Annotated in this window: 51 protein-coding genes and 3 pseudogenes (2 of these 54 running past the window's edge); 30 read left to right on the top strand and 24 right to left on the bottom strand. The window is 40.7% G+C overall.

Annotated elements, in window-relative coordinates; translation table 11 throughout:
- Positions 1 to 1391, top strand: partial view of a PAS domain-containing protein gene (locus tag QUD05_RS18255; protein ID WP_289797314.1) — the final stretch only. 1852 nt of this gene lie to the left of the window's left edge; the window shows 1391 of its 3243 coding nt (coding positions 1853-3243); the start codon falls outside the window, past its left edge; its stop codon occupies positions 1389 to 1391.
- 26 nt (positions 1392 to 1417) lie between these two features.
- On the opposite strand, the gene recR is transcribed toward QUD05_RS18255, so the two are convergent.
- Positions 1418 to 2038: a recombination mediator RecR gene (gene recR / locus QUD05_RS18250; protein WP_289797313.1), complete on the bottom strand. Its 621-nt coding sequence runs from the start codon at positions 2036 to 2038 to the stop codon at positions 1418 to 1420.
- A gap of 7 nt (positions 2039 to 2045) precedes the next feature.
- Here recR and QUD05_RS18245 point away from each other — a divergent pair, with 7 nt between their 5' ends.
- The 5 genes from QUD05_RS18245 (at position 2046) to QUD05_RS18225 (ending at position 7712) form a co-directional block, all read left to right on the top strand.
- Entirely contained in the window at positions 2046 to 2270 is a 225-nt protein-coding gene (locus QUD05_RS18245; RefSeq protein WP_289797312.1) for a hypothetical protein, read from the top strand.
- Positions 2271 to 2286: 16 nt separating this feature from the next.
- Positions 2287 to 2978, top strand: a protein-coding gene (locus tag QUD05_RS18240; protein ID WP_289794349.1) for an IS1 family transposase whose coding sequence is annotated in 2 segments (ribosomal slippage) — positions 2287 to 2611 and positions 2611 to 2978 — 693 coding nt in all. Because the reading frame shifts where the segments join, the coding sequence is not laid out codon by codon here.
- A gap of 679 nt (positions 2979 to 3657) precedes the next feature.
- The gene (locus tag QUD05_RS18235) at positions 3658 to 5550 is read left to right on the top strand and encodes a lipoxygenase family protein (RefSeq protein ID WP_289797311.1); all 1893 of its coding nucleotides are present in this window, start codon (positions 3658 to 3660) and stop codon (positions 5548 to 5550) included.
- 44 nt (positions 5551 to 5594) lie between these two features.
- Entirely contained in the window at positions 5595 to 6947 is a 1353-nt protein-coding gene (locus QUD05_RS18230) for a cytochrome P450 (protein WP_289797310.1), read from the top strand.
- 189 nt (positions 6948 to 7136) lie between these two features.
- Positions 7137 to 7712: a hypothetical protein gene (locus QUD05_RS18225; RefSeq protein WP_289797309.1), complete on the top strand. Its 576-nt coding sequence runs from the start codon at positions 7137 to 7139 to the stop codon at positions 7710 to 7712.
- On the opposite strand, the gene QUD05_RS18220 is transcribed toward QUD05_RS18225, so the two are convergent.
- Positions 7671 to 7898, bottom strand: coding sequence for a hypothetical protein (locus QUD05_RS18220; RefSeq protein WP_289797308.1), 228 nt, complete (start codon positions 7896 to 7898; stop codon positions 7671 to 7673). The two genes, QUD05_RS18225 and QUD05_RS18220, sit on opposite strands and share 42 nt — an antisense overlap.
- 210 nt (positions 7899 to 8108) lie before the next feature.
- Here QUD05_RS18220 and QUD05_RS18215 point away from each other — a divergent pair, with 210 nt between their 5' ends.
- Both QUD05_RS18215 and QUD05_RS18210 read left to right on the top strand, forming a co-directional pair.
- Positions 8109 to 9461: a serine/threonine-protein kinase gene (locus tag QUD05_RS18215; RefSeq protein ID WP_289797307.1), complete on the top strand. Its 1353-nt coding sequence runs from the start codon at positions 8109 to 8111 to the stop codon at positions 9459 to 9461.
- Positions 9462 to 9664: 203 nt separating this feature from the next.
- Positions 9665 to 10681, top strand: coding sequence for a tRNA-dihydrouridine synthase family protein (locus QUD05_RS18210; protein ID WP_289797306.1), 1017 nt, complete (start codon positions 9665 to 9667; stop codon positions 10679 to 10681).
- Positions 10682 to 10780: 99 nt separating this feature from the next.
- Here QUD05_RS18210 and dpdE read toward each other — a convergent pair whose 3' ends face one another.
- A complete protein-coding gene (gene dpdE / locus QUD05_RS18205) occupies positions 10781 to 14092 on the bottom strand; it encodes a protein DpdE (protein WP_289797305.1) in 3312 nt (1103 codons plus the stop codon).
- 540 nt (positions 14093 to 14632) lie between these two features.
- Here dpdE and QUD05_RS18200 point away from each other — a divergent pair.
- From QUD05_RS18200 to QUD05_RS18170, 7 genes are all read left to right on the top strand, one after another.
- A complete protein-coding gene (locus QUD05_RS18200) occupies positions 14633 to 14887 on the top strand; it encodes an RNA-binding S4 domain-containing protein (RefSeq protein WP_289797304.1) in 255 nt (84 codons plus the stop codon).
- A 47-nt stretch (positions 14888 to 14934) separates the two neighbouring features.
- Positions 14935 to 15351, top strand: a complete 417-nt coding sequence (gene arfB, locus QUD05_RS18195; protein ID WP_289797303.1) for an alternative ribosome rescue aminoacyl-tRNA hydrolase ArfB — start codon at positions 14935 to 14937, stop codon at positions 15349 to 15351.
- 49 nt (positions 15352 to 15400) lie between these two features.
- The gene (locus QUD05_RS18190) at positions 15401 to 15577 is read left to right on the top strand and encodes a hypothetical protein (protein WP_289797302.1); all 177 of its coding nucleotides are present in this window, start codon (positions 15401 to 15403) and stop codon (positions 15575 to 15577) included.
- Positions 15578 to 16131: 554 nt separating this feature from the next.
- Positions 16132 to 17016, top strand: a complete 885-nt coding sequence (locus QUD05_RS18185; protein WP_289797301.1) for a lipid kinase — start codon at positions 16132 to 16134, stop codon at positions 17014 to 17016.
- A gap of 125 nt (positions 17017 to 17141) precedes the next feature.
- The gene (locus tag QUD05_RS18180; protein ID WP_289800001.1) at positions 17142 to 17747 is read left to right on the top strand and encodes an exopolysaccharide biosynthesis protein; all 606 of its coding nucleotides are present in this window, start codon (positions 17142 to 17144) and stop codon (positions 17745 to 17747) included.
- A 630-nt stretch (positions 17748 to 18377) separates the two neighbouring features.
- The gene (locus QUD05_RS18175) at positions 18378 to 18935 is read left to right on the top strand and encodes a hypothetical protein (protein WP_289797300.1); all 558 of its coding nucleotides are present in this window, start codon (positions 18378 to 18380) and stop codon (positions 18933 to 18935) included.
- A gap of 368 nt (positions 18936 to 19303) precedes the next feature.
- The gene (locus tag QUD05_RS18170; RefSeq protein WP_289797299.1) at positions 19304 to 20080 is read left to right on the top strand and encodes an SDR family NAD(P)-dependent oxidoreductase; all 777 of its coding nucleotides are present in this window, start codon (positions 19304 to 19306) and stop codon (positions 20078 to 20080) included.
- An 85-nt stretch (positions 20081 to 20165) separates the two neighbouring features.
- Here QUD05_RS18170 and QUD05_RS18165 read toward each other — a convergent pair whose 3' ends face one another.
- The 7 genes from QUD05_RS18165 to QUD05_RS18135 all read right to left on the bottom strand — a co-directional run bounded on the left by QUD05_RS18165 (position 20166) and on the right by QUD05_RS18135 (position 27473).
- Complete coding sequence (locus QUD05_RS18165) at positions 20166 to 20945, bottom strand: photosystem II electron transport protein, Sll1252 family (RefSeq protein ID WP_289797298.1); 780 nt, start codon at positions 20943 to 20945, stop codon at positions 20166 to 20168.
- Positions 20946 to 21151: 206 nt separating this feature from the next.
- Positions 21152 to 21661, bottom strand: coding sequence for a hypothetical protein (locus QUD05_RS18160; RefSeq protein ID WP_289797297.1), 510 nt, complete (start codon positions 21659 to 21661; stop codon positions 21152 to 21154).
- Between the two features lie 242 nt (positions 21662 to 21903).
- A complete protein-coding gene (locus QUD05_RS18155; RefSeq protein ID WP_099099288.1) occupies positions 21904 to 22281 on the bottom strand; it encodes a hypothetical protein in 378 nt (125 codons plus the stop codon).
- 280 nt (positions 22282 to 22561) lie between these two features.
- Positions 22562 to 24727 (bottom strand): TolC family protein, encoded by a 2166-nt coding sequence (locus QUD05_RS18150; RefSeq protein ID WP_289797296.1) that lies wholly within the window; start codon positions 24725 to 24727, stop codon positions 22562 to 22564.
- 103 nt (positions 24728 to 24830) lie between these two features.
- Entirely contained in the window at positions 24831 to 26393 is a 1563-nt protein-coding gene (gene kaiC, locus QUD05_RS18145; protein WP_289797295.1) for a circadian clock protein KaiC, read from the bottom strand.
- Between the two features lie 76 nt (positions 26394 to 26469).
- Positions 26470 to 26784 carry a circadian clock protein KaiB gene (gene kaiB, locus QUD05_RS18140; RefSeq protein WP_289797294.1) on the bottom strand — a complete coding sequence of 105 codons (315 nt, stop codon included), beginning with the start codon at positions 26782 to 26784 and terminating at the stop codon, positions 26470 to 26472.
- A 107-nt stretch (positions 26785 to 26891) separates the two neighbouring features.
- Positions 26892 to 27473, bottom strand: a complete 582-nt coding sequence (locus QUD05_RS18135; RefSeq protein ID WP_289797293.1) for a KaiA family protein — start codon at positions 27471 to 27473, stop codon at positions 26892 to 26894.
- 558 nt (positions 27474 to 28031) lie between these two features.
- Here QUD05_RS18135 and QUD05_RS18130 point away from each other — a divergent pair.
- A complete protein-coding gene (locus tag QUD05_RS18130) occupies positions 28032 to 31364 on the top strand; it encodes a hybrid sensor histidine kinase/response regulator (RefSeq protein WP_502911399.1) in 3333 nt (1110 codons plus the stop codon).
- Between the two features lie 58 nt (positions 31365 to 31422).
- On the opposite strand, the gene QUD05_RS18125 is transcribed toward QUD05_RS18130, so the two are convergent.
- Both QUD05_RS18125 and QUD05_RS18120 read right to left on the bottom strand, forming a co-directional pair.
- Positions 31423 to 33438 carry an ArnT family glycosyltransferase gene (locus QUD05_RS18125; protein ID WP_289797292.1) on the bottom strand — a complete coding sequence of 672 codons (2016 nt, stop codon included), beginning with the start codon at positions 33436 to 33438 and terminating at the stop codon, positions 31423 to 31425.
- 331 nt (positions 33439 to 33769) lie between these two features.
- On the bottom strand, positions 33770 to 34408 hold the full coding sequence (locus QUD05_RS18120; RefSeq protein WP_289797291.1) for a hypothetical protein: 639 nt from the start codon (positions 34406 to 34408) through the stop codon (positions 33770 to 33772).
- An 806-nt stretch (positions 34409 to 35214) separates the two neighbouring features.
- Here QUD05_RS18120 and QUD05_RS18115 point away from each other — a divergent pair.
- Entirely contained in the window at positions 35215 to 35547 is a 333-nt protein-coding gene (locus QUD05_RS18115; RefSeq protein WP_289797290.1) for a DUF565 domain-containing protein, read from the top strand.
- 15 nt (positions 35548 to 35562) lie between these two features.
- The gene (locus QUD05_RS18110) at positions 35563 to 36612 is read left to right on the top strand and encodes a glycerate kinase (RefSeq protein ID WP_289797289.1); all 1050 of its coding nucleotides are present in this window, start codon (positions 35563 to 35565) and stop codon (positions 36610 to 36612) included.
- 41 nt (positions 36613 to 36653) lie between these two features.
- Here the strand turns inward: QUD05_RS18110 and QUD05_RS18105 are convergent, their stop codons facing one another.
- The 3 genes from QUD05_RS18105 to QUD05_RS18095 form a co-directional block, all read right to left on the bottom strand.
- Positions 36654 to 37277, bottom strand: a complete 624-nt coding sequence (locus QUD05_RS18105; RefSeq protein ID WP_289797288.1) for a Uma2 family endonuclease — start codon at positions 37275 to 37277, stop codon at positions 36654 to 36656.
- A gap of 267 nt (positions 37278 to 37544) precedes the next feature.
- On the bottom strand, positions 37545 to 39005 hold the full coding sequence (locus QUD05_RS18100; RefSeq protein ID WP_289797287.1) for a SulP family inorganic anion transporter: 1461 nt from the start codon (positions 39003 to 39005) through the stop codon (positions 37545 to 37547).
- Between the two features lie 478 nt (positions 39006 to 39483).
- On the bottom strand, positions 39484 to 40974 hold the full coding sequence (locus QUD05_RS18095) for an ABC transporter permease subunit (RefSeq protein WP_289797286.1): 1491 nt from the start codon (positions 40972 to 40974) through the stop codon (positions 39484 to 39486).
- Between the two features lie 88 nt (positions 40975 to 41062).
- Between QUD05_RS18095 and QUD05_RS18090 the strand changes: the two are divergent.
- Positions 41063 to 41819, top strand: a pseudogene (locus QUD05_RS18090) (amino acid ABC transporter ATP-binding protein).
- A 106-nt stretch (positions 41820 to 41925) separates the two neighbouring features.
- Here the strand turns inward: QUD05_RS18090 and QUD05_RS18085 are convergent.
- Positions 41926 to 42126: a hypothetical protein gene (locus QUD05_RS18085; RefSeq protein WP_094348136.1), complete on the bottom strand. Its 201-nt coding sequence runs from the start codon at positions 42124 to 42126 to the stop codon at positions 41926 to 41928.
- 265 nt (positions 42127 to 42391) lie between these two features.
- Positions 42392 to 43135 carry a lipoyl(octanoyl) transferase LipB gene (gene lipB / locus QUD05_RS18080; protein ID WP_289797285.1) on the bottom strand — a complete coding sequence of 248 codons (744 nt, stop codon included), beginning with the start codon at positions 43133 to 43135 and terminating at the stop codon, positions 42392 to 42394.
- A gap of 623 nt (positions 43136 to 43758) precedes the next feature.
- Here lipB and hpf point away from each other — a divergent pair.
- Positions 43759 to 44406, top strand: coding sequence for a ribosome hibernation-promoting factor, HPF/YfiA family (hpf, locus tag QUD05_RS18075; RefSeq protein ID WP_289797283.1), 648 nt, complete (start codon positions 43759 to 43761; stop codon positions 44404 to 44406).
- A 239-nt stretch (positions 44407 to 44645) separates the two neighbouring features.
- Here hpf and QUD05_RS18070 read toward each other — a convergent pair.
- Positions 44646 to 45014, bottom strand: a pseudogene (locus tag QUD05_RS18070) (sensor histidine kinase); the annotation flags it as partial.
- Positions 45015 to 45448: 434 nt separating this feature from the next.
- Between QUD05_RS18070 and QUD05_RS18065 the strand changes: the two are divergent.
- From QUD05_RS18065 to QUD05_RS18045, 5 genes are all read left to right on the top strand, one after another.
- Complete coding sequence (locus QUD05_RS18065) at positions 45449 to 45613, top strand: hypothetical protein (protein WP_289797281.1); 165 nt, start codon at positions 45449 to 45451, stop codon at positions 45611 to 45613.
- 58 nt (positions 45614 to 45671) lie between these two features.
- Positions 45672 to 45875 carry a helix-turn-helix domain-containing protein gene (locus QUD05_RS18060; RefSeq protein WP_289797279.1) on the top strand — a complete coding sequence of 68 codons (204 nt, stop codon included), beginning with the start codon at positions 45672 to 45674 and terminating at the stop codon, positions 45873 to 45875.
- A 51-nt stretch (positions 45876 to 45926) separates the two neighbouring features.
- The gene (locus QUD05_RS18055) at positions 45927 to 46877 is read left to right on the top strand and encodes a reverse transcriptase family protein (RefSeq protein WP_289797277.1); all 951 of its coding nucleotides are present in this window, start codon (positions 45927 to 45929) and stop codon (positions 46875 to 46877) included.
- Between the two features lie 76 nt (positions 46878 to 46953).
- Positions 46954 to 47205 (top strand): hypothetical protein, encoded by a 252-nt coding sequence (locus QUD05_RS18050; protein WP_289797276.1) that lies wholly within the window; start codon positions 46954 to 46956, stop codon positions 47203 to 47205.
- Positions 47171 to 47539: a type II toxin-antitoxin system PemK/MazF family toxin gene (locus QUD05_RS18045; protein WP_289797275.1), complete on the top strand. Its 369-nt coding sequence runs from the start codon at positions 47171 to 47173 to the stop codon at positions 47537 to 47539. Before QUD05_RS18050 ends, QUD05_RS18045 begins: the two co-directional genes overlap by 35 nt.
- A 108-nt stretch (positions 47540 to 47647) precedes the next feature.
- Here the strand turns inward: QUD05_RS18045 and QUD05_RS18040 are convergent, their stop codons facing one another.
- Positions 47648 to 48346 (bottom strand): DUF305 domain-containing protein, encoded by a 699-nt coding sequence (locus tag QUD05_RS18040; RefSeq protein ID WP_289797274.1) that lies wholly within the window; start codon positions 48344 to 48346, stop codon positions 47648 to 47650.
- A gap of 295 nt (positions 48347 to 48641) precedes the next feature.
- Here QUD05_RS18040 and QUD05_RS18035 point away from each other — a divergent pair, with 295 nt between their 5' ends.
- The 3 genes from QUD05_RS18035 (at position 48642) to QUD05_RS18025 (ending at position 52143) form a co-directional block, all read left to right on the top strand.
- On the top strand, positions 48642 to 50216 hold the full coding sequence (locus tag QUD05_RS18035; RefSeq protein WP_289797273.1) for an adenosine deaminase: 1575 nt from the start codon (positions 48642 to 48644) through the stop codon (positions 50214 to 50216).
- A 352-nt stretch (positions 50217 to 50568) separates the two neighbouring features.
- Positions 50569 to 50790 (top strand): DUF4327 family protein, encoded by a 222-nt coding sequence (locus QUD05_RS18030; RefSeq protein WP_289797272.1) that lies wholly within the window; start codon positions 50569 to 50571, stop codon positions 50788 to 50790.
- 495 nt (positions 50791 to 51285) lie between these two features.
- The gene (locus QUD05_RS18025; protein ID WP_289797271.1) at positions 51286 to 52143 is read left to right on the top strand and encodes a sulfurtransferase; all 858 of its coding nucleotides are present in this window, start codon (positions 51286 to 51288) and stop codon (positions 52141 to 52143) included.
- A gap of 398 nt (positions 52144 to 52541) precedes the next feature.
- On the opposite strand, the gene QUD05_RS18020 is transcribed toward QUD05_RS18025, so the two are convergent.
- The gene (locus QUD05_RS18020) at positions 52542 to 52733 is read right to left on the bottom strand and encodes a hypothetical protein (protein WP_289797270.1); all 192 of its coding nucleotides are present in this window, start codon (positions 52731 to 52733) and stop codon (positions 52542 to 52544) included.
- Between the two features lie 549 nt (positions 52734 to 53282).
- Between QUD05_RS18020 and hypA the strand changes: the two genes are divergently transcribed.
- Positions 53283 to 53624 (top strand): hydrogenase maturation nickel metallochaperone HypA, encoded by a 342-nt coding sequence (gene hypA, locus QUD05_RS18015; protein ID WP_289797269.1) that lies wholly within the window; start codon positions 53283 to 53285, stop codon positions 53622 to 53624.
- 15 nt (positions 53625 to 53639) lie between these two features.
- On the opposite strand, the pseudogene QUD05_RS18010 reads toward hypA, so the two are convergent.
- Positions 53640 to 54211 (bottom strand): annotated as a pseudogene (locus QUD05_RS18010) (Uma2 family endonuclease).
- Positions 54212 to 54326: 115 nt separating this feature from the next.
- Entirely contained in the window at positions 54327 to 54965 is a 639-nt protein-coding gene (locus tag QUD05_RS18005) for a peroxiredoxin (protein WP_094348143.1), read from the bottom strand.
- 436 nt (positions 54966 to 55401) lie between these two features.
- Here QUD05_RS18005 and QUD05_RS18000 point away from each other — a divergent pair, with 436 nt between their 5' ends.
- Positions 55402 to 56115, top strand: coding sequence for a hypothetical protein (locus QUD05_RS18000; RefSeq protein WP_289797268.1), 714 nt, complete (start codon positions 55402 to 55404; stop codon positions 56113 to 56115).
- 2 nt (positions 56116 to 56117) lie between these two features.
- On the opposite strand, the gene hpsP is transcribed toward QUD05_RS18000, so the two are convergent.
- Positions 56118 to 57290, bottom strand: coding sequence for a hormogonium polysaccharide biosynthesis glycosyltransferase HpsP (gene hpsP, locus QUD05_RS17995; RefSeq protein WP_289797267.1), 1173 nt, complete (start codon positions 57288 to 57290; stop codon positions 56118 to 56120).
- A 3-nt stretch (positions 57291 to 57293) separates the two neighbouring features.
- Positions 57294 to 57671, bottom strand: partial view of a hormogonium polysaccharide biosynthesis glycosyltransferase HpsO gene (hpsO, locus tag QUD05_RS17990; protein ID WP_289799999.1) — the final stretch only. 798 nt of this gene lie beyond the right edge of the window; only the last 378 of its 1176 coding nucleotides appear in the window; the start codon falls outside the window, past its right edge; its stop codon occupies positions 57294 to 57296.

The following is a 57671-nucleotide window of genomic DNA, read 5'->3' as shown; positions in this document are numbered from 1 at the left end:
GAAAACACATCACCCCACCTGAATATCATGATCTTGATCGGCAGGGACTAGAACAACTTTTAACGGTTGGGATATGTACTCCCTTTGAAAAAGAATACATTCGTAAGGATGGTTCCCGCATTCCCATACTAATTGGTGGTGCTTTGGTGGAGAGAGATCCTGCATCTTGGATCTGTTTTATTCTAGACCTAACCCCCAGGAAGCAATTAGAAAAGGCACTTAGACAACAAGCAGAGGAACTCAAACAGGCAAACCGGAATAAAGATGAATTTCTCGCTATTCTCTCCCACGAATTGCGATCGCCCCTCAATCCGATTTTAGGGTGGTCATCGCTACTCAAAAGCCGCAAATTTGATGAAGTGACTACAAGTCGTGCCTTAGAAACCATCGAAAGAAATGCTCAATTGCAGATTCAATTAATTGATGAGTTGCTAGATGTCTCCCGAATTATTCGCGGTAAGTTGAACCTGACTTTTGCCACTGTTAACTTAGTAGCTGTAATTGATGCTGCATTAGAAACAGTCCGGTTACTTGCCGAAACTAAATCTATCCAGATTCAAGTACAGGTTGACCCCAAGGTTGGTAAAGTGTTAGGCGATTATAATCGCTTACAGCAAGTTGTAGGGAATTTACTCTCAAACGCAGTCAAGTTTACTCCCTCTCGTGGTTCAGTGGAAATCAGTTTATCATTGAGTCGTGAATTAACTTTCCACTCTGCACTAATTCAAGTTAAAGATACAGGTCAAGGTATTTCCCCTGAATTTCTACCCCACGTATTTGAATATTTTCGTCAAGCCGATAGCAGCACAACCAGGACATTCGGCGGACTGGGACTGGGATTAGCAATAGTTCGTCACTTAGTAGAGTTGCATGGTGGGACTGTAAAAGCAGCTAGCCCAGGAATTGGACAGGGAGCAGTTTTTACTGTCAGACTGCCCGTGATGAAGGAGAGTGACGGTGCAGAGAAAGCAGGAGGAGCAGGGGAGAAATTTAACTCTTCAGTTCTGCGTGGACTACGGGTATTAATTGTCGATGATGATGTTGACACACGGGAGTTTCTGCACTTCTTGCTACAACAGAATGGGGCGTTGATAACTGCCGCAGCATCGGTAAAAGAGGCGCTTAAATTTATTGCACAGGCTGTACCTAATTTATTAATCAGTGATTTAGGAATGCCAGAAATAGATGGCTATAGCTTGATTAAGATGCTTAGAGCTATGCCCAAAGAGGAGGGCGGGGAAATTCCGGCGATCGCTCTTACCGCCTATGCTGGAGAAAGCGATCGCGATCGGGTTTTAGCGGCTGGTTTTCAGAAACACATTGCCAAACCAGTACAACCAACTGAATTACTCACCTCAATTGCAGATTTACTAGGGCAAAATCATGGCTAAAACTTAACCAGCAAAATCAACAAAATTTAATCTAACTCTCGGCGTCCTTCCAACGCCCTCGCCAAAGTCACTTCATCTGCGTACTCCAAATCGCCACCTACAGGTAAACCAAAAGCAATCCGCGTCACCTTGGTAAATGGTTTCAATAGCTGACCGATATACAGGGTTGTTGTCTCCCCTTCTACACTCGGACTAATTGCGAGAATTACTTCTTGAGGTTTTTGCTGACTCACTCGGCGCTGTAAAGCTAGTATATTCAACTGATCTGGGCCAATTCCATCAATTGGCGAAATCACCCCGCCCAAAACGTGATACTTACCTTTGTATTCGCGGGTTTTTTCTAATGCAATCACATCACGAGGATCTGCAACAACACAGATAGTGTTATTGTCACGGTTGGCATTGCGGCAAATTTCACAAACAGGTTCAGCAGATAAGTGAAAGCAAACAGAACACAAGCCTATCTGTTTTTTTGCCTCAACTAAAGCTTGCGCCAAAGCTTCTACTTCTGCTTCTGGTCGCTTCAAAATATGCAAAGCCAGTCGTTGGGCACTTTTGGGATCAACTCCCGGTAGGCGTTGCAATTGTTCAATTAACCGTGCTAAAGGGCGTGCGTAAACCGTTGTCTTGTCTCCAGAATGTTTCACTTTAACTATGATGACATTTTTTGAGTACTTCCATCAGGCGCAACACTTCCAACTTGCGATCGCTCAATTCTGGACTTTGCAGCAACTCTACCAGTTTTGTGCCCTTTACTATGAACTGCCCAAATCGCTTTCATCCTTAGTTTTCAAACACGCCCTAGCTAAAACTTATCCTAACCACTCAGGATTTTTGGCTGTACTATCAAATTGGTGGCGTTGCATAATGGCGGTATGAATTGAGGTAAAACTGGATGGAATGTCCGCGTTGTGGGTCGTCTCATATCCGTAAGAACGGAAATAAAAGAGGTAAACAGAATCACATTTGCTGTAATTGCGATCGCCAATTTATTGATCGGTACGAACCACCTCAAGGATACAGTGATGAAGTGAAACGGGAATGCCTGAAAATGTACGTTAATGGTATGGGATTTCGTGGCATTGAACGGGTCAAAGGTGTGCATCACACGACATTGATTACTTGGGTAAAACTTGTAGGAGAACTGCTACCTGATGTTTATGATCCAGAGACAATTCCAGAAGTTGGCGAACTCGATGAACTAGAAACGTTCGTCGGCTCAAAAAAAACAAAGTTTGGCTTTGGACAGCAGTGAACCACTTCACACAAGGTATTTTAGCGTGGGTTTTGGGCGACCATAGCGCCGAAACTTTTCGACCGTTATGGGATATTGTAGGTACTTGGCAGTGCTATTTCTATGTCACGGATGGATGGTTGGTCTATCCAGGCTTTATTCCAGAGGGCGACCAGATTGTGAGCAAGACTTACATGACACGAGTTGAGGGGGAAAACACCCGGTTGCGCCACTATCTCGCTCGATTGCATCGAAAAACGCTATGTTATTCCAAATCAGCACAAATGCTGAAATACTCGATTCGATTGCTACTTCACTATCTCAAGTTTTGGGATGTTCCAGTTTCAGTATGATTCATACCGCCATTATGCAACGCCAAATTGGTGGAGTTGCATATTTGCGGGATGATTTTACTATTTTTGTGGGATGGGCAACATGAGCGTCCTTTGTATTTCCGGGCGGGCAGGATGCCCACCCCACAAGAATCATCCCTTAATTCAGCAACGCCAGATTTTTGATAGAGGAAGGTAATAGAAAAATATTCCATCGCTGCGTAAGCAGAGGAAGCATTGGAGACATCGGCCGCAGAGGAAGAATCCCGGATTTCTCACCACACCTCTTAAAGCCTGCGCAAGTGCCGGGGAGAAGTAATGAGTAAGAAGTTTTTACTCATTACTCATTACTTGTCCTTTGCTCCATCAAACGCCTTGAACTTGTGAGAAATGCGGGGAATCTGATAGTCGCATTCCTAATATTGTTTCAGTGCTTCAAATGTCAACTCAAATACAATACCTGAGTCCGAAAGTTTTCTTTGAGAATTGTTTCTAAATCGTGGCAAATACTATTTGTATTGCTAAATATTAGTTGCAAGATTTATAAATATTTTGTGCGTGGTTCAAGAGTTGATAAAATCCAGAAAATTCCTTTAGAAAAATCGTAATTTTAAACTTGATTGCGATAATACGTTTAGGTAAATCAAACCTGTTTATCCTAAACTATTAAAGTTCCCCGTACTAAACATGAGTAGAGTCAATGACTGCTTCATCACCAGAAAATTCAATTAGCTCATCAAGTACTCATACTTTAGATATAGCTAGGCAAGAGTATCAATATAACTACATCCATATTCCATCTATTGCGATGCTAGATCGGCTTTCTATTGCCGAAGAGTTCGCTACTAACTGGTATTTTTTATTAGCCCAGCAGTTACGAGTTGTGTTTATCAATACCTTGATTGTCAACAGAGGTAATCAAGGTTCTAAATCGATTCGTGACGATGTTGAAAGGTTTATTTTAGAAGCCTTGCTCAAGGGAGCAGTACCAGTAAAAATCACTATTCTGGCAAGAATCCTGCAAATTATCCCTCAGTTTTTGCTCAATGGCATCTCTAAGGATGTTAGAGAACTCGACGATCTTTTTTATTCTATTTTGAAAGAAAACGGACTTGTGATTCTCAGAGATGCTCTAAATAGGATAATTAACCTTCTATATGAAGGACAGCCGACAGGACATGCAACCAGTCTCAAGGACTACGAAAATTTGTTTCAAGTGATTGGTGTGCCACCAATCGCAACAACTTACCAAGAAGATGAAGTATTTGCCTACATGCGAGTGGCTGGCTACAATCCCGTCACGATCGCGCGAGTAACGACTCCAGGCGATCGCTTCCCAGTCACAGACGAACATTACCAAGGAGTAATGGGAACTGACGATTCATTAGCAGCAGCCGGACTTGAAGGCAGACTCTACTTAGCTGACTATAAAATTTTAGATGGTGCGGTCAACGGTACATTCCCACACGAGCAAAAATATCTCTATGCTCCCCTAGCACTGTTTGCCTTACCCAAAGGCTCAGACCCCACCCGTTTATTGCGTCCGATAGCCATTCAATGCGGTCAAACCCCAGGCCCAGATTATCCAATTGTTACCCCTAACTCCGGTAAATACTCTTGGCTTTTTGCCAAAACAATAGTCCAAATAGCAGATGCCAACTACCACGAAGCTGTTACTCATCTAGCAAGAACTCACTTGTTAATTGGTGTTTTTGCGATCGCCACCGCTCGACAACTACCACTCACCCATCCTCTAAGAATTCTCCTACACCCGCATTTTGACAGCACTTTAGCAATTAACGATGCCGCCCAACGTATTCTCATTGCTCCAGGCGGTGGTGTCGATAGATTACTCTCATCATCAATCGATAACTCTCGCGTTTTAGCAGTGCTAGGCTTGCAAAGCTATGGTTTTAACAGCGCTATCTTACCTAAGCAATTTCAACAGCGCGGTGTAGACGATCCCAACCTCTTGCCCGTTTATCCTTACCGAGATGATGCACTATTAGTCTGGGATGCCATTCATCAATGGGTTTCAGACTACCTGAGCCTTTACTACACCACCGATGAAGACATTCAAAAAGACAGAGCATTGCAAGCGTGGGCAGCCGAAATCCCAGCTTACGATGGTGGTCGCATCCCCGATTTTGGCGAAGATGGGGGCATCAAAACGCGCAATTACTTAATTGATGCCACTACGCTGATTATTTTCACTGCCAGCGCCCAACACGCTGCGGTTAACTTTCCGCAAAAAGATTTTATGGGCTACGCCGCAGCCATACCATTGGCAGGTTATTTACCAGCCTCAACTCTCAAAAGAGAAGTTACTGAGCAAGACTACCTTAATTTGCTCCCTCCCTTAGATCAGGCGCAACGGCAATACAACCTACTCAGCTTATTGGGATCTGTGTACTACAACAAGCTGGGTGATTATCAGCAAGGATACTTTACAGACCAAAAAGTAAAACCATTGTTACAAGCATTCCAAAGTAATCTTCAGCAGGTAGAAGATACCATCAAGCAACGTAATTTGCACCGTCCACCCTATGAATATCTACTTCCTTCTAAAATTCCTCAGAGCATCAATATCTGAATTAGAAACCAATGACAAATGACCAATGACTCAAAATAAATACTATGACACTTAAAGATAAAGTCCTCAAAGGTCACGATCGCCAGGTTTGGCTTGCACCTATACTAGCTAAAGTAGGTTACGACACTGCGCTCGGCAAGTTTCTCCGCTTGATTTTTTATTACATGGATGCGTCAATCATGCTCAACGCATGGCGAGACTTTCTCTACATCCGTAAAGATAATATTGGAGATAAGTATTTTGCAGTAGACCAAGCAATTATGCATTCCTCTCACTCGCAGGTGAGAGAATTAATGCAAACCCAACCACAACTCCGAGGAAATGATTTAGGCATTATCAGAATATTAGCTCCTAGCTACCTGTTAGATAATCCTCTGAGCTTAGGAACAAACGGTAACGAACATACAGGACTACGTACTGTAATCTTACAAGCCTTACCAGAACCGTCTGAAAAAATAGATTTTTTGGGGAATCTAGTTGAGCAAAGCTTGTTAGAAGCTGCTAAACAAGGCAAATTACACATTGGCAACGATTTGCCAAAGATCATGCTGTCGAGTTTGCATCAACTGGTTTTTCAAATATCTTTATCTGAGGAAGAAATCACAGCATCCGATAGTTACATTAAAGGTTTGGCTCTTGCATCCTTGCCTAATTTTATCAGCAAGTATCTGCTGGCAATATTAACAGCGCCAAAAATTCGGCATCGTCAATATTTAATTAAGCGATATAAACAATCAGCTAAATGGGCATCTTACTTTGAAACAGGCGCTCAGTATCAGTTGAACGAACACCAAATCGCTAATACCCTTTTCGATATGATTCATATCGCTGAGTACTGCTTAGGCACAAGTGCGCTTTTAGGATCAGTTATTGGGGTTCTTTGCTTAGATAATACTCTCAGAAATAATGTAGTGTCAGAGGTTAATGCAGTCTGGAATGGCAAGAAAACTTTAGACTCAGACGCTCTAGAAAAGTTAACACTTCTCAATCAAGTGATTTTAGAAACGGCTCGTCTCTATCCACCTGTGCGATTTGTTAGCCAACTCACTACTGAAGCGGGTGAAGTTGAGATTGGAGAACAAAAATGTCCATTTCAAAAAGGTACTCGCTTGCTTGGCTCTATTCTTACAGCTAATCGGGATGCCAATAGATACCAAAATCCAGATGATTTTGACCTCACACGAAATTTTTCAGATATCTTATCTTGGAACGGCGAAGGGCATGAGCGAGCCTGTCCTGGTACATCCTTATCAATTGGCTTTATCAAAATTTTCTGTTTACATCTGTTCCACAACTATCAATGGGACTCAATTACAGAAGTCAAGTGGGATTTTGAAAAAGTGACTGCCGTTACTCCTAATAATTTAGTACTACAAGGTTTTGCTCAAAGACTGTGAGTCAGGAAATTCCAGTAGGGGCGCACAGATGCGCCCCTACTTATCGTGCTCAATTAGGAGTTGGTAATTATTCTGGTTTTTTGAGTTGATCTACTCTTTTTCTAGTGCAATATTACTCATCTTTTCTCTGATTCGATTCGTTACAAATTTAGGTATTCTTTTAGCTGAAAGGAAGTAATTACAAATTATATGGCTGAATTAATTGAAAAAAAGCAACTTAATAATATTGCAACCTGGATGATTCCAATCAAAGAAACAAACTTGCCATCTGTCCTTAAAGGTGTATTTTTTATGGATGGCAATCCACTGCCAGATACTTGTATTACTATGTACAATTTAGAATGGGATATAGAGAATAGAACTTTGCTTTTACCGATCTTTGCCCCATTACAGTGGACTTTTCATGACTCGATTGCTGGCTGGATATTACTACGTTCAATTCAATGGTTAAAAGTAAGTTACAAAATTCAGTTTGAAGATGAAACTTTGCAACAAGCTCAAATCACACCTATTCTGCTAGGAATACCAATTTCAAAATCGATTGTTAGTTTCACAATGTCCCAAGACAAAAATTCTCTCAATGGAGATATTTGGCACAGAAAGAACGTTTGGTTGGGCGGACTTTCTCGTGCTGGTGAATATACTCTCCGTAGAGTTGTTGATAAAGATGGTTGTTATACTCCTGCTTTTAACGATATGCTTACCAGGGTACAAAATGAATGTTTAGTAATTGCAGATTACAGATGTTCTTCTCAACATTGTTAATACTAATTGACCATCTTTACGGGCTACAACGCTTGGCATTTGAGAGATAGTCATCATCACAGCCTCTGGCTCAAGATGACCTAACAACATACCACCATGTTCTGCGTCATTGGCTTGGGCCAACTTAACGATTCCAGTAACATCATTGAGGCTGGCACGGTCAATCACTACATCATTGAGACACATACCTAGTTAATATAAATAGGAGAAAGACTTGGAGCAAAAGAATTTTCGGCGTTGCTGAATTAAGGGATGATTCTTGTGGGGTGGGCATCCTGCCCGCCCGGAAATATAAGGGACGCTCATGTTGCCCATCCCACAAAAATCGTTGTCTTTTCTACTAGTAAGAATGCCCTTCTCATGGGAATACTTTATATATAGTAATTGCAATATAGTATGAGCTACTGTACCAATATTGATTGCCTACGTCCACAAAATTCTGACAGTTCTCGTTTTTGCAATAGTTGTGGTCAGGAATTATTACTCAAACAGCGATATCGTCCACTCGCCATCATTGGACGCGGTGGCTTTGGGAGAACGTTTTTAGCTATTGATGAACATCTTCCAGATCAACCCAAATGTGCAATCAAACAACTATGTTTTCAACAGGAAAATACTGAGATTTGGCATAAGGCAGTCAATTTATTTCATCAAGAAGCCCTTCGTCTCAATGAACTAGAACACTCTCAAATACCCAAATTACTAGCGCACTTTGAACAAAATCAAAAGTTTTATATTGTTGAGGAATTAGTAGATGGACAAACACTCGCCCAGGAATTACAAAAACAAGGCGTTTTTCAAGAACCGCAAATTTGGGAGATATTAAAAAGTTTATTGCTCACATTGCAATTTATCCATTCCCGACAAGTAATCCACCGAGATATTAAACCGGAAAATATTATGCGCCGTTCAAGTCGAGGAGACCTGGTTTTAATCGATTTCGGAGTTGCCAAATTCGCCAATAACATGAAGCAGCTTCGTACAGGCACTATAGTAGGTAGCCCAGAATATATCGCTCCCGAACAAATGCGAGGAAAGGCATTACCAGCCAGCGATCTTTACAGCTTAGGTGTAACATGTATTTACTTACTCACCAATGTTTCTCCCTTTGATTTGTTCGATATTGCTAGCGATCGCTGGATATGGCAAGAACATTTACCAGCATTCAATACTGTTAGCGTTCACCTTTGTGAAATCTTAGATAAACTTTTACAAAATGCCGTTTCACAACGCTTCCAATCTGCAACAGAAGTTTTACAGATACTGGAGCAACAACCAAAAAAATTGCTAAATATTTCTAATTATCGTACAGTAAATACTATTGATTGTACGCATTTGCGTGATTTATTAGCAAAGGGAAAATGGGAATTAGCAGATAAAGAAACTTGGGAACTAATATGTCAAGCACTAGCAAAGCCTAGAGGTAGCTATATATTTAGTAGCGATTTTGAGAAACTTCCCTGTCAAGATTTGCAAACCATTGACCTTTTATGGGTGAATTACAGTCATAAACGCTTTGGTTTTAGCATACAGACACTTATTTACAAAAACGTGAATGGCGACTATGTAATTTTTTGTAATCAAGTTGGTTGGCATATATACAATTCTAGTTATGCAAATTCAAAATTCAATTTTAGTCTCAAAGCACCAATCGGTCATTTACCCTCACGTATTTGGATTGGTGGTTCTCAACCGTGGCGCTACCCCGATGCTTTAGCTGTCAAATTAGCAGCTTGTGGTATTAATTAGTTTTGATAATAAGATTACTAATAAACTCCTAGTTTGTAGTGAGTGATTCATCGCTCAAAGCAACGATAATTAGGACTAAAGTCCTCTCTATGAGACGCTATACGTAGCTTGCTTCCCCGAAGGGGTACACTACAAACTTTAATTGATTTACGTCTAGCTATTTATAACTTAACAGTGAGCTTTGTCGATCGCTCTTCGTCTTTATGCCCCAGGTATCGCTCCCCCAATCGTTCTATCCACACCTACCTCTCACCGCTCTTGCGCCCATGCAGGATGTGACAAACCTCTGGTTTATGAAGGTGATTGCTCACTATGGCAGCCCTGACTACTTTTTCACCGAATATTTCCGCGTCAATGATACCTCACGGCTCAATCGTGGCATTCTAGCAGCCATCACCGAAAACGACACAGGTCGTCCCGTTTTTGCGCAAATGATTGGCGAAAGTATTCCAGATTTAGTCAGAACAGCAAAGGAACTTTGCAACTATAATATCGCTGGAGTTGACTTGAACATGGGCTGTCCAGCACCTAGAATCTATCGCAAAAATGTTGGGGGTGGATTGCTGCTCTTACCAGAAAAAGTGGATCGGATTTTGGGAGAATTACGGCAAGCAGTTAGCGATCGCCCTTTAACCGTCAAGATGCGCGTAGGCTTTGAAAATACAGATAATTTTGACAAAATTCTAGATATAATCAATCGCCACAGGATTGATTTGCTCTCTTTGCATGGTCGCACCGTCAAAGATATGTACCACGGGGCAGTGAAATATGATTTAATCGCTGAAGCAGTTAGACGAGTCGATTGTCCAGTGCTGGCCAATGGCAATATCAACTCGGCGACAACTGCTGTTGAAGTGCTTTCTCAAACGGGCGCGGCGGGTGTGATGGTGGGACGTTGGGCGATCGGGAATCCTTGGATTTTTAATCAAATTCGGCAAGCTTTGCGAAAAGAACTGATCGCGCCCGTTCCTTTAGCGGAGGTACGCAACTATATCGATCGTTTATGGCAAACCCCCACAGCAACAACTATGCCAGAGCGATCGCGCATAGGCTACCTAAAAATGTTCCTCAACTACATTGCCCTGAGTGTTGACACTGAAGGTGATTTTTTACGGTTGATGCGACATACTTCTACTGAGGCAGAATTGTTTAACCTCTGCGATCGCGTTCTCCTTACCGATCTGACAAAAACTTTAGCCCTAGTACCTTCCTTAAAATAATTCGTAATTTCAGAACAAAAATATCCCCAACTTCTTGAAAAAGTCGGGGATATCAAGCTCTCAATTAGGATTACCAAAGCTATTTAATCACACACAATATCACTCAAATTGCACAAGCGATCGCCCCGATACCACAATAAAACCCACAGAGTCAAGCCTTAGAAGCGGCTGGCGAATTCCCTCTAGAATGGCTGCATTTAAAGCAGTTTCTATCTTCAATTCTTCAGCTAATGCATTATCCCAACTTTGCTGGTTTAAACGTAGTCGTAATTGTTCTACTCTATTGGCTAATTTCTTTTCGGCGACCTTAGCACAACTTTGACATAAGTCAATAAAATCGGGACGATTTGAAAGTAATTCCGCAGAAGCGTTACGCACTTCATAGCAAAAATTTTGCCATTTACTAGGGTCAACAAAATCGTCAATAATTCCTAAGCGCTCTTTTGCTAGATTGTAATCTCGTCCTTGATTATTGTTTTTATCTTTATATGGACGTTGTAAAATACTTAAGAGCGCTTTATCCTCAACAGCACAGATTGGCTGCTTGCGACCATCAACATAGATAGTTTCTATAATTGGTGGAAATAGAGCATCAACACGTCGCTGCAAGTTTTTGAATTGAGAATTATCTAGTTTGTTATCTAGTAAAACTTGTTTGGCAGTTCTTAAATTTGCCTCGACTACATAATTGCATTGAAAACCGAACCACTCCTTCCCTTCTTTCGCGTCCCAAGATGCATCAGTGCGCCAGAGAGCAAAGGCTTCACCTCGGTCATCCCAGTTGATATAGTTCGAGAGTGCTTCGACAAATCCTTCCCCAACTCGAAAGAGTTTAACACCAGGATTTTGGTTTGCTACTCTGCGATTATAAGTACCAAATTGGTCTAGGGAACTCTCAGCAAAACGGTTTTGTAAATCATTTATCGGCACCAATGTCCGCGTTGTTGGTTGATAACGTCGCATCTCTGATGAATCGGGGTTATTCAGTCCTCTGAATCCCAGCGCGTCGCAAATCCAGCCTTCAATTGCTCGTTTCATTTCTAGATGACGAGCATCGTAATTATCTAGCTCTTGAAAATACTCGGTAGCAATTTCATCGTTGGCATCAATTTCATCTAGAGCATTTTGTTCGCTAATTTTCGCTATTTCCGCTTCAATTTGCTCTTGAATTGGTGCAACCATCTCTAACAATCCAGCTGCACCTGATTGAAACAAAACTGTTTCTAATTCTGCAAGTTTCTCATCAACATAAAACTGGAGACTGGCAATTGATTGTTGGAAAATACCAAACCCATCTTTTAATACTTTATACCAAGCATTGTGAGGGCTATCTTCCAAATAGGGGCCAATCAAGGCACTAGATTGGATGCCAATTTTGCTGCCAATGCGGTCAAGTCTACCAATTCTCTGCTCTAATTGATTAGGCGACCAAGGAAGGTCAAAATGAATTAACCAATCGGCAAACTGGAGGTTACGTCCTTCTTCTCCAGAGCGATCGCATACTAAAATAAAGCAGTTTGGGTTATTCTTGAATCGATTTAAGCCTTCCTCAACTTTGTCTGGTGATTCTCCGAATTGATGGCTAGCCACTGTCTCTGCACCAAAGGTATCAGATAAATACCGGACAATTTCACCACAAGTTTGCACAAAACTGGTAAATACAACAAATTTGGGCAGAATATCGCCAGCAATTGGTCTTTTAATTCTCTGCTGTATCCTGGTGATGAATTCCTTTTGATTTTTCCGAACGTTTGCGGGAATTTTGAAATAAGTACCTAGCTGATTTAGCAGCACTGTTTTCAAATTTTCCGTCCGTTGTCCGTCCTCTTGAGGTTGACGAATAATTTTTAGTAAGGATTGGAGAATCTCTTCTTCCCCTGAGAATTTGGGGGTTGTAGTTAATAGGCGAACATCATTTTCTTTAAATTCTTGGATGAGTTTAGCATGAGGTTTCGCAGTTAAACGCGCCGTAATTACCTGCTCTAAAATGCCTAACCAAGTACCAGCAGCGAGAAATAACAGCAGAAAAACTCGCTGATATTGCTTTTCAGCAGGAGCAACACTCCGCCATTGATTGAGGAGTTCGTGAATATCAAGCGATCGCTCGTCTAAATCATACTCTTCTTTCGGCGTAAAGTTGCGGTCAAATATCACATCTTCTACCGCAGCGCGACGGTTGCGAAGCATTCGCCGATGTAGTCGATAAATATCGCTGATGTGGACGCGAATCGCTTGGACGATTTGCTCTTGCTCGGTAGAATTTGCTTGTAAACAATTTTCTAAATCATCCGCCAACTTCAGTAAATACTTATCTTCAGCCAAAAGGTTTCGCAATTGCTGCAAGTTGCTTTTGAGAACCTCTGGTTCTGCACCTTCTTTAAAAGAAAGCAGAAGTTTACCAATTTGCTGACGGCTTTCAACTTTGGTGCGGAAACCTGCTAGATCGCCAATTTTATAGGTTGTTGGGTCGAGTAAGTGCAACATGGCCAGAAAATCCTGCTCGTGATTGAGAACCGGAGTGGCAGATAATAAAAGTAAGCGATCGCTTTTATGAGCAAGTTCTTTGCAAGTCTGAAAACGCTGACGCACTGTTGCATCCTTAGAGGTTGCCATTGCGGCGATGTGATGAGCTTCATCTAAAATTAAGCAGCCTATCCTTGCTTTCAGGTTGATTTTATGAATATCTTCAACCGCCAGCACCGCTACCCGTTTGCCAAAATGGGAGATGTAAAACTTGTTTTCTAACTCAGTCCGCCATTGTTTGAGCAAGTATTGCGGAACTATCACCACTGCACCTTTTTTCGGTTCATCGAGAAGGAATTGACGCAGAATCGCACCCGCTTCGATGGTTTTTCCGAGTCCCACCTCATCTGCTAACAAGTAGCGTTGAATTGGGTCTTCCAGTACCCGCCTGACTACTTCAACTTGGTGAGGATAAAGATTAATATTTGCCGAAATCAGTCCCGTCATCCCGCGACTCACAGCGCGTTGCTGAATCAAGGATTTCACGAAAGCCAGTCTTTTGTCGTGGAAATAAGGCGTTTCGTGACCCTTCATCGCTAGAGTTTGGATGGGGTCTGTATTTGGTAGATTACAACGAACGTAAATATCTTCAACAGATGCGATCGCAGTTTTCTTATCTGGCAAATCAATTTGATACATTTCTGTATCATCATCCCAGATAAAAACTCTGCCAACTATCCATTTATCCTGAGTTGGGAACTTGATATAGCATCTAGCTTGGGGTTCCAGCTTGACTTCAGAGAGCGAACTTAAAGGTAAAGTTTTTTGGAGACGTTGGCCTATAGAGCAGAAATACTCAACAATCGCATTGGTATCAGATATTTCCGTAACTTTTCCGATACCCAAAGAGTTATTCTGGGACTGTACCAATAAACCAAGCTTAATCATAGATCCAGTCCCCTGAACACACTAAAAGAACCTTCCAGACTAGTTTTTAGCCCACATCTGGCAGTTTTGTCGATCAACATTATAGATAATAACTGGTATTACAGTTTTTGTTAGAGCGATATCTAAGACGGGCTATGACGCTTTCTACGAGACGCACTCACGTTCGCGGACTCGCTAACGCTTTTCTACGAGACGCACTCGTGTTCATTATCGGCGTCACTCCATCACAGCCAGTTAATAAAATTAGCAATTTTCAGGTAAATGCATCACACAGTAGAGGTACAGCATTGCTGTCCTTGTACAACATATACAGTTCAATTAAATGAAAACTGCTGTAAATTCACATTTCTCAGTAAAGTTTTGCGTAAAAGCGTGACTTTGTTAAATGTTTGCCAACACAATGCTATTGCAGGATATTGCCAAATTAAATTTGCTACGAATTAATGAAATACTGTACTTAGCTGATTTTGTGGTGTAACAGATTTACGCTTTAGCTTGAGAAGGTCACGATACAATTAGAATTATGTACATTTATTGACTATGAAGAAAATTAGAGACAACACAATTAAGCTAAATCAATTTTTAAAGTTGATGGGTATAGTGCCAACTGGAGGTCAAGCCAAGCTGATGATTCAAGGTGGTGATGTCCAAGTAAACGGGATGCTAGAAACTCGACGAGGACGGCGACTAGTACCGGGCGATAAAGTGACAATTCAAGGACAAACTTTAGAGGTGAATTTGAACAACAACGAAGACCCAGATGTAATGATAGATTTAGCCGAGCAAACCGAGTAAAGAAAGTTTATCCCAAAGTTACAAGTTTCTTTTTTTATTTGTGAGTAATGCTGCAAATTTCCAATAATGTTATTATTCCACAGACTGAAATTGAAATTACTGCGATTCGCTCCCAAGGAGCAGGAGGTCAAAATGTAAATAAGGTTTCTACCGCGATCCACTTGCGCTTCGATATTGCGGCTTCATCATTACCCGATTATTATAAACAACAGCTTTTAAAGCTCAACGATCGACGCATTAACCAAGAAGGCGTAGTTGTAATTAAAGCCCAGGAACACCGAAGCCAAGAGAACAATCGCGAGTCAGCCTTGAAACGACTTCAAGAACTAATTCAAAGCGCAGTTGTCGTGACAATCAAACGCAAACCTACTAAACCAACTCGCAGTTCTCAAAGAAAACGCCTTGACCACAAAAGTAAGCGCGCACAGATAAAATCTAACAGAAGACAGGTGACAGATTGTTAATTCATCGATTATTTGTAGAGAATACACATATTATTCAAGAGGAAAAAAGATGAATAAGACATTACTAAAGATTTTAATATTTGCGCTTTTAATCTTGTTTATCATCTCTCCCTTTGCGGCCCTTGCGGGTTTAATGCTTGTAGTGTTAGTTGCAGCATTTTTCTTTTTACTAGGGGACGTGTTTCAAGCAATTATTGGTCGCAACACCAACCCGAAAAAGTCATAAAAGCAAAATTCCAAATGAAGATAGGGATTTCCCATCGTTAAGCAACCAACTAGCGCTGTATTAGATTCAACACAGAAACGCTATAAACAGCGTTCGTTTTTTAAGTAAATGACGTACACAGGTAGGGGCACAATAATCTGTACCTCACCTTGGCATAGCCTCTGTCTGCGACACGCTGCGCGTTCGCGTAAGCGTCCCGCAGGGAACGCAGACAAGTTGCAATCTGCTGTAAATGTATCTATTTTAATGAAAAATATCTCTTATGTTTGGCATAATAATATTTGAACAACTCGCTATTTTATAAATAAAAATACCTAAAATTTATTTATCTGAGGAGTAATAATTATATTTGTTGAAGATAAACACACTGAAGCCTAGTAGAGGTAAACTAAAGAAAAAGAAAAATTAAAAATTAGTAGTCACAATATAATAAGTGTTATGAAAATGAATTTTTGATAATTTTCATCAAAGCATAAACACTTTCTTATAGTCAACATCAAGCAGAATACATAGATGCGGATAATTGGACATATCAACAACAAAAGGTACCACCCATGAGTTCCCGCGCACTGCTGTTAGTAAATCGTCATGCTCGTCAAGGGCAAAAGGGTCTATCGGAAGCGATTCAAAGTCTGAAAACATTTGGCTTTGATTTAATTGAGGAGTCTACAGAAGATCCCAAACATCTTGCTGAAGTTATACTTCGCCATAAGCATCAAGTTGACTTGGTAATTATTGGTGGAGGAGATGGTACTCTCAATGCTGGTGTAGATGCTTTAATTGAGACTCAGTTACCTTTGGGAATCTTGCCTCTGGGAACTGCCAACGATCTAGCGAGAACTTTGGGAATCCCTAATTCCCTCAATGAAGCTTGCAAAATTATTGCAGATGGACATTTACACCGCATCGACTTGGGTTGTGTGAATGGCAAGCACTTTTTTAACGTTGCCAGTATGGGATTGAGTGTAAAAATTACCCAACGACTTACCAAAGAAGTTAAGCGCCGCTGGGGAGTATTTGCCTATGCTGCCACTGCATTGCAAGTGATTTTGGAAGCCAGACCTTTTACAGCAGAGATTGCAATCAACGGTGAATTAGTTCGCGTCAAAACAGTGCAAATTGCTGTCGGTAATGGCCGTTATTACGGTGGTGGTATGGCAGTGGCTGACGATGCCACAATAGACGATCAAAGGCTAGACCTTTATAGCTTGGAGATTGAACACTGGTGGCAGGTTATATTATTACTACCCGCAATGCGACGAGGGCGACATATACATTGGCAGAGTGTACGCTCCCTTCAAGGTCAAGAAATAGAGGTACATACTCGCAAACCTCGCCCTATCAATACAGATGGTGAAATTACTACCTACACACCTGCTCATTTTCGGGTTATACCTAAAGCTATAGCTGTTTTTGTACCCCCAGAAAGCAGGAGTTAGGGGTTATTCAATTTTAGATTTTAGATTTTCCTTCAATTCAAAATCTAAAATTGGCAGAGTTTAGAAGTTATTCTCCCTCATCTACCCTCTACTACAAAGTGGGAACTCGCATCAACTCACGCCAAATGCATCTGAGATTTTCTCAAGATATAAAATCCCTGTTGCAACGCCTAGCTGAACAACCGCTGACTCTAGGCGATATTCTGACAGAAACCTCAGAACGGGGCTTCAGTCTGGTAATTACATTATTAGTTTTGCCTTTTTTACTTCCTATGCCACCGGGATTAACTGGTCCATTTGGTGGTGCTTGTTTACTGTTGTCAGTGCAAATGCTTTTAGGAAGGCGATCGCCTTGGCTACCAAAAAGAATCGCTAACTACAAATTTCCTCGTTCCTTCGCCCAGTTACTTTTGCAAAATTTGGGACGGCTTACCAAAGTTTTTCAGAAAATCGCCCGTCCCCGATTAGCAAAAATAGCTCATAATCCTTTAATTTGGCGAATTAATGGGTTTTGTATCTCTTTATTAACAGTATTACTAATATTACCAATCCCGTTTACAAATCCTATCCCGACTATCGGTATTTTACTTTTGACTGTTGCCACCATAGAATCTGATGGTTTGCTAATTTGCATCAGCTACGGCATTACTGCCCTAATTACCTTGTTGTTTGGATTTATTGGTTATGCAGTGTGGTTAGCTCCCAGTTTGCTGCCATCGATATTGAAATAATAAAAGCCTCCAGCTTTTGGCTGAAGGCTGTAAATTCTTAGGGTGCATCTACCATTTATTAATCCATTTTATTTATTGCTATATCCGGGAAAATTAGACTTCTTAGCAAATTTATTTTCTTTCATAAAAAAATCAACAATAAAAAAGCCTTCAACTAAAAGCTGAAGGCTGTAATTTAATTAAGGTGCATCTACCATTTATTAATCCGTTTTATTTATTGCCATATCCGGGCAAATTAGATTTTTAAGCAAATTTATTTTCTTGCAGAATAAAAAAGTATCAACAATAAAAAAGCCCTCAACTAAAAGCTGAAGGCTGTGATTTAATTAAGGTGCATCTACTATTTATATATCCGCTTTAGTTGTTGCTATATCAGGAAGAATTGAAAAAAAATGTATGGCTGTGGAATTGATTTTGTTAGCTACAACGGTAGTACTAGTCTCAACGAGGATCGCCTACGGTATTTGACTAGGTAATCATTGACCAACTTCACATTAATTTTACAATTAGCCCTATTTTGCTCTGAATACACAAAGTTTCTGTTAATATCTCTGATTGGATATCCGCAATAGTACGAATTTAGTTTATTAGTTGGGTATATGACTATGAAAGTTAGACGTACCCAACTTGATGAAGCGATCGCAATTTCTATTAGCCCTTGCTAGTCTTAGTATTGTCGGGGGAAGCTTTTTTCTAAGAACAAATTTTAGCAGTACTAACGAGCCTAAAATTATAACTGATACATCACGCTACAAAGAAATTCGTAATCAACTATGGTCTGAAAATGACCAAGTAAAACATTTTCCTAATGAGATTCCCCCTGATGCTAAAGATGTTCGTATTGCTTACTCTCCCAAAGTTTTGCAAGGAAGTAGTTTTTTTCAAATTAGGTTAAAAGAACCACCAAAGAAGATAGAAAAATTACTTTCGCAATATAGAAATAGTGCCAAGCACAAATATATAGGTGGTGACACAAACGACCACATAAACCAACCTAACGGTGTGCCGACAACTTTCTTCTATACTAGTGATTCTCCTACAGAATCTTTTCCAGCTACTTATGAAATACTGGTATTAAATACAGATGACAAAGGTAGACCTGGCTTTAAGTGGAATCATGGAGATAGCTATGGCGTTGCTATTAATAGTTCTACCTCAGAAATTATCTATTGGTCTGAAAAATGGTAATTAGCAATTCAAAATGAATTTGAATTGCCATGAGAAAAATCATTATTTTTGACATAGGACTTCAAAAAAAATATCTGGATAAGCGGCAATTATACTTTCAGAGAAAACCACAAGAAGAATCAGTCAATGGGAAGGCTGAATTTAGCAAAAATTTCCACAAGCTATTTTTTGAGATTGAGATAGCGGTAAATCTGTGTTTCAATTTTTGCAATAGGTTCCATTGTGAAATTATGAGTACAAAAAACTAACCTTCATTTCAGTACTAAGTAATGCTTTTACCCTTTTTGGTATATCACTTTGGGTAGTTAAAACTTATAGCCAACATCGCTAAAATTTATAAGTGCTTAAAAACTATCTAAATATGTATAATGCCAACTGCTTTAATTACTGGTGCTTCTAGTGGTATTGGTAAAGCCTTTGCTCAAGAACTAGCTGCACGCAAGACAAATCTTGTACTCGTTGCTCGTTCTGAAGAAAAACTGAGCCAATTAGCTAAACAACTACAAGAACAACACAACATTCAAGTAGACGTTATAGTTAAAGACCTCACAGAACCTAATGCAGCAGCTAGTGTATTTGATGCCACAAAATCAAAAGAATTAACTATTGACTTATTAATCAACAATGCTGGTTTTGGTTACTATGGCGACTTTGCTGAAGGGGATGGAGAAAAACAAGTCAAAATCGTACAATTAAATATTTTAGCATTGGTAGATTTAACTCATAAGTTTTTACCCTTGATGCGGCAACGTCGTTCTGGAAGTATTATTAACGTATCCTCGATTACCGCATTTCAACCAATACCATATCTTTCGGTTTATGCTGCAAGTAAAGCTTTTATTCTCAGCTTTAGTGAAGCATTATGGGCAGAAAATTATCAGTATGGTGTCCGTATTTTAGTCACTTGTCCAGAGCCAATAGAAACAAACTTTTTTGCAGAAGCTAATTTTCCTCCAGCGCTGGCAGGTAGTACAGATAAAGTTTATTCTTCCGAAAAAGTGGTTTGGGAATCTTTAGAGGCTTTAGAAAAAGGCTATCCAACTGTTATTAGCTCTGATACTACCACTCAAATTAGAAGCAAATTATCTCGGCTTGTACCGCGCAAACTTCTACTGAATATGTTAGCGAAACGCTTTAAAGCCTAAGTATTAAGTATATATTTAGGAGTTAGGAGTTAGGAGTTAGAAGTTAAATAAACTGATGTATTTAAAACTCCTCACTCCTAACTTATTACATATATCTTGTTAATTGAACTCGGTAACGCTCTTTTTTGGTAACGGCGATTTCGCCAACTTCTAAACGCCCTTTAGAACGAATGGCAATTAAGTCGCCTGATTTGACTTGAGAACTAGCTTGGGTAACTTCCTTCCAATTGACGCGGACATCACCAGCATCGATGAAATCAACCATTTTGCTGCGGGACATACCAAAACCAGCAGATGCGATCGCATCTAATCTTAAAGAAGCCTCTACAGTAGTTAATTCTTTTTTCTTCGGTTCCCGAACCTTTAATTCAGTTAGCTCAATCTGCTGAGTTTTCACAGGAACCGATCGCACCTGTTTCAGGCTCATTGACAAAAATTCCACCAACTCTGGAGCAACAATCGCCTGTGCCCCCCGTTCTCCCAAGACAATCACATCTCCCGTCTTTTCACGAACAATTCCTGTCCCTAACATTGCGCCTAAAAAGTCGCGGTGAGAGGCGGTATCAAACAGGAAATTACCAGCAATTTCTACAGCTACAAGGCTGACTTGAGATTGATCTAACGGAAGTTCCGAACGAGCGATCGCTATTCTTTGGCGTTCAGCTTGCGGATATCCACCCCACGCGACTAATTGCACTTCTGTTAATCGGTTAAACACCCGTTGAATTTCTGCCAATTCTGGGGGGGATAGAAAATCTGTCAAAATTACTTCCCAAGTTTTGATCGCTTGCTCCGCTTGATCGATTGCACGAGCGACACTATCTCGATTTTCAACACCTTTTAAAAGTTCTTCTCGTGGCAACATTCTTAAAAATTATGAGTTATGAATTGAGAATTAATCTGCTATAACTATCCTGATTCTAGCTTTAATTCCCATTTCTACAGTTCCCGTCCAGATTGGGTTAGCCTTTCTACTTGAGATTTGTTGGCGATCGCAGCGGCTTACGCCATCTCCCAAGAACAGGAAAGTAACTCAAGCCGCTGTGTCGTGATGTGTAAACTATGATTTATTCAATACACAGTATTTGTGTCGGCATAACCTTGGATATTTTCTGGATCGAACTGACGTAATATTTTGGTTGCTTGGCGAGTCAGAGTTTCAGAACCTTCAACGGCAACTAAATATTTACCTGCATCTAAGCGGTTGCGATAAGGTAAAGCATCACCACCACCGATGAGTAAACCGACTCCGCCACCGACAACCACACCACCCATCGCACCACTAGCAGCACCCAGCAGTCCGCCAACAATGTGATTGCCAACTTCACCCGCCCAGGCAAAAGTATCTAAACCAGTAATCAGGCTGAATGTAAAACCTGCAAAAAAGCCAAATGGTATCAGCCAGGTTGCCATCTGTTTTGCTTGCTTTTTAGCTTGATCTTTGGGGTCAATTAAGCCAAACTCGTCAGCCGTTTTATACCCCCTCCCCAAAATAGTGCTGTTAATGCCTTCTTTTTCTAAAGCTAAGTAAGCAGCTTCGGCTTGAATGCGGTCTGGTAATACGGCAACAAGGTAATTCATTGATTTTACAATTTGTCTAATAGAAGTTTTGCCTTAATTAACAGCGTATCAGTCCTGGTTGAATCATCTTGCATTGGGTAGGAGTTAAAAGTTAGGAGTTAGGAGTTAGGAGTTAGGAGTTAAGAGTCTTACTCCCCAACGCTAGCAGGGAAGGGGCTGGGGGTTAGGTCTGTAACTCAACTGCAAACCGCGTAGGCGTAGCCCGCCGCAGGCATCGCACAAGTTAAATGTACATGGGCTGATCATTTTAGCAAATCTAATGGCTCACAAAAATTGTTTACGCCTTGCTTGAGGACATATAGCAAAACTGGCGTTGCCAAAATTTTAGGAAATGTTGGCGTTGTTTTTAGATGTTCCATCATCTTCTGAAGAGAAGTATTAAGCAAATCTTCTCGATATTCTTGTTCGCAAATCACCACACGCCATTTTCTAGCTAAGGCATCTAACCACTCAGAATTTGCTCTTTCTGGTTGTTGTCCTGCTCGGATAGCTAGCGTCATTGCTGCATCTTCCAAATCTCCATCACAGTCTTCAATTAAATCCAGCGCTTCCATATCGCTAGGATCGTCTGCCAATTGAGAGCGAAACTGTGCAATTTCTTGAGATGTTACTTTAGTCATTAGTCTTTGACAAGGCAAGCGATGCCTACGGCGGTAAACTACGAACACTCAGTTATGTTAGTCCAAATTTGACTATATCGCTTCTCTGTTAAGTCCAATACAGACCTCACAAAAACAACTCCTTACTGCCTTTGAGACTAAAAAGCCTCATCTTTCCAGTAAATACACTGAATAAATGAGGCTTTTCGATAGCTTTTTATCAGAAACTCTACTAGATTGTGTAATGCTCTGATAAACACAGCAGCAGTCAAAAGTAGTGATTCCGTTGAGTTTCAGCTAATTAGCGGAATGCTCTGAGAGTAACAGACCGTTGTAACTGAGCTAAAGCGCGGTTGTAATCCAAAATTGCTGTGACTCGATTACCTTCAGCTTGGGTGAGGTCATTTTCAGAGTTAATGACATCAGTTTGAGTACCTACACCAGCTTGGAATCGCAAACGCGCTAAACGTAGAGCTTCCCTGGCTTGTTCTAAAGCGGTGTTAGCGGTTTGAACATTCTCCAAACTAGATTGCTGGGTAGAATAGGCTTGTTCTACCTGAAAGCGAATTTGGTTGCGCTGTTCAGCAAATTGAGTTTCGGCGATCGCAATATTGGTTTTGGACTGAGCTGCTCTTGCTCTTGCGGCTCCCCCATCAAACAAATTTAGGGTTGCCCTAACTCCGAATGAATAACCATCAGTAACGCTGACATTATCATCGAACTGGTCTAGCAGGTCATAGCTAGCGACCAAACTAACTTGAGGGCCCAGTTCTGCAAGAGCTTGTTTGCGCTGTTGCTCGTTAATATTACGTTGTGCTAACTGCTGTTGCAATTCTGGACGATTTTGATAAGCCAACACAATACTTTGTTCTAGGGTTGGGTTCCAAAGACCAGCTAATTGTACAGGGTCAGCGGCACTGATATTTATTCCTTGCGGCAGACTTATCCGAGTTGCTAATTGACGACGGGAAATTGACTGCTGGGATCTAGCATTAGTTAAATTTTGTTGGGCATTTGCTAAATTCACCTGCGATCGCAACACATCGAACCGCGTACCAACCCCAGCTCGCTCTAAAGCTTCTGCATCACGTAAACTAGCTTCCGAGTTCTGCACAGCCGATTGGGCAATCCGTACTTGTTCATCTGCTTGTTGCAAATTGTAGTAGTCTGTGGCAACATTTAGACGGATTGTCTCAGACTGAGTTTCTACAGCCAACTCGTTGAAACGTACTTGTTCTTCAGCCGCTTTGATGCTAGATTGCACTCTCCCAGAAGTGTAGATATTATACGACAGTTGTGCTTGACCAGAAAAAGATGTACTGGGTTGATCTTGGTTAGACAGTAAGCCATTTCGCCCGTTTACTTCATCCTGAAGCTGACTGCTAGCAGACTGACTACGAGTCAGATCCGTGCTAACTCCCAGAGTGGGCAATAAAGCAGCTTGCGCCTCGCGTAGAGCCGCTTTATTGCGTTCTAGCTCCAATAAGGACACCTGTAGATCGTGATTGTTACGCCGTGCTAACTCCAGAGCTTGTGCCAAAGTAATTGGTTGATTTTCCTGAAGTCTCACTTCCTCCGCTTTGGTGGGAAATTGCAGCGGATTTGAGTTAGGAATCAGGTTCTCTGGAATTTGCACTGGCCCTGACGTTACTGGAGTTACCGTTGTTGGCACAGTGGCAGGTTGCACCGAACCCCCTGGTGCAGGAGTTACAGTTTCTGGCGTAGTGATTGGCGTCGAATCTGCTGGAATCGTGGTATTACTCTGAGCCAAGCGGCCACCAATAGCGTTTTGTCGTAAGCAGGTGCTTGAGGTTAGTAGCAGAGCCAAGGAGTCGGTTTTACTTTTGCTCAACTCCTGCGGACACCTCTGCGCTGACAACAGTTTTGCTGCTCCTGCACCTGTAGCTGAAGTTTGTAAAAATGTTTGCAACGGAGTAACAGTATTTATCTTTTGAACCACTGGCTGCTGTGCAGAAGACAGGGACAAAATTTCTTTTTGGACAGAAAGGGGTTTTGAAGTGTAGTTGGGAACTAATATCTTCTTTAATTTCTGCCCATAAGCGCTTGAATTACTCTGTTTTTGGTTCTTTTGAGCTTGGGAAGGATTAGAGGTAGCTGTCAAACTGAAAAATCTACCTTTATCTTTCTTAAGTAGTTGTTTTATTGGTACAACAGTATTTTCAGTCGTAAATACTGGAATACTGTTATTACTTAAAGGTTTCACACTAAGTTTAGTAAAACCCAAAGCAGGTACTAGGGTTGGAACACTAACATTTGCACTGTTAGGCAGTTGCCTATTTATGGTGTCTACAACCAAGTCTTGACCATAAGTAGAAGTCAAAACACTAGGAGAAGACGCCAGTTGTACCCCAGTTAGTTTCGCAGTACCAGCCCAAGCAGGCTGAGTTGTTAAAACTGCTGCCGTTACACCAGGTAAGAAGCTATAAAATAATTGCTGTCCTTTCACCGCATCCCTCACACGAAAATCAATCTAGCGGCAGAAAACCTTTCTTCACCACAGAATATAGCACGATACTAAACTTAGGAAAGAATATACTACGATACTAAATTTAGGGTTCGGAACTCTGTTTGTCTTCAAAACGTCTAACAATGCGAGAAAGTTCCGCCTTTTCATCGATACTAACGCGAGTAGGAGCACCGCTGATAATCCGTTCGTAGTTTCGGAAAGAATCTTTGATATCAGGCCCGTCAGCAGTAATATTATACTCACGAATTCCTTTATCATGCCAAGACCCGCGCATTTTGAATACGTTAATTGCCCGCGACATTTCTCCGCGAATTTCTACGTATTGTAACATCAGAATTGTATCGGTAATCGTGGAAATATGAGAGTCAGTAATCGAATGCGCTCCTAGAAATTGGTCGGTTGTGTTAGTAAAAAAGCCAGTAATTTCTTCTTGTTTAGCATAACCTGTCACACCAATTACAAACTGCCGAAATGCATTATTTGTAACTCCTCTAGCTAGTGCTGATAGGGAATCAATAGCAATCCGAGAGGGTTTGAAAATAGCAATTTCTGATTTAATAATTTGTAAGTGGTCTTCTAAACCAGTTGATTCAGGATAGGTACAGATGATTTTGAGTAAACCTTGATCTTCTAATTTTTCAAAATCAATTCCCCAAGAGGAAGCATTACGAGATAGTTGAGCGCGTGATTCTTCATAAGCAAATAATATTGCCTGCTCTCCATTCAGGCAGCCATCTTGAATAAATTTGCTTACTAACAGGGTTTTACCAGTACCTGTAGCTCCTGTTGCCAAAATAATTGAATCTTTAAAGAAACCACCACCGCACATTTCATCTAAGGTTTTGACACCAGAAGATACCCTGACATTAGAAGAACGTTGAGTCAAGCGCATTGCTCCGAGTGGGAATATGTTAACTCCTTCATTAGTAATCGTGAAGGGATACTCGCCTTTCATGTGAGTTGTGCCGCGCAATTTGAGAATTTCAATGGTGCGGCGGCGGCGTTCTCCTTCTAAAACGTTGCGAACAATTACTACGTTATCGGAAACAAATTCTTCCACTCCGAAAGAGGCAACAGGCCCATATTCTTCACTACGTTCAGTGGTAATTACAGTGGTGACACTCAGTAGTTTGAGACGTGCTACCAAGCGAAAAATTTCGCGCCGCACTACTCCCATCGCTTCATACTGCTGAAATACTGCTGTTATTGAGTCGATGGAAACTCGTTTAGCTTTGTATTTGCGGATGGCATATTGCAAACGCTCAATGAGTGCAGAAAGGTCAAAATTTCCCACGATATCTTGACCTTCTGGATCGGGAGATGCATCAAGAATAAACAACTTGCCTTCTTCGATTAAGCGGGGCAAGTTCCAACCAAAAATATTAGCATTTTTAATAATATCACTCGGTGATTCCTCAAAAGTTACAAATACTCCTGGTTCATCAAAGTAGGTGATACCGTTATAGAGAAACTGAAGAGAAAATAAGGTTTTACCTGTGCCGGATGTACCACTAATCAAGGTGGTTCTACCAATTGGTAAACCACCATGACTAATATCGTCAAACCCTTCGATCATCGTCCGAATTTTTTCTACACCCCTAATTATTGGTGGTTGTTTTGGTTCTACTGGCTCGTTTTGACTCATTGCTTGATAACAAAAGGGTATTAAAACCTGTTTTTTAATTACTAAATTTTGGACTCAATTTTTTATGATTAAAAATTTACTCTTCAAAGTCTTCTTCACTCAGTTCTTCATAGAGCAAATCCAATCCAATCAACACTCTTTCTCTATCTGAAAGATCCCCAATAATTTTGCGAACGGGGGGAGGCAAAATTTTAGACAATGTTGGCGTTGCCAATATTTTATCTTCTTCCGCCAGTTGCGGACTTTTCAATACATCGATCACTTTTAAAGCATAGACACCTTCAAACTCCTGTTCTAAAATCTCTTTAAGTGTTTTTAATGCCCGGACTGAATTCGGGGTATTTCCTGCTACGTAAAGCTTGAGAACGTAGGTTTTTCTGGCTTTAATCATATAGTTAATAACTAGTCATGAGCATAAAAATAACAAATGCGTTTGCGCATTGGAGTAACTAACAGTAATAGTGTGTTCAAAGTGAAATATACAGCGATAAACTTAATTTATTTAGAAATTGAACTCCTATAAACTTCGCACAAGTGAGCCAAGATATCGATTAACGTTAAGCGATAATCAAGTAAGGTTTCATTGCTCCTGCCTTCTAATTTTAGCTGTTTAGAAAATTCTTCAATTACCTCCATATGAATTTCGATTATTTGGGGCACAGGAATATTAGCATAAAATATAGTATTGATAAATTTATCAATTTTATCTTTGAGTGTTTTGTCTGCGGTAAAATAATCTATAAGAATCAAGCTATAATCTATTTTAAGCTGTCTTAATAATCCTTCTCTTTCAGCCGGGGTCATCTCCTGAAAATGTTGCTGGCTTTTTTGCATCTGACTGGCAAATACATAAACGTACTTGCTAGTGTATGCCTTACTTGGATTTCGTGGCGGCTGATTTGGTAAATAGTTAATTTTTCCAGAAGTTGTTGCAGCAACAGGTAAGTAGCAAAATTGGGCAATAATTGCGTCCATCAATTGCCCCACCCACGTACTCAAACCTTTGAGGTTGGCTAAGTCAACTGGATTATTTAAGCATTTGTTAACATTAGATTGCAGAATTAATATCGGTAATAACATCTATTCTTGAATATATCTCCTTGATCGCCCTGACCAATAAATGCGGGCTGATAAGTTTGGCTAACGCTTGTAGGGGATACTGGGTGTGCAGTCAACTGGTGATTTAACCCCAAAATAACGCTTTATAGGAGCAGATAGTGCTACGCACTTAACAATCTAGTGCAGCAACTAACTGGTAGAACTTAGTAGGTCTTTGATGATGAGGTATCCGTCGGCATAGCAAGACACAGTAGTTAAACTCATGATTTACATATCTATGTATATAAATAGATAGATTTTTTTATTTTGCTCCTTGATAAGATACTTAAACGAACTTAAAGGATCGTCGCATTCCAAATCATTATAATTCCTCAAGGTTCTAAAGCGAATCTTTGGGGCCATAATTGTTTTAGCCGTCGCTATCGATGAGGAGTTTAAATACCAGTAAGACACTGGAGAGGCTAGTTGCTAGAAATGAGAAACGTCCCCTCTTGGAAAAATACACTCGTTTGCAATTCCCGTGTCCGTTAGGGAAAATCCCGTTGTTTTAATGGCGTTGAAATAACTAGAGTTGCTTATATGAGTCTTCTTAAAGGATATGACTTCAGGCGAAAAGACCATCAACTGGCAGATGGAAATGCCGGAGGGTTCCACAGGAAGAATGACCCCCAAATCCCTATGTTAATGCTAGATTACCCGCTTTATGACTTTCAGGCAACCGTACCTAGCTGCCTCCAAACAAGTTCTCTGGCAGTAGTGTTGGAGATTTTTGAGCAAGAGCAGTGCGATCGCTTGGTAGTAGTAAATCAACAGCAATGCCCCATCGGATTGCTGTATTCTGCCCGTTTAATCCCCAAATTATTAGTACAAAGTGACGATAAAAATCTAAATTTACAACAATCGCTCTCTACCTGGGGTCAAGGTCTAATTGAGCCAATACAGACAATATCAGCTTCGGAGCGTGTAGAGCGATTGAGCTTGCGCTGGTGCGATTCACAAGTCGAAAAACCCCAAAACTTAGATTGGGTGCTGATTGACTCTGATGGTCGATATTTGGGGCTGCTGGATAGTTCGCGCCTGTTGCGATCGCTGGCTCAAGAACGTATGGCTGGCTTACAAAAGTCTCGCGAGCATCGTCATGAATATGATGGTAGGCCAAATGAACCCAAGTCCTTAGGACATCAGCCATTAGTACACTTACTAGAAAGACTGCCTTGGCCTTTGATGTTGCAAACGGGTACTGGCGAAGTGGTAGCGCGAAATCCCGCTTGGTGGCAGCAACTAGGAACCTTAAAAGATCCAGAAGGGGTTAGGCAACAGGTGGAGGCAATACTTGTCCCTAACCGCTCCGAAATAGCAGAATATGTCACCCAACCAGCAATCAACGTTCATCCCAATGGTAGAGAGAATGAGCATGGTGGTGAAGAAGAATTGATTCAGCAAGAAGCATCAGGTGATGCTGCATACAGCCGATGCTATTTAGATAGTCAAGTGGGTACTTGTACCTGCGTGGTCGAAGTGCAAAATGGTCAAGAGCGAATCTGGCAGTTTGCCAAAATTCCCTTAGATAGTCCTGAGTTGAAAGTTATGAGTGCTGAAGAGGAAATTGCACTCAGCACTAATTTGTGGTTGGTTTTAGCTACTGATGTCACTGAACAGCAGCAGCTTTGTAAAGAACTAGCAGCGAAGAATGCCGATTTAATTCAACTAAATCGGTTAAAAGACGAATTTTTAGCTTGTATTAGCCATGAACTCAAAACTCCCCTAACTGCCGTTTTGGGATTATCGCGCTTGCTAGTGGATCAGCAGTTGGGAGAACTTAACGAGCGTCAAGCCCGTTATGCGGGACTGATTCATCAAAGCGGACGCCACCTGATGAGTGTTGTCAATGACATTTTAGATTTGACCCGAATGGAGACGGGACAAATGGATTTGACGCTGACTCCGGTGAAAATTCAGGCTGTGTGCGATCGCGCCCTATCGGAAGCCAAAGCTATCCACACTCAAACCACCAAAGCGACATCTGCCCCGCCACCTGCAAATGCGCGTTCATCTGCTCCTCAATTCTGTCTTTCCATTGAACTAGGTTTAGATCAGATGGTGGCAGACGAATTGCGCTTACGCCAGATGCTAGTACACCTACTTTCCAACGCCTTTAAATTCACCGAAATATCTGGCGAAATTGGGCTGCGGGTAAGCCGTTGGGAAGGATGGATTGCCTTTACAGTTTGGGATACAGGAATTGGCATTCCCGAACACCAGCAACACTTAATCTTTCAAAAATTCCAACAACTCGAAAATCCCCTCACCCGCCAATTTGAAGGCACTGGTTTGGGGCTAGTATTAACTCGCGCCTTGGCTCGCCTCCACGGAGGAGATGTCAGCTTCTTATCGCGTGAAGGTAAAGGTAGCCAGTTTACCCTACTTCTGCCGCCCAGCCCCCCGAAAACAGGCTTTTCGGAACCAGATATGGGCATCAGAGAAGAGGAGGAGAAACGATACCAACCGACACGGGAAAACTCCGCCGCACGTCAGCAAGTTAGTACGCCCATACAGCATCATCTTGCGAGTTCGCAACGGTTGGTCTTGGTAGTCGAGGCAGTAGCTCGATATATTGAAGACTTGACCGAACAACTCAAAGGTTTAGGATATCGGGTAGTGATTGCGCGATCGGGGACAGAAGCAGTTGAAAAAGCTCGGCGCTTGCAACCAATAGCGATATTTTTAAATCCGTTGCTACCCCTGCTATCAGGCTGGGATGTACTGACTTTACTAAAATCTGACACCGCAACCCGTCATATATCTGTAATTGTGACAGCGACAGGAGCCGAAAAAGACCAAGCATTTGCTAACCGAGCCGATGGTTTCTTAAGTTTGCCAGTAGAGCATCAGGTCTTAGCACCAGTTCTAGACAAATTATGTACTGCACAAGTAATACCGCAGATAGGGTTAAATAATAGTGCAATTACCCCAACTAAAACTCCACTGCGAATTCTCAGGCTAGTGAATCCCCAGTTAGAATCGGTCAATCCCCACCCCTCACTTCGAGAACACCGAGTCATTGAAGTAGATGACCTAGATCAGGCAGAACTTTTGGCGCGGGTATGGCAGTTTGATGTCATTTTGCTAGATGTCGAAAGTACCACCGCCCAAATATATTTGCAACAATTAATTGGACATCCACGTTTAGCAGCTATACCACTGGTTACTTGCGATGTTGGAACTACTTTAATCGCTTCTAAAATACCAGGGCTATCTGTATTTCCTTACTTAACACCATTTGCGAAAGGTAATAGCAGTCGCACCGAAAAAACAGATGCCTTACTATCAGTACTAGAAATTGCTTCTGGTATTTGCTGCCCTCCCAACATCTTAGTAGTGGATTTAACAATGCTGCGGGATTTCCCCCAGGTAAGACGTAAGCCAGCTAAGGGTTATCGGACAGAAAAAAATTGCTCAATTAGTAGTGAAACTGCTGAACGTGGTTCTGAGTGGTTCCAAGCTTTAATTCAATACCTCCAAACAGCAGGCTTCAAAGCGGCGATGAGTCCTTGTTGGGCAGAAGTATTGCAACAGATTCGCCACGAAAGCGTTGACTTACTGCTAATTTGCTTAGGAGAAACCTCTATTCACAAAGATGTACTCAAAGCACTGAAAACATTAGGAGATTCGCCTTTAAAGTTGCCACCAATTTTGGTACTAAATCAGCGATTAAATCGCTCAGAAACCAGTTTCCAGGATGGGGTAGCTTATAAGCAAATTGAGAAGCAGAAGAAGAATGGTTTGGAATCGATAGAAACTGTTGTTGGTGCGATCGCTACCCAAATATTACCGCGATCGATATCAATGGAAGACCTATTAAACCAGATCAATCAAGCTTTAGCTGTCAATGGTTACAACGGCAAATGTTAATGCAGTCATTAGTCATTGGTCATTAGTTATTCTCAAAGGACTAATGACTAATGACAATTTATGATATGTCTATTTTTTCATTTTTCATTTTCTTAAAAGGAACTCGAACCAAGTTATAAGCACCCTTGGTCGATAAATTCTTGTAATCATCTGGCTGTAAGTCCATTTTCAAAAACTTTTTNTGTTCGGCCAACAGCAGCACTGAAGAAGGTTTTAGTCCTTTAGCAGCCTTGTTTTTAATATGCTCTACAGCCTCTTGGGGAAATTTTAAATAATTTACGTGGATGTGGCTGTAAAATACCACACTAGGCTTTTTGAAGCCAAGCATGATCAATTCTTCGTTTGGTTGTTTTGCTTCTAAAATGACCGCAGACAATTCCCTTAAAGGTAATTGACGCTCTCGATCGATAAAGAACGAAGCAGGCGTTAAGACAAAAATTACAAACGCCACAAACCCGATTAAATTAATACTCATAATGTAGTTCCAGCGGCGGCTCAATAATAAACCCGCAACCAAAACAGCAGAAACTAGCCAAATTATACCCGCGATTACTGGTAAACCAGATTTGTCAATTAGTTCGTGGAAGTTACTGATAGCTGGATCAGTACCTAATATATGGGTTATGTTGAGCAGTGCTGTTGCCAGAATTGATAAAAATACTACATTCACCCAACCACTTATTCGCAGCAAAGACGTGGAGATGGGGGGAGTGGGAGAGGGGGAAACAGGAATTGTTTGCCGTGTCTCTGTATCCGAAAAAAGGTCGCTCCACAACAAGGCTACTAGGATTGCTGCTGCTGGCATTAAAGGCAATACATAGCTGGGGAGTTTAGTAACGGCAATGCTAAAAAAGGCAAAGATGCTAGCAAACCAGAACCAGGCAAATAAACCAAATTGCTGAAAACGTTCAAGGGATCGCCAATGCGATCGCTGCCAAAATTTTAGTCTGATTATAGAAGCTGGTAAATACACTGAGTATGGTGCAAAACCCAACAGCACGACTAAAAAGTAAAAATACCAAGGTGCTGAGTGACCATTAACTACTTCTGTAAAGCGTTCCAGGTTGTGATAACCAAAAAAGGAGTTAATGTAATTCCAGCCATTGCGCCAAATTACTAAAGCATACCAGGGCACTGACAAAGCAAGAATTATCAGTGTACCTACAAGAAGGTGCATTTCTCGCAACACCTCTCGCATTTTACCCACGTAAAGCAAAAAGGCGGCAACAATTAGCCCCGGCAAAACAATTCCCACTGGCCCTTTAGTCAAAATTGCGCCAGCAATCAGCACATAAAAAGCTAAATACCACTTATTAGGGAATAGGGCACGGGGCATCCCTTCTCTACGAGAGGCTACGCCAACGGCTTCTCCTAACGGAGACGCTGCGCGAACGCTCTGGGCAAGTGGAGATTGGGCATTGGTGATTAATTCTGCTCCCCTGCTCCCCTGCTCCCCTGCTCCTCGTTCACTGAGCGTAGCCGAAGTGCTGCTCCCGTCCTTCCCTGCATACCCTAGAAAGAAACAGAACAAAGCTGATGCTATACATCCGGTGAGCAGCATATCAGAGACACCCGTTCTCGCCCAAATGATAGTTTCGGGATTGAGTGCCATGAGCGCTGCTGCTATAAAAGATGTTAAGTAGCGACGAGTAGGACGTGAAACTTGCTCTAATTCCTCTTGTTTAACCAGATACCACTGGATGGTGTAAAAACCTAAACAAACTAAGCCGAATGCTGCGATCGCAGAAGGAAGGCGTACTGCCCATTCATTTACGCCAATCAGATGATATGCGATCGCCTGACACCAGTAAATTAAAGCAGGTTTATCGAAACGAGTGTCACCATTGAAAAATGGAGTAATCCAATCACCTGTGACGAACATCTGGCGGGAAGCTTCGGCAAAGAGCGGCTCTGTCTCATCAATTAAGCCAATGTTGCCCAAATTCCACCCAAAAGCCACCCAGCCAACCACTATCAACCACAAAATCGACACAGTTACACTCAGGGCTGGATTTTTTGCTATTTTGTTGAACCACCGATCAACAGTGTGCTTAACACTCAATTTCATTCTCATTTAGTCAATAGTCAACAATCACTAATCAATAGTCGTTGGTTATCTATCTTTTGTTCTTCGGAGTTTTTAATTCAACAATTTTCTTTTATCCATTACTTAACACTTTACCAACTGTAGGGTAAAGATGTAAAAATAAAGGTTTGAGCAAAGGGTAAACAATGCCCACTCTACAACAATTGCTTCCGTACTCAATATTTATTAGATATCCTGCAAAAGTAACTTTTGCTTTCCGGTTGGGGAAAGGTTACTGGGTTTGGAAAAATTCCATACCTTTCCCCTTATCCCCAGAAGATACCCCACCTTCCCCCTTTTCTCTACTTCTGCAATAAGTCTATTGACTCAGCACAAGTTGCCATTCTCTGTTTTGGGAATTCCACTTAGGTAATTGAGTTTCGCCAATAATATAAGGGCCCCAGTAACGACGGGAACCATCTTGTGCAAAAGCAATTAAAACATCTCCCTTCTCCAGCTTTAAATTATTCTGAGGTAAGGATAGAACCAGTCCCTTCTCGCTACCTTCTTCGGGAGCAAAATCCCAATGTGCAGGTACATCGTAGTGAGTTTGTTTTTTACTAGCTCCTTTTGCTACTGACTGTCGTGCCAGCAGAACCAGCCGTACAGGCTGATTTGTTTGATTGCTCATTCGCAAAGTCCCTTGATCCTTGCCAATGCTTGCTGATTTATCACGATCTGCCAAGACAGGATAAGTATTCTCTTTACTGCTATGTTCTACTCGATTGGTTGGGATAGGTGCTGGAGTAGATAGACTAGCGGGAATCCCTTTTTCAGGCAAAACCGAAGTTGTCTGCCACTCTTGAGTTTCTGTTGGCAGTTGTGAAGATGTATCTGGGTTTGTATCTGGGTTGGTGGACTCAAAGGATACGCTCAGTCCAAAGCATCCCACCAGAGCAACAAGCAGTCCCAAGCACAAAGTTGTAATACCGACGTTACGATACACTGAAGATTTCATATTGATAGTTATTTAGAAATAAATATTTTGTCTAGGCTTGACCAAATAGTAGCCTATTATCCCAAAAGATAATCACACAAAATAGCCGAATATAAACTTTCATAATTTTAGGAAAGCGAATGTATGATAAATATCATTTTGATTAGAAAATATTTGAAGGATATAATCTCTTTGATGTTGGAAAAACGAGAGGTACAGACATCCATTACTTTGGCTTTTGACCGTAAGTATGGATCAAAAAAGATAATTTGATACTTATTCAGTCAACTCATTTGTATAAAAAAATAAAAGTTTCCTGAAACCGCTAGCAGCCTCAAGAAGGCGTCCTTCGCTAAACGTCAGATAAATCTAAGTAGTGTATTTTATCTTCTGCTATTAAAAGCACCCTAAGAGGATTTTTGGAAAGTATCTGGCGATCTAGCCAGTGCTTAAAGATCCTCCTTTCTAAATTTACACAAGTTTATTCTCCTGTTGGGAGACGCTACGAGTAGCTTACTTCCATACATGAATACAAGTCAGTAAACCCGTTTAACGAACCAGCTTCGTTAAAAAAGGGGAATTTTGAATCATTTTCCCATTTTTTAAGGCTTGCTCGTGGGGATCAAACTAAATATTTATTGTTTCCAAACATCTTCTAAGAAACTGTACTTCTGTGAAGATGATAGAATGGTCAAATTTAAATAAATACTGCAATTCCAGTAGATATCTACAATAGTAACAAACAAGCTGATGCTAAAACCAATATCCTTCTTACATTAATATAGATATATTTCAAGATATCTTGACTTTTCCCAGAAGTCCCTTTGATGCAAAACACTCGTCTCAACAACTTGTTCGATGCCATTGCTACACGCTTTGGGCAATGGTTTTTAAATCCTTGGCGACGGCTATCGTTGCTGATAATTAGTTGTTTGTTCGGTTTTTTTCTGGGAAACGCAGTTTCCACAACCGCTGGACAAGAAGGTTTCTTGGATATTGTGGTAGCGGCTTTTTTAGTACTGTTAACCGAAATTACCAGCCGGATATTTTATAGTCGCAGCTTTTTGGAAAGGCGATCGCTCTTGGTAGACTCACTAAATCTTCTCAAAGTTGGTTTCATCTACAGCCTGTTTCTCGAAGCTTTTAAGCTGGGATCGTAGTGAGATGGAGAATTTATGAATTTGTGGCTGAGTGTTTTGGCAAACAATGGGGTGGGGGAAACTTGGAAGCCAGAAGCAAGAGAAGCAGCGCTGGCAGATCGGTTAAGGGCAAAAGCTTTTGGGATCGTACCAGAAAATGTTGATGAAATGATCGAAAGGCGATCGCATTTACTAAAATCTGTCTTCCCAGCTTTTAGCGAATTCTGCCAAGCGACTCTCCAAGTACAACCCCAGGAAATGTTACAGGTATTGTGGGACTTGTGGCTGCCTTTGGGGATCAAACTAGCATCGCAGCGCCAACAGTTGAGACGCCCACTGATTCAAGGAATATTGGGAGGACAAGGTACTGGTAAAACCACAATGTCCAAAATTCTCATTTTGATTCTCGATCATTTGGGATACAGGACTGTGAGTTTATCTTTGGATGACTTATATAAAACTTACAGCGATCGCTTGCTTTTGACACAGCAAGATCCTCGCTTAATTTGGCGCGGCCCACCGGGAACTCACGATATAGACTTAGGCTTAAATATACTAGATCAAATCCGTGAGTTGCAAAGCCCAGTGATGCTTCCCCGCTTTGATAAATCTGCTTATGGAGGTGCTGGCGATCGCACTAATCCAGAAATGGTCACGGGTGTAGATATTGTACTATTTGAAGGTTGGTTTGTGGGTGTGCGACCAATCGAGTCAGATGTATTTGATACTGCGCCGCCGCCAATTGTCACAGATGAAGATAGAGCATTTGCTCGTGATATGAATCTTCGCCTCCACGATTATTTACCACTGTGGGAGCGATTAGACAGTTTAATTGTGCTTTATCCCACCGATTACCGCTGTTCTTTGGAGTGGCGCAAACAGGCGGAACAGCAGATGATTGCTGCGGGGAAGTCGGGAATGAGTAATGCAGAGATAGAGCAATTTGTCAATTACTTTTGGCGATCGCTGCACCCGGAATTATTCATCACGCCGTTGGTAAGAGATGCGACAGCGGTTGATTTAGTGATTGAGATTTATCCCGATCGTAGCTTTGGTCAAGTGTATTGCGATCGGAGTAATTCATAATTCGTAATTAGACAAGTTGTAAAAAAGCTCTCTCGATAATTTTAACTACTTGGCAAACCTCCAGCTTGAAAAATCTGTTCGGCGGTTAAATTCAATTCTGGGAAAGTAGGCGAGATGATGCGTTCCTTACCTCTAAATTGAGTAACTTGGTATTCACCATCGATTAATTGATAAATAGACATAGTAGGCTGCTTAGGATTGCCAGTAAACTTTTTAGCACCTAAACCGAGATAATCTACAACCCAATATTCAGGAATTCCAATACCCTCATACTTACCTTGTTTTGTGTAATAGTCATCATCCCAATTGGTACTAACTACCTCAACGACTAAGGGAATTGATGCCGGATATGATACAGTTGATTCTTTTTTCCATAACGGCTCATTCACTAAATTAAGACGATTTAATATCAATACATCTGGAGAATAGGCAGATAACGAATTAGAAGGCTTTATCAGCGCAGTTTTAGGAATTGTATAAGGTAAATTTAATCGGTCAAATTCTACTGTTAGTTTTCTAGCGATAAAACCAACAACATCTTCATGTTCACCAGTTGGTTGGGGCATTTCAACAATCACACCATCATGTAATTCGTATCTTCCGCCTTGAGGACGCCAAGCTGCAAAATCTTCAAAGCTTACTAGTTTGGGTATGGCTTGAGTCATAAATTTTTACCTTGGCTTTTATGTTGTCTTAATCATCAATGCTTTTAATAAGTCACTGTACTGTTCTTGAAAGCCAAACAGACGTTGAATTTCTTCTAAGGATAAATTACGAGCGTTGAGAATTGTCATATTTTTTTGGTTGATTCGGCCACAACTCAATCCAAATTCCCTATATAAAACCTATCTTAACCCCTGGCTGATTACATAAAATACGAATCGGTAGCACAACTGTGCTACCTTACCGTGAGAAAAAATCTAGCTTCAGTGTTACAGAGTAAATGGGTTGCGATTACGATCTATCAGACGATCCCATTGCATAGTTAAGGTGCTTCCCATTTGTTGCTGTTGTTTTGCCCACACCGAAAGTAAGTCTAGACAAGAGTGATCGATATAAGCCAAGTCTTGCATATAAACATGTAATTCACTTCCTGGAGGCACCAGTTCTAAAATGTTCGCTAATTTTGGTAGCCTCACAAATGTTGCCGCGCCTTGTAAATGAATGTCTATTCGCTGATTATTTTCGTGCTTAATCATTTGGATATTTAGCACAGACATTTTGTGAATTAGTAAAACTCCTGTCAACAGAATACCAATTAAAACACCTGTGATGAGGTCAGTAACAACAATCCCGATTAAAGTAGCAGCAAATATTACCAGAGGAAAACGTCCATACTTCTTTAACTGGCGAATATGTTCTACTTCGATTAGTTTGTAACCAGTAACAACTAGAATTGCTGCCAGACTAGAAATGGGAATTATTTTGAGTAAGGTTGGGGCTGCAATTACTAAAATTAACAGCCATAAACCGTGAAGCATCGTTGATAATCTAGTTTTAGCACCAGCTTCTACGTTTACAGAACTGCGGGCTATCACTCCTGTCATCGGCAAAGCACCCAAGAACCCACATATAACATTGCCAATTCCTTGGGCTGTTAATTCGCGATCGAAATCGGTTCTTGTCCCGGTATGCAATCGATCTACTGCTACGGCTGAAAGTAAACTTTCTGTACTAGCAATAAATGCGATCGCGATCGCATCTAGCAAAACTGGTGCCTGAATTAGGCGTGGTAAGCTGGCAAGTGTTGGTAATTGAATTGCTTGTGCTAGATTTCCAGGCACATCAACATACTGAATCGGTAATCTATACACTGTAGCGATGAAGGTGGCAATGACAACGCCGACAAGCGCGCCAGGTATCAACTTTAAACTATTGGGTTTAAATTTTTCCCACAGCAGAAGAATGATAATAGTTATTACACCTATGAGTGCTGCAAGGTGATGAACGCTACCATCAATAGGGAAGAAAGCTTTGTAAATGGTGTTGGGAATAGAAATTAAATTCTCAATGCCGTGTATCCGCGGTTGGTCGTCTAGCATGACATGAAATTGGGAAGCGAAGATTAATATCCCAATACCTGCAAGCATTCCATAGATGACAGCTGGTGACATAGCGCGAAACAACTGGCCAAGTTTAAATATACCTGCGAGTAATTGGATTAAACCCGCTAGCAGTAGAATTGGCCCAACCATTTCAATGCCATATTCTTTAACTATTTCTGCAACAATCACAGCCAGCCCAGCAGCAGGGTCACTGACAAGCATTGGTGAACCGGAAACAGCACCAACAAGAATTCCGCCTACTATTCCTGTAACTAAGCCGCGAGATGGCGGAAGTCCCGAAGCGATCGCAATACCCATACAAAGAGGAAGGGCGACAAGAAACACCACAAATGATGCTCAGGTACTTCACTAGTCAATGAGGATTTGTCTATGATTGCTTTCAAATTTCTCATTTGCTTCTCCTCTAATGAAAAGTTTTTAATTTTTGGCTGGCAAGGTGAACTGTTACAATGCAGCCGAAACTAGACTTGCATTGAATAGTTCAAACCTATTTATTGAGTTCTAATTACAACGTTGCCGTACTGACATAATCAGCCCTCAAATAGCAAGCACGAAATCATTAAGTTAAATTGACTTACGGTTATAGTTACTATTCACATTTCTTAATGATTACAAGTCCATGATAACAATAGTGTTATCTGATTGATATTACATAACTTTTTTATTGGATTCGCTACGAAATATTAATTAAAATTAAACAATAACTTCTAATTGCTATAATAAAGGTATAATACAATCCTTGTAATTTTATTAAATATATTTATTATCATTCTCTAGATTTTGATAAATTATTTTTGAAAGTCTCTTAGGGCTTGATGGGATTCATCCAAGCTTCTAATCGGCTAAATGCTTGGGAAGAAAGTAGCGTCAAACACAAATAAACCACTGCTACACCTGCGTAAATTTCAAAAGCGCGATAGTTATCAGCAACAATTAGCTGTCCTTTACGTAGTAATTCTTCAAACCCAATCACAGAAACTAAGCTAGTATCTTTCAACAAACTGATAAACTCATTCCCCAAAGGTGGAATCATCCGCCGGAAAGCTTGGGGAAAAATTACATAACTCATAGTTTGCACAGAACTTAAACCTAATGATTTTGCTGCTTCTGCTTGTCCTGGTTCAATTGATTGAATTCCAGCACGAACAACTTCGGCAATGTATGCAGCACTATTCAAACTCAAGGCAATTACCCCAGCAGTTAGACGATCAAAAGAAAATGTCAAACCAAGTTCTTGTAAAATTGCTGGGAAACCAAAGTAAATCATAAAAATTTGTACCAACAAAGGCGTTCCTCGAAAAAAATCTACATACGCCCTCGCCAAGCAACGCACAGGTGCAATATGAGAAAGGCGAACAATACCAATTAAGGAACCGCCAATTAAACCAAATACTACCGAAAGTATCGTCAATTGCAACGTGATCAATGCACCCTGCAATAGACTTGGAAAAGCCTGTAAAACCACGCTAATTGAAGTTAATATTTTAGGTGCGCCAGTGTTAGTTTGATTCTCAAATAGTGATTTAGCTGGTAGTGATGGTGGTTCAACTTTAAACCATTTCTGGTAAATTTGGGTATAAGTGCCATTTTTCAGCACCCTATCCAAGCCATCATTTATTAATGTCAAATTCGGCGAGTTTTTAGCTGTAGCAATTCCATAAAACTCCTCCGTCAGCAATTGTTGTACAACTTTAATTCCCTGAAGATTGCCTGTATTAATTGCATATAAAGTCACAGGTGCATCGTTAATCACTGCATCCACATTACCGTTGAGTAATTCTTGCAGGGCTATGGGTGCAGAATCAAAACTGCGAATTTGTACCCCAGGAATACTCTTAGCTTTTGCAGCCCCGGTTGTACCAATTTGTACTGCAATTTTTTTACTTTTGAGACTGTCAAAACCAGTAATATCTTGATTGTCTGCACGAATTGCGATCGCTAACCCAGCCTTAAAATAAGGACGGGAAAAAGAAATCGTTTTCGCCCTCTCTTCAGTAATCGTAATCGAACTAATGGCCGCATCTACCGTTTTGGCTTGTAAAGCTGGGATAATGCCATCAAAAGGCAGACTTTGAAAATCAACTTTAAAGTTAGCAGAAGAAGCAATCGCATTCATCAAATCAATGGAAAATCCCTGCAACTCGCCACCTTTTCCTTGAAATTCAAAAGGTGGAAATGCCGGTTCTGTAGCAACCCGCAAAGTTTTCCCCGCGCTAGAGTTCACAGCACAGCCAACCAGTAACAAACAGATCAAACCTACAACCACACACCAACGCCTAAAACCAAATTTAACCATATTATTTTCTCTCCCCCTCTGCGCTCTCTGCGCCTCTGCGGTTCGTTAAAAACTTTACAATCAACTGTAGAGCAGCTTGATACAAGTAATGAACAATACCATCCCTGCGATTATTTTTGACAATATCGAAAAAAACTTTGGTTCCCTCAAAGTCCTCAAAGGAATCACCGAGCGAAATCAATCGGGGAGAAGTCGTTGCAGTTATCGGTTCCTCCGGCTGCGGTAAAAGTACCCTACTACGCTGCTTTAATCGGTTAGAAACCATTGACAAAGGGCGTTTAATCATCAACGGAATTAACTTATCCCGACCCACTGTCAACTATAGCCAACTGCGGCAACTACGAACACAAGTAGGCATGGTTTTTCAACAGTTCAACTTGTTTCCCCATCTCAGCGTCTTAGAAAATATGACACTTGCACCGCGTAAAGTCTTAGGTAAAACACCGAAAGAAAGCGCCCAAATAGCGAGATTATATTTAGAAAAAGTTGGCTTATCTGACAAAGCCTCTGCTTATCCCGAACAACTTTCTGGCGGACAAAAGCAACGAGTAGCGATCGCTCGTAGTTTATGTATGAATCCCCAAATCATGCTATTTGACGAACCCACCAGCGCCCTAGATCCCGAACTCGTTGGCGAAGTTCTGCAAGTGATGCAACAATTAGCCACAGAAGGGATGACAATGGTGGTTGTCACCCATGAAATGCAGTTTGCCAAAGAAGTAGCCCATCAGGTGATATTTTTAGATAAAGGTATTGTGACAGAACAAGGCCCAGCCTATGAAGTGTTGACCAATCCCCAAAGCGATCGCCTACGTATTTTCCTAAGTCGCCTCAACGTTAGATAGTTAGGAGTTAGGAGTTAGGAGTTAGGAGTTAGGAGTTAGGAGTTACAAATTAAAGGCTTCTTTTGAACTCATTACTCATTACTCATTACTCATTACTCAGCACTCTTTAAAGGTACTCGCGCAAAAAATCAAAGGGATCGTCTTCCCAACAAGGTTCAGGTATTAGCCAAAATAAACTACCGCTGATGTCGGCTTCAATTTCATCACCGTCGTCTCTATCAAATAGTTCTATCAAAGCTGTCCAATCACGTTCTCTGAGAGATGTTATCGATGGGGCATATACCTGGAGATTATTTGAGTAATTCACGCGCAAAGTTGTGCTTGACAGCCGTAAAAAGTTAGTATAAAAATTTAGAAATAATCAGATTATAGCTTTGAAAACCGCAGTTATACCAATTCCAAATTCAAAAAGTCTGATTTAATCTGGCTTCTCAGGTTTGTATCTATCACATTCTTTTTTCAAATGGGTATTAAATAGTTATTTTGATACTATTAAATATGGACTACTCTCATAAGTGTCTCACAATTTAAATAGGACTGCTATAGTATTTACTACATATTACAAGCTGAATTTACTCAGACCGGAAAAATCCTTGAGGCTGAGATTCTACTAATTCCATACCAAAGACTTCCGCAAAAGATTCTGCTATGTAAAAACGGACTTCTTGGCAGGTGATACCTGGAATCCATTCGGCTAAACTGCCTACAGGTTTGTCAGAAATACCGCAGGGTACAATACGCTCAAAGCCTGTCATATCTGGACAAACATTTAATGCAAAGCCGTGCATAGTAATCCAACGGCTGACTTTAATACCAATTGCTGCAACTTTTCGCCCTTGCAACCAAACGCCAGTAAAAGCCGGAATTCTTTCTCCTTGCAACCCATAAACTGCCAATACACGAATTATTACTTCTTCGAGTTGCCGTAAGTACCAATGGAGGTCTTTACGATAACGTTGCAGATTTAAAATTGGATAGCCTACCAGTTGACCGGGACAATGGTAAGTAACCTCGCCGCCTCGTTCAACTCGATGTACATCATACTGACTGTTTACCCTGCGGGGAAGCAAGCTACGCGTAGCGTCTCCAAGAGTTGCCAAAGGGTCAATATCAAATTTGAGAAAGTCTAAGTTGCTTCCTTGTCCCAAAGTGTAGACAGGTGGATGTTCTAGCAAAATTAATATGTCATCGAGACTTGGGTCATGAATGCGCTCAGTCAGAAGCGATCGCTGCCATCCATGAGCTTCCAAGTAAGGCATTAACCCTTGATTATACAGCAAACAAATGTTTTTTTGTGGTTCGTTACTATGGATCATGCCAAAATTCAACCGTATAAAGAACGAAATATATTTCGAGTTACAGGATTAGAATCAACAATTGTCAAGCTTTGCAAAGGATTTTAAAGGAAAGTCAAGGGAACATGCATTAGAAAATACAAAGTGCTAGCTTGAATATATAACCTCAATAGNGTTTTAGGAGGAATTCTCTGCAATAAGCATTATGCCAAGACAATAAGGAAGAATGTACTGGCTGATGACTTNNNNTATCATTGTTTGCATTTCAAACAAAATCAAACTTCNCACAAAGCATGTATTCTTGAGCAACAGCAAGCAAACCTCAATCGAACACAGAAGGAGCAACTATCAACAGTTCTGCAAGCATTCCTTTAAAGGAAAAGGTAGTCATAGGAGCTACAATTAGATTTCCTCAACTCTTGAGTGCTAATTGGATATACAATTAGACATCAGCGCAGATATGAGGAGGTAAATCAAGGGTATACTTGACTATTCCTCAGATGCAGCAAGCTGAGAGACAGCTTAACAGCAGTAGATACAATATAGTTCACAATTTGTTTTGGCGGGAGTAATAAACCTTACCGCAATTTCTTTTCATACAAAGCAAATTCACACATCCAAAATATTCAGCGGGAGAGTATTACATGAAGCTTGTCATCCACGGCAAAAATATTGAAATCACCGATGCGATTCGTGAGTATGTACATCAAAAGATTGAAAAAGCAGTTAGTCACTTTCAAAGCATTACAAATGAAGTGGATGTGCATCTTAGCGTCGCTCGGAATCCCCGAATTAATCCAAGACAAGCAGCTGAAGTAACTATTTATGCTAACGGTAGCGTTATTCGTGCCGAGGAAAGCAGCGAAAGTCTATATGCCAGCATTGACTTAGTTGCAGATAAAATTGCTCGTCAACTGCGGAAATATAAAGAACGGCGTCAAGACCAGAAAACTCATGCTCTACCAACAGAAGTAGTTGTTGCAGAGTCGATAGTAACAGATTTAATTGGCGATCGCACCGCCGAATTGCCCAACGAAGTCGTCCGCACTAAATATTTTTCCATGCCGCCGATGACTGTTGCAGAAGCCCTAGAACAACTGCAACTCGTAGGACACGACTTTTATATGTTCCATAATTCTGAAACTGGAGAGATTAATGTAATTTACGAACGTAACCACGGCGGTTATGGTGTCATCCATCCCCGCAATGGTAACGGAAATACTAACGGCAAAAATGGCAAGGCAAGCCATACTAATATAGTCATGCCAGAAAAGTCCCATTCTAGTAAATAGGCACTGGGAATAGGGAGATGAGGGGAGCAGCACTTCGGCTCCCTTCCCTACGGGACACTATGCGTAGCTTGCTTCCCCGGAGGGGTACGACTTCGGCGAGGAGAAGTTGCACCTGCATCTTCCACTGAGAAAGTATAAAGATGAAGGACGAAAAGGCTTACTTGAAGTCAAATATGCGCTAGGTAAAGTTCCGCTCATTAGTGGACTTATTTAGCGCAGTTTCATAAAGAATTAGTATTAGCGATTGCTAATCCTAATCCAGAACCACCAGTTTTACGAGAGCGTAGGCCCAGCCCGCCGTAGGCATCGCTATTTACTCAGTAAAAGCGATCGAAAATCCGAGTCAGTTCTTTATGTGGAATACCAATACCTGTATCTTGAACCTGAATTACAGCATAATTTTCACTATGGTCTAAGACAACAGTCACCTTTCCAAATTGTGGCGTGTATTGAATTGCATTGATAATTAAATTAGAAACCAGACGATAAAGCTGGTCAGAATCACCTACGATATTTAGAGGTTGCTCGACTCGGATTGCAGATGTCAGTGTCACTTGAGCAGAAAAGGCGATCGCTGCAAATTCCTCTATTAAGTCACTGACAATATCATACTGCGCTCGCTAAGCGCATCATAATTCTTCAAATTTAGTTCGCTAATAGCGAACTAAATTCTAATAAATGTGCTACACTGTGTTCAGTCAGGTTAAAGGAGACAGTTGCCACTTACTGGATCATTCTGTGATCCGAGGAAGATGCTTTATCATCTTCTACCGTGTTTCCTGGGAAAAAAACAGTGAAAAATACCTTAGAAAACATACGATAACACGAACAATTGTAAGTATCTTATGTGAGTCTACATTATGATGTGACAACTAAAGAATTACCACTGCTATAACCCAGTACACAACCGCAGTCTAAGCAATTTAGCTGTGGCAAGTATAGGGGAGGATTAAAACTGCCGTTCTCCGGGTTTGTTTGCGGCAACACTTATTTACATCACTGTGAGTAAGTGCAAACACCCTATTATAAGGAGATGTCTCCGATGGAGAATCCAGAATCTGACAAACGGCAGAAGCAGTCTAAAAAGCGTAAATACAAGCAGTGCCTGAAATGGCTCCGCAAACCTCAAACGCTCCGTCTGCTATTTCAACTCGGCCCAGTCATCTTCAACTTATTGAAATGGCTGATTGAGCTTTTGCAGAATTAGACTGCTAAATCTTCTATAGAACCCCTCTTCAAAAACCTCTAACCAAAGGAGGTTAGACATGCTAAGTGAAGCTCTGAGACTAATAAGAGTATTCCATGACCTAACACAGAAAGAACTTGCAGAGAAACTAGGCATATCCAAGTCATATCTCTCGGAAATTGAGTCGGGTAAAAAAACTCCAACATTTGATTTGCTGAACCGATACTCAGAGTTTTTTGATATACCTAAGCATCCTCAATCATGTTTTTTTCGGAAAGCTTAAACAAGGATATAAAAACAGAGAAATTAAGGACATTCGTATCCTCTAAGATTCTTGCCATTCTTAACTTCATTGCTGAAAGGTCTGGTCATTCTTATGCGGAAGAGTAAATATGCAAGATACGAATTAGACCAGTCGCCTTTTTACTGTTTGAAATCTAAGGCAAAACTTGCAAAGCTTTTGTATGTTAGTCAAATTAAGCTTAAATTGCTGACTAACACAGAGCATTTGTATGCAGAGTCGGACATATTCGATCCAGAGAGAGGAAAAAGCCGTCGTTTTGAAAAGCCAAGACAAGACCTCAAACGTGTCCAAACGCGGATTGAAGACCTTCTGAAGCGAATTAAGGTTCCAAACTACATACATGCTCCTGCAAAAGGGCGTTCCTACATCACTAATGCTAAAGCTCATGTAAATTCCAGAGAAGTAAGGAGTCTTGACATTGAAAAATACTTTCCTTCTACACCAGCCAAGCGTATTGATTGGTTCTTCCGTAAACAGATGAAATGCTCTTCAGATGTCGTTGACATTTTAACCAAGCTCTCAACTTTCAAAGATCATCTGCCAACTGGAAGCCCATCGAGTCCTATACTTTCCTACTTTGCACATATAGATATGTGGGAAGCAATCAACGAAATTGTTGATTTGGCAAATTGCACTTTGACTGTCTACATAGATGATGTCACAATCTCAGGTGATCGTGTTCCAGGTGAGTTGATTGGGCAGGTCAAAAAGCAGTTTCATCGTTACGGATTACGTAGTAACAAGAAAAAGGAAAAGCATTATATTGGCAAAAAATCATACGAAATTACTGGAATTATTGCTACAAATGAAGGTGAGTTAAAAATTCCTAACCGACAGCATTTAAAGATGCATCGATGTCGTCAATTGCTTAAATTAGGTATTAGATATGAAAAAGGAAAAGATATCTTTAAAAGGTTAAAAGGTTTAAAAGCACAAATGCAACAAATCATAAAAGCAAATAACAGTAGTATAGAAATATGACTAAATATTTTTAATCAGAAGGAAATTGTTGCCATAAGCCACACTATTTAACTATTCACAAGCAATAAGGTTAAAAATGCTGAATAATATTGAAGGCATCTATCGTAATGGTCGAGTGGAACTCACCGAACAACCCACTGATATAGATGAAGGAACGCGAGTGATTGTGACTTTTGTGAGGTCGAATGAGATTGACCTAGCTTCTCAGGGAATTAACAAAGCGCAAGCTGAGATTTTGCGATCGCATTTAGCAACCTTTGCAGATGATTGGGATAGTCCAGAAATGAGTATCTATGACAACTATGACGCAGCCAAAACAAACTTTTAAGCGAGGTGATGTTGTTCTGGTACTATTTCCAAATTCTAACCTGACTACTGCCAAAACACGACCTGCTCTGATTGTGCAAGCAGATAATTTGCAGACAGGTTTGCCCCAAGTTATCGTTGCTATGATTACCAGCCAGATGTTTCGAGCAGGATATCCTAGCCGTGTAACTATACTGCTAAGTTCATCAGAAGGAAAACAATCCGGGCTTTTAGCAGATTCAGTAGTAATGGCTGATAACTTGGCAACAATTACACTTTCCGCAATTTATCAAGTAATTGGCTCACTACCAACAGCAAATATTGACCAAGCATTGAGAGATACACTTGGATTGTAGTGAGAACTAATGCAGCATAACATAAAACGCCCGTCTACTTTTTTGCCATCAATGTCTACAAGCATTTTCACTTGATATTGACCTGAAAACTTTATTACGAATTACAAATTACTTGTTGTACCAAGCTTTTCGCCACTGTTGCATTTGTTTAATCTCTATATCTTGGGCTTTGATAATTTCTTGGGCTAATTTCTTGATTTCAGGGCGTTTAGACTTGCTTAAGGCATCTTTTCCCATTGTTACAGCCCCTTCGTGGTGAGGAATCATCGCATTGATAAAGCGCAAATCAAATTCAGCATCGGCTGCACCTAAGTCTTGACTCATCATCATAGTTTGCATCTGGTCAGGCGACATCTCCATCATGTGACCCATTTGGCTGTTGTAAGCCATTGGTTTATCTCCCGCTTTGGGATACCAAGCTTGTCGCCACTGCTTCATCTGAGTGATTTCTTGGTTTTGTGATTTGATAATATTGTCTGCTAATTTTTTGATTTCAGGACGTTTTGATTTCTGCTGCGCAACATTCGCCATTTCCACAGCCCCTTGATGGTGCGGTATCATAGCGTCAATAAATCGTAAATCAAAATTAGCATCGGCTGGGCCTAAATCCATGCCCATACTGTGATTCATCATGCCACCACCGTGGTTCATCATCTGCTTGTCTTTAGCATTGGCGGCGGTTGCCTTTGCTGCTTCACTTTGGTTTTGGGAAGCAGTACCAGCACAGCCTGTAATTAACCCACCTGCTGAAGCGATCGCAGTAAAAGTTAGCGCTAAAAAGCCATTCCTTAAAAATAGCAGTTGCATAAATCTTACCTGATATGTTTCTAATTCTAATGATCTAATAATCTAATGAAATTTAGATGAAATTTAAAGTACCTCGATGGTTAGGGTATGCGATCGCCCGATGAGCAAGGCTTTCTGAGTAGCGAACAAAAAATGTTAAAGAATGATAAGTTCTGATTGGATTAAATAAAATTAATTCATACGTATCTATCTTAGGTTATAGTTTATCTAGCTTATAAAGATTGATAGTTGATGGTTTTGAACAGCATAATAACTACACTCATAATGGCCATGTTTTACAAAAAAATAAATATATATGCATAGACGAGCGCAATTATATTATTTCTTTTTAGGAGTATTAACGACTTCTAGCTGTTTGATCTTCAGTGTAGCAGCCCAAGTCCCATCTAATTCGCAGCAGTCCTCGATTCGGAGTGAAACTGAAACTGCTAGTTGGTTTGAAGCCCATCGCACACAGCCAGGCGCTTTACGAGCATTTGTACAGCGAATGCCGAAGGGAGGAGATATCCACAGTCATCTAAGCGGGGCTGTGTACGCAGAACACTATCTGGAGTGGGCTGCCACCGATGGGTATTGTGTGAATCCAAAAGCGGAGGCTTTAGTTGAACCTAAAGCTTGCGGTCAGGACAGTAGCTATTTTCCAGCCTCAGAATTGTTCAACCGAACATCTGTTTATGATTCCCTAATAAATCGTTGGTCTACTCGTAACCTCCAATTTACTGGAAAATCAGGACACGACCAATTTTTTGAGGCTTTTAGTGGTTTTGGGCCAATATCAGACTCTATGAGCCGTCGGGATGATATGGTCGCGTCAGTAGCAAATCGGGCAGCTTCGCAGCATATTACCTATCTAGAGTTAATGCTTACCGTTCAGGGCAGTGAGGTTCGACAGCTAGGGCGTGAAGTTGGTTGGAATAAAGATTTGCAAGAGATGCATAGTCAATTGCTCAAACGAGGATTAACCAAGCTAGTGACACTCGGCAACCAGCAATTTGCACAGTTGGAGCGCGAAGTCTCGAAAACGCTCGGTTGCGGCACTCCATCGGCACAGCCTGGATGTGCAGTGACGGTGCGCTATTTGCAGCAAACGACAAGAACAAAGTCGCCCGTTGAAGTGTTTGCTCAGTTAGCTTATGCCTTTGCACTAGATTCATCAGATTCGCGGGTAGTTGGCATCAATCTTGTTGCCCCAGAAGACAACCCGATTGCACTGCGCGACTACACCCTGCAAATGCAAATGCTGCAATTTTTGAAACGCCAATATCCCAATGTCAAGGTCGCGCTCCATGCCGGAGAGTTAACACTGGGGTTGGTTCCGACAGAGGATTTACGTTTTCATATTCGGCAAGCTGTAGAAGTGGCACAGGCATCTCGCATCGGACATGGCGTAGGTATTTTTTTTGAGGAGCGTCCCTTCGAGTTGATGGAGCAAATGCGGCGACGCGGCGTATTGGTCGAAATCTGCCTGACCAGTAATGAGGTCATTTTGAATGTTCAGGGAGATCAGCATCCTTTTAGGGAGTATTGGAAGGCTGGAGTACCAATGACCCTTGCTTCCGATGATGAAGGCATTTCCCGCATCGATTTGAGTCATGAGTATTTGTTAGCAGCAACGAGATATGGGCTGGGATATAAAGACCTCAAGCGACTGGCTCGCAATGGCTTAGAATATAGTTTCGCTCCGGGAAATAGTCTCTGGAAGTCGCCTGAGTTTAAGGCAATGGTTTCAGCTTGTGCAAGCGATACCCCTGGTGAAACCTCTGTTTCTCAAGGGTGCAGTGCCTTTTTGAACAAAAGCGATCGCGCGCGGATTCAATGGCAGCTAGAGTCGGAATTTGCTCGGTTTGAGTCATTGCAGAACTGGCTTTGATGGACTTTCACGAAAAATGTAGAGCAACAAATTATTTGACCGCAGCGACAAATTAGTAGTGAAGTTTTTCATACCTGCAAGCTTTACTGCAAACAATACCTTTGCCAAAATTTTCTAGACTCTTATTTTGGCAAAGGTATTGTTCATGAGAAAGGCATTGTCATTTTCCAAGTAAGTGGGCTTTGATTATTGTGAAAAATTATACTTACAAAGTCAAGATTGTTTAGGAATAAACTTATGTATCATTATTCTCATTTTCACAATTTCCTCAAATTCTTTTGGTAAGTTTAAGGTAAAGCCAAAGCATGAATTGTTCTGGTTTTGCAGAACTTAAATAGCTGGGAGAAAAGTTATGGATACTGCTGTCAAATATGACATAGAAGTTATTAAAGAAGAAGCGCGCCAACTTATTCACAAAGGACTTGTAAGACGTAACCAGCCAATTTATGCTTTGTGTCAGTACATTCCTGGTCGAGATTGGATTTGTGTTGAGCTTGAGCTAGAAGAAAATGACTTTTTACTCAGAGATAAGATTATCGATCTATTGGGTCGTGAAGACTGGATTGAAGATTAAAACAAAAGTGTAAAGCTAAAAATGTAACAGTGTTGCTTGAGTAATAATTAAGTGAGAGCCAATTTCGGCGTTACAGAAAAGTGGGATGAATTGGGGCAAGCAGGGGAGAATTTTGGAAGTTGCTAAATCATTCCGCAAATATGCAACGCCAATTTTATTTAATGCTATTTCAACAGTGTCGCAACTAAATCTTCTGCGATCAGATGTTTAGGTGCTTGTGGTATTTTCGGGATGAGTATTGGTGCATTGCTAGCGATCGCATTCTTGCGGTTAGAATTCCTAAAGCTGCCGAAAAACTGCGCCGCTTGTTCTAAATAAAATTTGGCGAGAGTAATTTATTTAGAATTCAGAATTCAGAATTCTTATTTAAAAACAAAACATCCATAAAAGTTCTCTAATAACATTTAACATTCATTCTTCTGTAATTTGCATTCCAAAATGTAAATCTACCAACGGCGATAATGCCTAATGGTACAATAACAGAAGCATGAAAGCGTGAAGACGAAACTCCTCATTTCTCCTCAACAACTCACATCAATGCTAGGAGAAAAATCATCACAGACTGTCATTATCGATACGCGAAGTCAAGAAGATTATGCTATTTGTCATATTTCTCAAGCCATAAATATTAGAGATTTTTTCACCTATCTTTTAGAGAATTCGTCCCCAGCAGGATTAAAGGAATTGCAAGAGCATTTTGCAGAAATCATGAGCAGGGTAGGAATATCTGGTGCAGAACAGTTAATTGTTTATGAAGATGCTTTAAATAAAGGTTATGGTCAATCTTGTAGAGCAGCTTTCTTGCTGAAATATTTGGGCTGCACTCAGGTATCTATTTTACACGGAGGATATAGAGCATGGCTTAAGGCAGGATTACCTACTACCGATGAAGTACCGAAGCGTGAAAGCAGCATATTTAGATTGCATCCCAATGCTGACATAATGGTGACTACCACCGAGATGTTGCAAGCAATTGAGAATCCAGCAATTATTAAATTAGATGTGCGCGATCGCAACGAATGGCTTGGGTTGAGTTCTTCTCCTTACCATCCTGATTTTTGTCCCCGCAAAGGTAGAATCCCTAACTCTGTATGGTTAGAATGGCATCATCTGATGAATTCTGAATCGGAAATCCCTACGTTCCGATCGCCAGATGAAATCCGAGAAATTTGTCAGTCAGTGGGTATTACTTCCGAGTCCATTGTGTACATTTACTGCTTTAAAGGTTCAAGGGCTGCGAATACATTAATAGCCCTTGAAGAGGCGGGAATTTCTGCTAGAAATTATTTCGGCTCTTGGAATGAATGGTCTCGTGATTTTTCACTACCAATTGATAGTAGAGTCATGCAATGAGCGTATAAAGCAATACGCTTGGCTTAAGAATGTGAGTAGAATTATTACGTCGCTACAGTGCAAATACACTTTAACTTAAGCGCGATCGCTAAACAGTAAGTATGTAGGCATAAATAAATTTATTGTTTGTAGTAAGGACTTTAGTTCTGATAATCCTTGCTCTGAGGGATAAATCGCTCACTACAAACTAGGAGTTTATTTTATATTTAATTATGTCTACCTACTTATTACCAAACTAGTATTATTTAATGCCCAAGTATCCATTTGAGCATACTGTTTTGCAAATAGGTAGCCATCTGCATCACTCAAAAAGCTCATAATAACTCATTGACAATACGTGACGGCTCTGAATTATTTACCCATTGATTCTGACTGCTAAATTCTGAATTATTCTTCAATCAAACATCAACATTTATCTGTTCTATCTGTCTAGCGGCTTTATCCCAAAGCTTTGCTGAAGTCTCATCTTGCCAATGAGTTCTCAGATGTTCCGCTTTTTTGTGACATATTCGCTCTAACATTTCTAATATTGCAGATAATGTCAATTTATTAATTAATGATTCTAAAATCTCCATATATTCTTTGTGCATGATATTTGCCTCCTTAACGTCATCTAATATATGCTGACAAAACCCACTTGTTCTTAACCTGTATATTAAGATTTGTTGCGGAGTGGTACTAATATTCTGCCAGCTTCTATATGCAGTTTAACCTATTTTGAATACTCAATTTTGAGAATTTATTTTTAATAGATGAAAAAATTGTTTAATTCAAATATTTCCTCACAAGTTCCTCAAGTTTTTTATCTAAATTAAAAATAGGGTTGGATAACTAAAAAGTATGAATTGTAATGCGATGGCTTCTCTACGAGACGCTACGCGAACGCCCGCCGTAGGCATCGCAATTGGTTACGGTGATGCAAGTTTTAGCGTCCGAAAATTCCCATGTGCAAGTACAATCGCTCTTACCTAACTCTTCCAATGTTATCGCTGGACATACCGCGTCAAGCCCTGTAGGTCATTGACGGTACCAGGAGTGAACTTTGAATTGGGTGAAAATCTATCACCTCTTGCTGAACAAGGAATAGAGATAGCAATTGATCAAATAAACCACTTAATCAAAACTGCGAGGAAAGAATTATGCATGAAGTTGGCATGATGCAAAATATTCTTGATGCTGCTGTTAAACGAGCTAAAGACGAAGGCGCTCAACACATTCGTTTAGTACAAATGCGAGTGGGTGAGGCATCTGATGTAGTGCCAGATTCTTTGGAGGTTGCCTTTGATGTTGCCAAAAAAGGAACAATAGCGGAAGATGCCAAACTGCAAGTAGAGAATGTCCCTGTTGTTTGTTATTGCTCGAATTGCAACATGGAATTTCACCCGACTAGCGAACTGAATGAATGTCCAGAGTGTCACCAAGCTTATTGTGAAGTGCGTCAAGGCAACGAGTTTGAACTAGCTTTTCTAGAAGTGTCTTGATTCATCGCCTGAATCTTACCAAACTTTACTCATATTCAAAATAAACCCAGGCAACACCAACTCGCCATTCACACTAGTAGGATTATCTAAACATTCTTCTGGCAATCGAGGACGATAAATATAAACTTTACGCTGCTTACGGTCAATCAACCAGCCTAACTGTATTCCTGGCTCATTCATATATTCCTCCATTTTTTCTTTCAAAGTCTGGAGGTTGTCGCTAGGAGATTTGAGTTCAACTACAAAATCTGGACAAATGGGTGCAAACTTTTCCTGTTGTTTTGGAGACAGAGAATTCCACGGATTTAAAGTAATGAGTAAGGAGTAATGAGTGGATGAAAAATGGGTATTTACTCATTACTTATTACTTATTACTTATTACTCCAGAATCACCGCGCCTTTAGGTCGGTGAAGATGTCAACTTCTCGGTTTCCTGTCTCTGAACCAGTAGGAGGCATAATTACCAATTCTCCAAATTTATTTCGCTCAATGCGTAAGTCACGATTCATTTGACAGAAATCAAAAAATTGTTCGTCTGTCATTTGCATTGATGACGGAATTTGCAAAACCAAAGGGGATGAGAACATAGGGATTTCCTCCAGGTTCGGATGTTAGCCCACTGACTATATTCTCACGCAAAAAAACAAAGACGCAAAGTTATATCTTGGCGTCTTTGTTTTTTATCAGAAATCATTCTCAGATTTACTTGTTAGGCTGAGGAGTCATCCGCAGATAAGGTTTGATTTCCTCGTAACCTTTGGGGAATTTCTGTTTGAGTACTTCTGGATCTTTCAGTGAGGGGACAATTACAACATCCTCTCCATCTTTCCAGTCGGCTGGTGTCGCCACGCTGTAATTATCAGTCAATTGCAGAGAATCAATCACCCGCAAAAGTTCATCAAAGTTGCGTCCCGTGCTGGGAGGATAGGTGAAAGAGAGACGGAGTTTCTTGTTGGGGTCTATTACAAAAACCGATCGCACTGTCACAGCCGCATTAGCATTAGGGTGAATCATGTCGTACAGATCGGCAACCTTGCGATCTGCATCTGCCAAAATTGGGTAGTTAAGGGTGGTGCTTTGAGTTTCTTCAATGTCTCCCACCCAGCCTTTGTGTGATTCTACGTCATCAACGCTGAGTGCGATCGCTTTGACATTGCGTTTGTCAAATTCTGGTTTGAGCTTGGCAACTGTGCCAAGTTCTGTTGTACAAACAGGTGTAAAATCAGCAGGGTGAGAGAACAGCACAACCCAGCTGTCACCTGCCCATTGGTAAAAATCGATGTCGCCGTGTGTTGAGGCTTGCGTAAAGTTGGGTACTGTGTCACCTAGACGGAGAGCCATGAGAGATTCCCTGTAGTTAGAAAGGCATATATATTCTAGTATGCCATCATGACATAAAACCCCTATTTCCCAATCGGACTTTAGCAGTTTGAAACAAAATTTTAGGTTGTCAGCGCTCTCGGATAAAGGACGAAAGAGAGGTAAAGCTATTGACTAAAGTACATATATATGCATTTAATTAATATGTTTTTCCTACAGGTTTTTCTTTACATAAAGAATTGCAAGTATCAGGGTGATATCTGACTACAAGCCATTGCACCTCTTGGCTTGTTGAGTTGCAACATTTCCACATTATTGCAGAATTACAGGAACCTTTATTGGCATAGATACAATATTTTGATAAGTTTCCAACCTGTTAAAATTTTAATTTTTGTAACGTAATAATTGCGAATAAAAACTACAAATATATTTATTATTTTTGAATTATGAATTACTTATGATGATAGTAATCTTTTTGGTGATTGGTGTTATCCTTAGCACAACTGCAAGTTTTGTTTTTAGAGTTCCCTGGTTGATGCCGATTTTAGGTGCTGCTGTCCCCTATCCAATTTTCTTTTCACAAGTACGTCGTCAACAATATAAAAGTGCTTTTTGGTGGATGTTACTGTGGGGAGTTTTGCAGAGTATTACTGTAATGATAGGAACAACAATCGCACCAGAAACAGCAGCAAAAGTTATCCTGCGTGGACAATCATACACTACAGAGATGTTGCACTGGATTCGCACGGGAGAAGGTATGGAAGGTTCACTCAATTTATTTTTACCAAACCATTTATTGCACTACGGAATTTTTTGTATTCTTTGCATTGTAACTATTAGTAGCATGGCATTGATATTCGGCACTTGGATGCTGAACTACATGAATTTTTATGTTGCAGAATTAGTAAAATTTAGTGCTAAACCCTGGCTAGCAGCTATTTTAGGGTGGTATCCTTGGTCACTTATGCGGATAATCGGGTTTATCGCCACTGGAGTAGCTTTAGCTGCATTGGGATTGAATTTAATAACTCGCATCAGAGGCGAAGTTCCAAAGTCTCCCTTTCCGAAAACTTATATGTTGATTGGAATTGGTTTTGTGATTGCGGATATCGTTGTCAAAGCGGTTCTAGCACCTATTTGGCAAAAACTGCTGTTATCTGCATTGGGTTAAATTTATTTGTTCGTCAGAATTTTTTGGTAGGCTTGGATTGTTTGCTTTGCGATCGCATCCCAGCTAAAATTTTCCAAGGCATATTTTTGGGCATTTAATCCCCGTCGTTGGCGTTCTGCGGGATTTTGCAAAGCCTCTTGCAGTAACTCTACCAATGCTTGCACATTTGTTGCACCTACCCAACCCGACTCGCTATCACGTATCTGTTGACAAATATGCACTTGGTCAGAAATGACTACAGGTACACCTGCAACCATCGCTTCAGCTACAGCAATCCCAAAATTTTCGTAGTAGGAAGGTAAGACAAATAAATCGGCCGCTTGTAGTAAACTAACTTTGAGTTCACCAGTGACAAAGCCCGTAATTGTAGTGTGCGATCGCAGTGGTGAATTTTGAATTTGGGATATTATCTTTTGTTCGTAATCTGGATCTTGAGGATTTGTCCCAGCTAAGACAAAATGAAACTTATAACCAACCGCTAACAGCTTCTCTAGCGCCGGAATCAACAAATTCAACCCTTTTTTTGGGTCAATTCGTGACATAAACAGCACCATTGGTACATCTTTTGGTAGTTCTAACTGACTACATACATTTTTAATAGAAGATTGACGGGGAATCACACCCAAGGGAATCACCAAATCTGGTGTAGATACTCCAAATCGTTCTGATATTTTAGCTTCTTGGTCGCTGGTAAAATGAATTGCTGCGGCACTAGCTAAATTTTGACGTTCTATAATTGCAACATAAAGCTGTTTCAATTGCTTTTTCTTCTGTAAATCAGCCGGATCGAGAGTACCCAAAGGACGGAAAATATAAGGTAGCTTTTGCTGACGACAAACAAGAGCAGCAGCACTAATTATTGGCGAGAATAAAGCGTGAATGTGTGCTATGTCAAACTCGTGAGCATGACGTTTTAACCAGTTTAATAAATCGAGGGAAAATTTGTAGCGACGAAATGGGGCGCAACGAAAGTAAATGATTTCATAGCCATCTTGTTTAATTGGGCGATTTAAAGGGACATCCAGAGGTGTTTGACCATTATCGCCATTACTATCAGTTGTGAGAATTGTAACTTCTGCTCCCTCTTTTACTAACGCTGGAGCTAATCCAAGTACCATTTGACTCGGCCCACCGTAAATTAGAGAAATTGAGGGAACAATTTGTAATATTTTCATTTTTTATTTGCTCATGACCAACTCTTGATAAAACTCTAATTGCTGTTTAGCCAAAGCTTTATTTGTATATTGAATCATTGCTTTTTGATAACCCATTTCACCGAGAGTATGAGCAAAATCTGGTTTATCCATTAATTGAACTAAGCAATTAGCAAGAGCTTGAACATCACCTTCAGGAAAAACTAAGCCAGCATCACCAATTACATAGGGAATTTCACCAGAATCAGAACCAATCACAGGAACTTGGCAAGCCATCGCTTCAATTAGCACATGACCAAATTGCTCTTTCCAGCCAGCAGAAGTTAAGGTTTTAAACTTATAAGTTGTTTCTGAAGGTAATACTAAAGTATTCATTAAATTGATATAACTTGCAACCTCGTC

Origin of the sequence: Nostoc sp. GT001, from assembly GCF_030382115.1 — a bacterium.
GTDB lineage: Bacteria > Cyanobacteriota > Cyanobacteriia > Cyanobacteriales > Nostocaceae > Nostoc.
The sequence above is the reverse complement of the archived record's forward strand: the minus strand, read 5'-3'. Positions and strand labels throughout refer to the sequence as shown.

Bases quoted from the DNA above. Each gene is read 5' to 3' on its own strand.
- QUD05_RS18245 (WP_289797312.1), top strand. From the start codon at position 2,046: ATGATGACATTTTTTGAGTACTTCCATCAGGCGCAACACTTCCAACTT.
- QUD05_RS18235 (WP_289797311.1), top strand. From the start codon at position 3,658: ATGACTGCTTCATCACCAGAAAATTCAATTAGCTCATCAAGTACTCAT.
- QUD05_RS18230 (WP_289797310.1), top strand. From the start codon at position 5,595: ATGACACTTAAAGATAAAGTCCTCAAAGGTCACGATCGCCAGGTTTGG.
- QUD05_RS18225 (WP_289797309.1), top strand. From the start codon at position 7,137: ATGGCTGAATTAATTGAAAAAAAGCAACTTAATAATATTGCAACCTGG.
- QUD05_RS18220 (WP_289797308.1), bottom strand. From the start codon at position 7,898: ATGTGTCTCAATGATGTAGTGATTGACCGTGCCAGCCTCAATGATGTT.
- QUD05_RS18215 (WP_289797307.1), top strand. From the start codon at position 8,109: ATGAGCTACTGTACCAATATTGATTGCCTACGTCCACAAAATTCTGAC.
- QUD05_RS18210 (WP_289797306.1), top strand. From the start codon at position 9,665: ATGCCCCAGGTATCGCTCCCCCAATCGTTCTATCCACACCTACCTCTC.
- dpdE (WP_289797305.1), bottom strand. From the start codon at position 14,092: ATGATTAAGCTTGGTTTATTGGTACAGTCCCAGAATAACTCTTTGGGT.
- QUD05_RS18200 (WP_289797304.1), top strand. From the start codon at position 14,633: ATGAAGAAAATTAGAGACAACACAATTAAGCTAAATCAATTTTTAAAG.
- arfB (WP_289797303.1), top strand. From the start codon at position 14,935: ATGCTGCAAATTTCCAATAATGTTATTATTCCACAGACTGAAATTGAA.
- QUD05_RS18190 (WP_289797302.1), top strand. From the start codon at position 15,401: ATGAATAAGACATTACTAAAGATTTTAATATTTGCGCTTTTAATCTTG.
- QUD05_RS18185 (WP_289797301.1), top strand. From the start codon at position 16,132: ATGAGTTCCCGCGCACTGCTGTTAGTAAATCGTCATGCTCGTCAAGGG.
- QUD05_RS18180 (WP_289800001.1), top strand. From the start codon at position 17,142: ATGCATCTGAGATTTTCTCAAGATATAAAATCCCTGTTGCAACGCCTA.
- QUD05_RS18175 (WP_289797300.1), top strand. From the start codon at position 18,378: ATGAAGCGATCGCAATTTCTATTAGCCCTTGCTAGTCTTAGTATTGTC.
- QUD05_RS18170 (WP_289797299.1), top strand. From the start codon at position 19,304: ATGCCAACTGCTTTAATTACTGGTGCTTCTAGTGGTATTGGTAAAGCC.
- QUD05_RS18165 (WP_289797298.1), bottom strand. From the start codon at position 20,945: ATGTTGCCACGAGAAGAACTTTTAAAAGGTGTTGAAAATCGAGATAGT.
- QUD05_RS18160 (WP_289797297.1), bottom strand. From the start codon at position 21,661: ATGAATTACCTTGTTGCCGTATTACCAGACCGCATTCAAGCCGAAGCT.
- QUD05_RS18155 (WP_099099288.1), bottom strand. From the start codon at position 22,281: ATGACTAAAGTAACATCTCAAGAAATTGCACAGTTTCGCTCTCAATTG.
- kaiC (WP_289797295.1), bottom strand. From the start codon at position 26,393: ATGAGTCAAAACGAGCCAGTAGAACCAAAACAACCACCAATAATTAGG.
- kaiB (WP_289797294.1), bottom strand. From the start codon at position 26,784: ATGATTAAAGCCAGAAAAACCTACGTTCTCAAGCTTTACGTAGCAGGA.
- QUD05_RS18135 (WP_289797293.1), bottom strand. From the start codon at position 27,473: ATGTTATTACCGATATTAATTCTGCAATCTAATGTTAACAAATGCTTA.
- QUD05_RS18130 (WP_502911399.1), top strand. From the start codon at position 28,032: ATGAGTCTTCTTAAAGGATATGACTTCAGGCGAAAAGACCATCAACTG.
- QUD05_RS18120 (WP_289797291.1), bottom strand. From the start codon at position 34,408: ATGAAATCTTCAGTGTATCGTAACGTCGGTATTACAACTTTGTGCTTG.
- QUD05_RS18115 (WP_289797290.1), top strand. From the start codon at position 35,215: ATGCAAAACACTCGTCTCAACAACTTGTTCGATGCCATTGCTACACGC.
- QUD05_RS18110 (WP_289797289.1), top strand. From the start codon at position 35,563: ATGAATTTGTGGCTGAGTGTTTTGGCAAACAATGGGGTGGGGGAAACT.
- QUD05_RS18105 (WP_289797288.1), bottom strand. From the start codon at position 37,277: ATGACTCAAGCCATACCCAAACTAGTAAGCTTTGAAGATTTTGCAGCT.
- QUD05_RS18095 (WP_289797286.1), bottom strand. From the start codon at position 40,974: ATGGTTAAATTTGGTTTTAGGCGTTGGTGTGTGGTTGTAGGTTTGATC.
- lipB (WP_289797285.1), bottom strand. From the start codon at position 43,135: ATGATCCATAGTAACGAACCACAAAAAAACATTTGTTTGCTGTATAAT.
- hpf (WP_289797283.1), top strand. From the start codon at position 43,759: ATGAAGCTTGTCATCCACGGCAAAAATATTGAAATCACCGATGCGATT.
- QUD05_RS18065 (WP_289797281.1), top strand. From the start codon at position 45,449: ATGGAGAATCCAGAATCTGACAAACGGCAGAAGCAGTCTAAAAAGCGT.
- QUD05_RS18060 (WP_289797279.1), top strand. From the start codon at position 45,672: ATGCTAAGTGAAGCTCTGAGACTAATAAGAGTATTCCATGACCTAACA.
- QUD05_RS18050 (WP_289797276.1), top strand. From the start codon at position 46,954: ATGCTGAATAATATTGAAGGCATCTATCGTAATGGTCGAGTGGAACTC.
- QUD05_RS18045 (WP_289797275.1), top strand. From the start codon at position 47,171: ATGACAACTATGACGCAGCCAAAACAAACTTTTAAGCGAGGTGATGTT.
- QUD05_RS18040 (WP_289797274.1), bottom strand. From the start codon at position 48,346: ATGCAACTGCTATTTTTAAGGAATGGCTTTTTAGCGCTAACTTTTACT.
- QUD05_RS18035 (WP_289797273.1), top strand. From the start codon at position 48,642: ATGCATAGACGAGCGCAATTATATTATTTCTTTTTAGGAGTATTAACG.
- QUD05_RS18030 (WP_289797272.1), top strand. From the start codon at position 50,569: ATGGATACTGCTGTCAAATATGACATAGAAGTTATTAAAGAAGAAGCG.
- QUD05_RS18020 (WP_289797270.1), bottom strand. From the start codon at position 52,733: ATGCACAAAGAATATATGGAGATTTTAGAATCATTAATTAATAAATTG.
- hypA (WP_289797269.1), top strand. From the start codon at position 53,283: ATGCATGAAGTTGGCATGATGCAAAATATTCTTGATGCTGCTGTTAAA.
- QUD05_RS18005 (WP_094348143.1), bottom strand. From the start codon at position 54,965: ATGGCTCTCCGTCTAGGTGACACAGTACCCAACTTTACGCAAGCCTCA.
- QUD05_RS18000 (WP_289797268.1), top strand. From the start codon at position 55,402: ATGATGATAGTAATCTTTTTGGTGATTGGTGTTATCCTTAGCACAACT.
- hpsP (WP_289797267.1), bottom strand. From the start codon at position 57,290: ATGAAAATATTACAAATTGTTCCCTCAATTTCTCTAATTTACGGTGGG.